This is a genomic window from Mycolicibacterium madagascariense (genome assembly GCF_010729665.1).
Classification (GTDB): Bacteria; Actinomycetota; Actinomycetes; order Mycobacteriales; family Mycobacteriaceae; genus Mycobacterium; species Mycobacterium madagascariense.
In genome coordinates this window covers 4,226,174-4,283,844 of the sequence record NZ_AP022610.1, presented here as the reverse complement: position 1 = coordinate 4,283,844, position 57,671 = coordinate 4,226,174, and the positions used below count along the sequence as shown (strand labels likewise).

General features: G+C 67.1%; 49 protein-coding genes, 1 tRNA gene, 3 rRNA genes and 1 pseudogene (1 of these 54 cut by a window edge). 37 read left to right on the top strand and 17 right to left on the bottom strand.

Features of this window, described 5'->3' with window-relative positions; genetic code table 11:
• Nucleotides 1-532 (top strand): annotated as a pseudogene (locus G6N60_RS20215) (LLM class flavin-dependent oxidoreductase) (it extends 271 nt beyond the left edge of the window).
• Here the strand turns inward: G6N60_RS20215 and G6N60_RS20210 are convergent.
• Entirely contained in the window at nucleotides 529-1,500 is a 972-nt protein-coding gene (locus tag G6N60_RS20210) for a phytanoyl-CoA dioxygenase family protein (protein ID WP_163740600.1), read from the bottom strand. The pseudogene G6N60_RS20215 and the gene G6N60_RS20210 overlap by 4 nt on opposite strands.
• A 404-nt stretch (nucleotides 1,501-1,904) precedes the next feature.
• Complete coding sequence (locus G6N60_RS20205) at nucleotides 1,905-2,051, bottom strand: hypothetical protein (RefSeq protein ID WP_163740598.1); 147 nt, start codon at nucleotides 2,049-2,051, stop codon at nucleotides 1,905-1,907.
• Between the two features lie 668 nt (nucleotides 2,052-2,719).
• Here G6N60_RS20205 and G6N60_RS20200 point away from each other — a divergent pair.
• Complete coding sequence (locus G6N60_RS20200) at nucleotides 2,720-3,760, top strand: DNA adenine methylase (protein ID WP_246241281.1); 1,041 nt, start codon at nucleotides 2,720-2,722, stop codon at nucleotides 3,758-3,760.
• Complete coding sequence (locus G6N60_RS20195) at nucleotides 3,760-4,605, top strand: hypothetical protein (protein WP_163740596.1); 846 nt, start codon at nucleotides 3,760-3,762, stop codon at nucleotides 4,603-4,605. Before G6N60_RS20200 ends, G6N60_RS20195 begins: the two co-directional genes overlap by 1 nt.
• 3 nt (nucleotides 4,606-4,608) lie before the next feature.
• On the opposite strand, the gene G6N60_RS20190 is transcribed toward G6N60_RS20195, so the two are convergent.
• Both G6N60_RS20190 and G6N60_RS20185 read right to left on the bottom strand, forming a co-directional pair.
• A complete protein-coding gene (locus G6N60_RS20190; protein WP_163740594.1) occupies nucleotides 4,609-5,040 on the bottom strand; it encodes a hypothetical protein in 432 nt (143 codons plus the stop codon).
• 614 nt (nucleotides 5,041-5,654) lie between these two features.
• A tRNA-Arg gene (locus tag G6N60_RS20185) sits at nucleotides 5,655-5,727 on the bottom strand.
• A gap of 148 nt (nucleotides 5,728-5,875) precedes the next feature.
• Between G6N60_RS20185 and argS the strand changes: the two genes are divergently transcribed.
• From argS to rho, 6 genes are all read left to right on the top strand, one after another.
• Complete coding sequence (argS, locus tag G6N60_RS20180; RefSeq protein WP_163740592.1) at nucleotides 5,876-7,528, top strand: arginine--tRNA ligase; 1,653 nt, start codon at nucleotides 5,876-5,878, stop codon at nucleotides 7,526-7,528.
• Nucleotides 7,525-8,946, top strand: a complete 1,422-nt coding sequence (gene lysA, locus G6N60_RS20175) for a diaminopimelate decarboxylase (RefSeq protein ID WP_163740590.1) — start codon at nucleotides 7,525-7,527, stop codon at nucleotides 8,944-8,946. The genes argS and lysA overlap by 4 nt, the downstream gene beginning before the upstream one ends.
• On the top strand, nucleotides 8,946-10,271 hold the full coding sequence (locus G6N60_RS20170; RefSeq protein WP_163740588.1) for a homoserine dehydrogenase: 1,326 nt from the start codon (nucleotides 8,946-8,948) through the stop codon (nucleotides 10,269-10,271). The genes lysA and G6N60_RS20170 overlap by 1 nt, the downstream gene beginning before the upstream one ends.
• Nucleotides 10,268-11,350, top strand: a complete 1,083-nt coding sequence (thrC, locus tag G6N60_RS20165) for a threonine synthase (protein ID WP_163740586.1) — start codon at nucleotides 10,268-10,270, stop codon at nucleotides 11,348-11,350. Before G6N60_RS20170 ends, thrC begins: the two co-directional genes overlap by 4 nt.
• Nucleotides 11,351-11,365: 15 nt before the next feature.
• Complete coding sequence (gene thrB, locus G6N60_RS20160; RefSeq protein ID WP_163744263.1) at nucleotides 11,366-12,337, top strand: homoserine kinase; 972 nt, start codon at nucleotides 11,366-11,368, stop codon at nucleotides 12,335-12,337.
• A 300-nt stretch (nucleotides 12,338-12,637) separates the two neighbouring features.
• Nucleotides 12,638-14,773: a transcription termination factor Rho gene (gene rho, locus G6N60_RS20155; RefSeq protein WP_163740584.1), complete on the top strand. Its 2,136-nt coding sequence runs from the start codon at nucleotides 12,638-12,640 to the stop codon at nucleotides 14,771-14,773.
• A 56-nt stretch (nucleotides 14,774-14,829) separates the two neighbouring features.
• Here rho and G6N60_RS20150 read toward each other — a convergent pair whose 3' ends face one another.
• A complete protein-coding gene (locus tag G6N60_RS20150; protein WP_163740581.1) occupies nucleotides 14,830-15,450 on the bottom strand; it encodes a TetR/AcrR family transcriptional regulator in 621 nt (206 codons plus the stop codon).
• Nucleotides 15,451-15,576: 126 nt separating this feature from the next.
• Between G6N60_RS20150 and fadD1 the strand changes: the two genes are divergently transcribed.
• The 16 genes from fadD1 (at nucleotide 15,577) to G6N60_RS20070 (ending at nucleotide 30,129) form a co-directional block, all read left to right on the top strand.
• Nucleotides 15,577-17,166 (top strand): fatty-acid--CoA ligase FadD1, encoded by a 1,590-nt coding sequence (gene fadD1 / locus G6N60_RS20145; protein WP_163740579.1) that lies wholly within the window; start codon nucleotides 15,577-15,579, stop codon nucleotides 17,164-17,166.
• A 140-nt stretch (nucleotides 17,167-17,306) separates the two neighbouring features.
• Nucleotides 17,307-17,540 (top strand): 50S ribosomal protein L31, encoded by a 234-nt coding sequence (rpmE, locus tag G6N60_RS20140; protein ID WP_163740577.1) that lies wholly within the window; start codon nucleotides 17,307-17,309, stop codon nucleotides 17,538-17,540.
• A gap of 90 nt (nucleotides 17,541-17,630) precedes the next feature.
• Nucleotides 17,631-18,713, top strand: coding sequence for a peptide chain release factor 1 (gene prfA / locus G6N60_RS20135; protein WP_163740575.1), 1,083 nt, complete (start codon nucleotides 17,631-17,633; stop codon nucleotides 18,711-18,713).
• A complete protein-coding gene (prmC, locus tag G6N60_RS20130; RefSeq protein ID WP_163740573.1) occupies nucleotides 18,710-19,594 on the top strand; it encodes a peptide chain release factor N(5)-glutamine methyltransferase in 885 nt (294 codons plus the stop codon). The genes prfA and prmC overlap by 4 nt, the downstream gene beginning before the upstream one ends.
• The gene (locus tag G6N60_RS20125; RefSeq protein WP_163740571.1) at nucleotides 19,591-20,244 is read left to right on the top strand and encodes an L-threonylcarbamoyladenylate synthase; all 654 of its coding nucleotides are present in this window, start codon (nucleotides 19,591-19,593) and stop codon (nucleotides 20,242-20,244) included. The genes prmC and G6N60_RS20125 overlap by 4 nt, the downstream gene beginning before the upstream one ends.
• Before the next feature lie 75 nt (nucleotides 20,245-20,319).
• Nucleotides 20,320-21,492 (top strand): glycosyltransferase family 4 protein, encoded by a 1,173-nt coding sequence (locus tag G6N60_RS20120; protein WP_163740568.1) that lies wholly within the window; start codon nucleotides 20,320-20,322, stop codon nucleotides 21,490-21,492.
• 267 nt (nucleotides 21,493-21,759) lie between these two features.
• Nucleotides 21,760-22,224 (top strand): ATP synthase subunit I, encoded by a 465-nt coding sequence (locus G6N60_RS20115; protein ID WP_163740566.1) that lies wholly within the window; start codon nucleotides 21,760-21,762, stop codon nucleotides 22,222-22,224.
• Entirely contained in the window at nucleotides 22,217-23,044 is an 828-nt protein-coding gene (atpB, locus tag G6N60_RS20110) for a F0F1 ATP synthase subunit A (RefSeq protein ID WP_163740564.1), read from the top strand. Before G6N60_RS20115 ends, atpB begins: the two co-directional genes overlap by 8 nt.
• Before the next feature lie 60 nt (nucleotides 23,045-23,104).
• Nucleotides 23,105-23,350, top strand: a complete 246-nt coding sequence (locus tag G6N60_RS20105) for a F0F1 ATP synthase subunit C (protein WP_163740562.1) — start codon at nucleotides 23,105-23,107, stop codon at nucleotides 23,348-23,350.
• 9 nt (nucleotides 23,351-23,359) lie between these two features.
• Nucleotides 23,360-23,860, top strand: coding sequence for a F0F1 ATP synthase subunit B (locus G6N60_RS20100; protein WP_163740559.1), 501 nt, complete (start codon nucleotides 23,360-23,362; stop codon nucleotides 23,858-23,860).
• Nucleotides 23,861-25,195, top strand: a complete 1,335-nt coding sequence (locus G6N60_RS20095) for a F0F1 ATP synthase subunit B/delta (protein WP_163740557.1) — start codon at nucleotides 23,861-23,863, stop codon at nucleotides 25,193-25,195.
• Between the two features lie 53 nt (nucleotides 25,196-25,248).
• Entirely contained in the window at nucleotides 25,249-26,901 is a 1,653-nt protein-coding gene (gene atpA / locus G6N60_RS20090; protein ID WP_163740555.1) for a F0F1 ATP synthase subunit alpha, read from the top strand.
• Between the two features lie 24 nt (nucleotides 26,902-26,925).
• Nucleotides 26,926-27,849 carry a F0F1 ATP synthase subunit gamma gene (locus G6N60_RS20085; RefSeq protein ID WP_163740553.1) on the top strand — a complete coding sequence of 308 codons (924 nt, stop codon included), beginning with the start codon at nucleotides 26,926-26,928 and terminating at the stop codon, nucleotides 27,847-27,849.
• A 23-nt stretch (nucleotides 27,850-27,872) separates the two neighbouring features.
• On the top strand, nucleotides 27,873-29,306 hold the full coding sequence (gene atpD / locus G6N60_RS20080) for a F0F1 ATP synthase subunit beta (RefSeq protein ID WP_163740551.1): 1,434 nt from the start codon (nucleotides 27,873-27,875) through the stop codon (nucleotides 29,304-29,306).
• A gap of 3 nt (nucleotides 29,307-29,309) precedes the next feature.
• On the top strand, nucleotides 29,310-29,675 hold the full coding sequence (locus G6N60_RS20075; RefSeq protein ID WP_163740549.1) for a F0F1 ATP synthase subunit epsilon: 366 nt from the start codon (nucleotides 29,310-29,312) through the stop codon (nucleotides 29,673-29,675).
• Nucleotides 29,676-29,682: 7 nt separating this feature from the next.
• Nucleotides 29,683-30,129: a DUF2550 domain-containing protein gene (locus tag G6N60_RS20070; protein WP_163740548.1), complete on the top strand. Its 447-nt coding sequence runs from the start codon at nucleotides 29,683-29,685 to the stop codon at nucleotides 30,127-30,129.
• Here the strand turns inward: G6N60_RS20070 and G6N60_RS20065 are convergent.
• Nucleotides 30,126-30,701, bottom strand: coding sequence for a cob(I)yrinic acid a,c-diamide adenosyltransferase (locus tag G6N60_RS20065; RefSeq protein WP_163740545.1), 576 nt, complete (start codon nucleotides 30,699-30,701; stop codon nucleotides 30,126-30,128). The genes G6N60_RS20070 and G6N60_RS20065 overlap by 4 nt on opposite strands.
• Nucleotides 30,702-30,771: 70 nt before the next feature.
• On the opposite strand from G6N60_RS20065, the gene murA reads away from it, so the two are divergent.
• The 4 genes from murA to rrf all read left to right on the top strand — a co-directional run bounded on the left by murA (nucleotide 30,772) and on the right by rrf (nucleotide 37,776).
• Entirely contained in the window at nucleotides 30,772-32,025 is a 1,254-nt protein-coding gene (gene murA, locus G6N60_RS20060; RefSeq protein ID WP_163740542.1) for a UDP-N-acetylglucosamine 1-carboxyvinyltransferase, read from the top strand.
• Between the two features lie 347 nt (nucleotides 32,026-32,372).
• Nucleotides 32,373-33,891, top strand: a 16S ribosomal RNA gene (locus G6N60_RS20055).
• Between the two features lie 487 nt (nucleotides 33,892-34,378).
• Nucleotides 34,379-37,509 (top strand): 23S ribosomal RNA (locus tag G6N60_RS20050).
• A gap of 154 nt (nucleotides 37,510-37,663) precedes the next feature.
• Nucleotides 37,664-37,776, top strand: a 5S ribosomal RNA gene (rrf, locus tag G6N60_RS20045).
• Together the 16S, 23S and 5S rRNA genes form the textbook arrangement of a ribosomal RNA operon.
• Nucleotides 37,777-37,855: 79 nt before the next feature.
• Here rrf and G6N60_RS20040 read toward each other — a convergent pair.
• From G6N60_RS20040 to G6N60_RS20015, 6 genes are all read right to left on the bottom strand, one after another.
• Nucleotides 37,856-38,359, bottom strand: coding sequence for a methylated-DNA--[protein]-cysteine S-methyltransferase (locus G6N60_RS20040; protein ID WP_163740540.1), 504 nt, complete (start codon nucleotides 38,357-38,359; stop codon nucleotides 37,856-37,858).
• The gene (locus G6N60_RS20035) at nucleotides 38,359-39,858 is read right to left on the bottom strand and encodes a DNA-3-methyladenine glycosylase 2 family protein (RefSeq protein ID WP_163740538.1); all 1,500 of its coding nucleotides are present in this window, start codon (nucleotides 39,856-39,858) and stop codon (nucleotides 38,359-38,361) included. The genes G6N60_RS20040 and G6N60_RS20035 overlap by 1 nt, the downstream gene beginning before the upstream one ends.
• 87 nt (nucleotides 39,859-39,945) lie before the next feature.
• Nucleotides 39,946-40,548: a sarcosine oxidase subunit gamma gene (locus G6N60_RS20030; protein WP_163740536.1), complete on the bottom strand. Its 603-nt coding sequence runs from the start codon at nucleotides 40,546-40,548 to the stop codon at nucleotides 39,946-39,948.
• Complete coding sequence (locus tag G6N60_RS20025) at nucleotides 40,541-43,384, bottom strand: glycine cleavage T C-terminal barrel domain-containing protein (RefSeq protein WP_163740534.1); 2,844 nt, start codon at nucleotides 43,382-43,384, stop codon at nucleotides 40,541-40,543. The genes G6N60_RS20030 and G6N60_RS20025 overlap by 8 nt, the downstream gene beginning before the upstream one ends.
• Complete coding sequence (locus tag G6N60_RS20020; RefSeq protein ID WP_163740532.1) at nucleotides 43,381-43,653, bottom strand: sarcosine oxidase subunit delta; 273 nt, start codon at nucleotides 43,651-43,653, stop codon at nucleotides 43,381-43,383. The genes G6N60_RS20025 and G6N60_RS20020 overlap by 4 nt, the downstream gene beginning before the upstream one ends.
• Before the next feature lie 23 nt (nucleotides 43,654-43,676).
• Nucleotides 43,677-44,915: a sarcosine oxidase subunit beta family protein gene (locus G6N60_RS20015; RefSeq protein ID WP_163740530.1), complete on the bottom strand. Its 1,239-nt coding sequence runs from the start codon at nucleotides 44,913-44,915 to the stop codon at nucleotides 43,677-43,679.
• Nucleotides 44,916-45,013: 98 nt separating this feature from the next.
• Here G6N60_RS20015 and G6N60_RS20010 point away from each other — a divergent pair, with 98 nt between their 5' ends.
• The 3 genes from G6N60_RS20010 (at nucleotide 45,014) to G6N60_RS20000 (ending at nucleotide 47,234) form a co-directional block, all read left to right on the top strand.
• Complete coding sequence (locus G6N60_RS20010; protein ID WP_163740528.1) at nucleotides 45,014-45,685, top strand: GntR family transcriptional regulator; 672 nt, start codon at nucleotides 45,014-45,016, stop codon at nucleotides 45,683-45,685.
• 421 nt (nucleotides 45,686-46,106) lie between these two features.
• Nucleotides 46,107-46,415, top strand: coding sequence for a hypothetical protein (locus G6N60_RS20005; RefSeq protein ID WP_163740525.1), 309 nt, complete (start codon nucleotides 46,107-46,109; stop codon nucleotides 46,413-46,415).
• 72 nt (nucleotides 46,416-46,487) lie between these two features.
• Nucleotides 46,488-47,234 carry a hypothetical protein gene (locus G6N60_RS20000; protein WP_163740523.1) on the top strand — a complete coding sequence of 249 codons (747 nt, stop codon included), beginning with the start codon at nucleotides 46,488-46,490 and terminating at the stop codon, nucleotides 47,232-47,234.
• Here G6N60_RS20000 and G6N60_RS19995 read toward each other — a convergent pair.
• The gene (locus G6N60_RS19995) at nucleotides 47,221-47,541 is read right to left on the bottom strand and encodes a hypothetical protein (RefSeq protein ID WP_163740521.1); all 321 of its coding nucleotides are present in this window, start codon (nucleotides 47,539-47,541) and stop codon (nucleotides 47,221-47,223) included. The genes G6N60_RS20000 and G6N60_RS19995 overlap by 14 nt on opposite strands.
• Nucleotides 47,542-47,579: 38 nt before the next feature.
• On the bottom strand, nucleotides 47,580-49,184 hold the full coding sequence (locus tag G6N60_RS19990) for an adenylate/guanylate cyclase domain-containing protein (protein WP_163740518.1): 1,605 nt from the start codon (nucleotides 49,182-49,184) through the stop codon (nucleotides 47,580-47,582).
• A gap of 47 nt (nucleotides 49,185-49,231) precedes the next feature.
• On the opposite strand from G6N60_RS19990, the gene nucS reads away from it, so the two are divergent.
• Complete coding sequence (gene nucS / locus G6N60_RS19985; protein ID WP_163740516.1) at nucleotides 49,232-49,903, top strand: endonuclease NucS; 672 nt, start codon at nucleotides 49,232-49,234, stop codon at nucleotides 49,901-49,903.
• A gap of 16 nt (nucleotides 49,904-49,919) precedes the next feature.
• On the top strand, nucleotides 49,920-50,210 hold the full coding sequence (locus tag G6N60_RS19980) for an Rv1322 family protein (protein ID WP_163740513.1): 291 nt from the start codon (nucleotides 49,920-49,922) through the stop codon (nucleotides 50,208-50,210).
• A 1-nt stretch (nucleotide 50,211) separates the two neighbouring features.
• On the opposite strand, the gene mce is transcribed toward G6N60_RS19980, so the two are convergent.
• Nucleotides 50,212-50,685 carry a methylmalonyl-CoA epimerase gene (mce, locus tag G6N60_RS19975; RefSeq protein WP_163740512.1) on the bottom strand — a complete coding sequence of 158 codons (474 nt, stop codon included), beginning with the start codon at nucleotides 50,683-50,685 and terminating at the stop codon, nucleotides 50,212-50,214.
• 84 nt (nucleotides 50,686-50,769) lie between these two features.
• Between mce and G6N60_RS19970 the strand changes: the two genes are divergently transcribed.
• From G6N60_RS19970 to G6N60_RS19960, 3 genes are all read left to right on the top strand, one after another.
• Nucleotides 50,770-51,951, top strand: a complete 1,182-nt coding sequence (locus G6N60_RS19970; protein ID WP_163740509.1) for an acetyl-CoA C-acetyltransferase — start codon at nucleotides 50,770-50,772, stop codon at nucleotides 51,949-51,951.
• A 68-nt stretch (nucleotides 51,952-52,019) separates the two neighbouring features.
• Nucleotides 52,020-52,391 (top strand): DUF3817 domain-containing protein, encoded by a 372-nt coding sequence (locus G6N60_RS19965; RefSeq protein ID WP_179969807.1) that lies wholly within the window; start codon nucleotides 52,020-52,022, stop codon nucleotides 52,389-52,391.
• 13 nt (nucleotides 52,392-52,404) lie between these two features.
• Nucleotides 52,405-53,295, top strand: a complete 891-nt coding sequence (locus G6N60_RS19960) for a tetratricopeptide repeat protein (RefSeq protein ID WP_163740505.1) — start codon at nucleotides 52,405-52,407, stop codon at nucleotides 53,293-53,295.
• A 69-nt stretch (nucleotides 53,296-53,364) separates the two neighbouring features.
• Here the strand turns inward: G6N60_RS19960 and glgB are convergent, their stop codons facing one another.
• A complete protein-coding gene (gene glgB / locus G6N60_RS19955; RefSeq protein ID WP_163740503.1) occupies nucleotides 53,365-55,569 on the bottom strand; it encodes a 1,4-alpha-glucan branching protein GlgB in 2,205 nt (734 codons plus the stop codon).
• Nucleotides 55,570-55,576: 7 nt separating this feature from the next.
• Complete coding sequence (locus G6N60_RS19950) at nucleotides 55,577-57,667, bottom strand: alpha-1,4-glucan--maltose-1-phosphate maltosyltransferase (RefSeq protein WP_163740501.1); 2,091 nt, start codon at nucleotides 57,665-57,667, stop codon at nucleotides 55,577-55,579.
• Nucleotides 57,668-57,671 lie beyond the last annotated feature (4 nt).

Sequence of the window (57,671 nt, the reverse complement as noted above, 5' to 3'; positions counted from 1 at the left end):
TCGGCCTCGGTGTCGGCGGACGCCAGGAGGACTACGACGCGGTCGGCGCGGACTTCGCGACGCAGACCAGGCGCGCGATGGCCGAACGCGTGACCGTCATGAAGCGGGTGTGGGCGGGGGAGCGGGTCACCGACTCGGTCTTGCCGGTCGGACCGCCGCCCGTCCAGGCCGCCGCGGGCCGGCCGACTGGACGTCGTGGCGGCACGATCCGACCTCGACGTGGCGCGCGACGTGGCGCGAGGCGGGCCGGCCCGCACCGCATCTGGCGACGTCGTTCTGGTTCGCGCTCGGCGACGGCGACGCGCCGCGCGCTCAGCTGCACCGCCATCTGCGGCGGTACATGAACTGGATTCCCGCCGAGTTCGTCGACGCCATGGCGCCGACGACGGGTTGGGCGGGCACGGAGGACGAATTACTGCGCGTGCTCCGCGAATTCGAGGCGGTAGGGACCGACGAGGTGCACCTCATTCCGACGAGCACGGATCTCGACCAGTTGCGCAGTGCCGCGCGGGTGGCCCGAGAATTCGGCTAGCGCCGGCCGTGCCCGACGCAGAGAGCGTCCCACTGCCGTGACGAAAACCGTTCGCGCAGAGGGGGAATGGCATCCCGGGGCGGCATCAGATGCGGGTACACCATGAACGGCGTGCGACTGCTGTACGCGAAGGTCACCGAGTACCGCTCGACGTCCGTCGGCGGGAAGACACGATGGAACGTGCGGCCGGTGTCGACATGGATGGCGGTCAGGCGCCGTCCCGTGACCTGGTTCCACTCGTCGGCGGGCACCACGGTACGCATCGCGGCATCGGACATGCCCTCGGGATCGCGACCGTGCCCGGATGCGAGGATCGCGTCGCTGTTCGACCGGTGGATGTAGCCGAAAGGGCCACCGCCCGTCGGGACGTCGCTGAGGTAGACGATGACCTTGAGGATGCGCCGATCCTCGTGGTCGAGGTGCCAGCGGCGCACGACGTCGTGGCCGTGGCCGGCCGCCGATGCGACCCGCTCCCGTTTGACCTCGAGTCCGAGATACCGTGCGGGCAAACCGATGTGGCACTCGGCCAGATCGAGCTGACGGTCGGACAGACCCCACGCGAACAGCGTCGGATCCGCCGCCAGCTGCCGCGAGGTCGCCTTCACGCATGGGCCGCCGGCGTCACTGGCGCGAAGCGCGTCGACGAGACGGTCCGCGGACGCGACGACGTCGGGGGGTAGCTCGGCGGGGCGCACCGCGACACCGGCGGTCCCCAACTCGTCGAGCACGGACTGTTCTTCCGCCGCGACGTCGGGCACCAGTGCTGCGTGACGGGCTCTGCGGCGCTCGTAGCGGCGATCGTCGAGGGGGCTGACGAGCGGGGATTGCAGCACCGCCCGTCGGAGCAGACCCCCGCGTCGCGCGATGGCGCGGCGTCCATGTGCCACCAGGTCCCGGTGGGTGTCGGCTTCTTCGGGCCCGACGACCTTCTCGGGCGCTTCAGCGAGCATGACCACGGGGACCCCCATCCCAAAATCGTACTTTTGCCCTGTATGTGCCTATCTTTGCTAGAAACTAACCGTGATGTCAAGTTTGCGACGGAATGATGGCGACCGCAAAGAGATGTCGTCGTAGGACGGGAGCTCGTCCGGTCGGGGCTTTGGCAGCTATGCGGGGCTCGTCGCCGCGTCGAGCTGGGGTTTTTCGACCTGACTGACTGTGAAAGTGCCAGGGGTGGATTACTGAGCAACAACGCGGCTGATATTGAAATCATTCGCGTGTGATTTGCTAAAAAACAACCTTCGTGCGCAAACGCGCGGCAGTCGCCCGCCGGTTCCCTGGCGGCGATCGGGGAACGGCGGCGGCCCGAAGTGGCTCGGGTTCGTGCGCGCCGTCCCGCCCAGCGCGGCCGCGCGGCCGGTCTCGCTGGCGGCTAGAAGTTGGCCACCGAGCTGCGGGGCGCGGTAGCTCGAGGCGGCAGTCCGGTGCCGGCGTGATTGGTCAGCGTCAGGACGCATCCCTTCACCGCCGTGACGTAGAGGGAGCATGCCAGCGTGCAGAACGCCAGTGCGCCAGTCACGATGGCAAGCTGGCGGGGCTTCGACCTGGTCTTCACATCGCCTCCTCGGGGATGGCGCGTCGTCTGCTTCTGCAGTCACGAGCATCATCACCGGCGGCCCGTGATTTGGCGAACGTCGCACTTGCACAAGCGCATTCGCGTGTGCGTGGGTGGCGGAGCGGTGGGTCGGGGTTGTCGTCGCCACCGCCGCTATGCCCGAGTGTGACGCTACGGCTGTTTGCGTCAGATGCACGACGGCCCCGCGCGTCGCGGGGCCGAAGGCGGATCGGAACCTGTGTGCAGGTCTCCTGGCTGAGAACGTACACGCCCAGACGAAGACAACCGGCGGATCGGTGTTCTTGGCTAGGGCACGCAGGAAGGTGACGTCCAGATGGTGCCCCCGGCAGGATTCGAACCTGCGGCGAGCTGACGCCGATCATCCCTGCCGCCGTTAGCGCCAGTCGGGCGACCCTGTATCGCTGCCTCGCCGGGGGCGTTTGACCTATCCGCCGCCCTGCTGTCGGTGAGTCGGGGGAGGATGCGGGCCGTGACAAGAAAAACAGGTCAGCGCAGGTCTGTCAGACCGGTAGCCGCGTGGGTCGATCCACAGTTGAGACTCGCTCCACAGGGTGGCCTAAACACGCGCCGTTCTGTGGGAATCTGTCTGCGTGGCACGCGACGTTTTCAACATGTCCTCATCTGAGATCGTCACCAAAGCCCAAACGTTTCCCCGACTGCGCTACATGGGGTCGAAGTACCGCCTGTTGCCGCACCTAGAACGCGTCTTCGCCGAGATCGGGGGCGAAACCGCCGTCGATGCGTTCTCCGGTTCTGGGGTCGTGTCCTACCTGCTCAAAGTGCAGGGATTCGAAGTGACGTCGAACGACTTTCTGAACTTCCCCGCCGTCATCGCGGCGGCGACGGTTCAGAACTCAAGCGTGCGCCTCGACGCCGATCTGATCGAAGCAATCTGCGGCCCGCCCGCCGACGATCGCGACTTCATTCAGACCAAGTTCGACGGTCTGTACTTCACACCCGAAGACCGTCAGTTTCTCGACTCGGCGTGGTCGCACATCGACACGCTGAAAGGGCATCGGCGCGACCTCGCGATTTCCGCCCTGGTGTTGTCGGCCGCGCGCAAGCAACCGCGCGGGGTGTTCACATTCACCGATGGCACCAAGTACGCCGATGGCCGCCGAGACCTCCAACTGACGTTGCGCGAACACTTCCGCGAGCGCGCAGCCGACTACAACGCAACGGTGTTCAGCAACGGTAAGCGCAGCCGCGCGCGACGGGGCGAGATATTCGACATCCCCGAAATCACACCAGATCTCGTCTATCTCGATCCACCATATGCGCCGCCGAGTGACGACAACGACTACATCAAGCGCTACCACTTCCTCGAAGGATTGAGCGTTTACTGGCGCGGCGTCAACATCATGGAGAACACCAAGACCAAGAAACTCGAAAAGCGATTCACGCCGTTCGCGTACAAACGCACTATCGAAGACGCGCTGCTGCGATCGTTCGAGCATTTCGAGGACGCGGGAGCAATCGTGCTGTCGTACTCATCAAACGCGATCCCCGACGCAACGCGAATCCTCGATCTGCTCGGAAAGGTCAAGGCTTCGGTTCAGGTGGTAGCGATTGACCACAGGTACAGCTTCGGGACGCACGTCGCAGCGGCACGCCGCGACGTGAGCGAGTATCTGTTCATCGGGCGGGATTAGTGAGCGAAGCCGTTCCATTCGAAGCCTACTTGTCGTCTCTAAGTCGGCTCGCGCCGTATGTCGACCCGACGACACCAACGCCTGAGTCCGAAGGGCTCCGGTTGGCAGTTGCCGATCTAGAGTCGCTTGATTCCATTTCGGTTGAGAGTCTTACTGATTGGGTGAATCGGTACCCGCATTGGGCGAATGTATTCGGTCTGGCTGTCGGCCTGTCGCAAGAGCAACTGAAAAACTCACTCAAGAGTTCTCTAGGCACGTCGGGATGGGTCACGCTCGCGCGTAAGCGTCCAGCCGACCTTGTAAATTTCTTCGAAGACGAGTTCGAGCTTGTGCGCGCGCTGGAGTCACAGCGCAGCAGAACCTACGATTTCGCCGACATCCTCATAGCGCGCGCCGGTACACGGGCAACCGCGACACGCAGCCAATCGGCAGGCCGAATGGTCGAAGACCGCATCACCGACATAGCCGAAGAACTCGGATTGCCCTACGTGGCGCGTAGCAGCTTCGTCGGCCGCGACAGCGAGAACAAGCCCGCCGACATGATTGTTCCGTCGGTGGCCGACGCGAAAATCGTTGTGGCAGCCAAGGGTTTCGATTCAACCGGCAGCAAGCTCACCGACGCATATCGCGAGATCGCCGACGTGGCCGCACACCGGTTCGCCAATCAGTACGTCTTCGCCATCGTTGACGGCATTGGTTGGCACTCGCGTCTGGCGGATCTGCGCAGGATTCACGATCTGTGGGTCAGCCGAAAGATCGACGGAATGTACACACTGTCCAGCCTGGGCCAGTTCCGCACTGATCTCCGTAACGCGGGATTGCGTCTCGGACTTATCGACGTTTGACGACTACAGCACCCGGTGGAGAATCGGCAGACGGAAGCCGATCCCCACCGTGTCAGGTGGGCTGTTGGTTTGCTTCCAAGCGTTGGTTATGTCGAGCAAGGCATTGCGGCCGATGAGTCGGGCGATCCGCACTTCGTGCGCAATCATGACTGCCGTCGAGATGCGGACCATGTTGCGCACGACTTGAGCGGACGAAACGTTGTCGTCTGGCCTTTCGGTGAACATCTCTGCTTCTTCATAGTTGGCTTTGATCCGCAGCCGGTAGAGGTAGTCTAGCCATCCATACGCGCGCACGTTCTGTTCGCAGTCGGCTTTCTCGGTGGGCGACAACTGTGCGGTCTTGAACACCGGCATCGTCTTCGGTGGCTTGCCCTTCGCCAACCGGGCGTCTTCCTTCGCCTGCCAGTCTTTGCGATTCTGCTTGAACTTGCGCAACCGCGCATCGGCCAGCTTGGCCTAAACAGTGTCTTTGCGTGTCGAGCGAAGCGCCATTGCGGCGATGTCCCAACAGTTCGTCTTCGTGCAATTGGGCCATCCCTGTACGCTCTCGATGTCGCGGATGGATCCGTGAGTTTACGCCTGTGGGTTAAACCCCGACCCCGCCTCGACGGCGAACGAGAACGGCTTGACGCCGACTGGGCGGTTTGCCCAGAACGCGATGGCCTGCTCTTGGGTCTTCGGGTGACTAGCCGGTCTCGGCTGACCGCTGGCGACCACCAACGCCTGAACCGACGAATAGCCGACGTAGTACAGCTGGACGCAACCCCGTGAATTGGAGAGTCGCATCACTTCGTCTTGTTGGTGGAAACGCATACTTGTCGCCAGCAACATTTCGGTTGCCCATGCGCGGTTCAAGCACGACGACAATGTGTCGGCGCGTACTCACGTGGCCCGTTCACCTTCGGAAACTTCGCGATGACGTCGTTTGCGATGGCTTCCAGGACCTTCATTCCCTTTGCTACCAGCGAAGGTGTCGATGGTTGGATCATCGTTGAGCCTGCCGGGGGACCCGGCCTAACGGGCCTGTACCCGCTTGCTGGTCGCCCAAGTGCCCCCGGCAGGATTCGAACCTGCGGCCTTCTGCTCCGGAGGCAGACGCTCTATCCCCTGAGCTACGGGGGCGCGGACCGCGGGTCCATGCGCCAGTGGGCGTGGACAGCCTAACGCACGGTCGCGCCCACACCGAACGTAGGACCACGGCCACGGGAGACCCGGGGGCGCCGGATAAGGATTCGGGCGGTGACCACCTCAGACCATAGGATGGTGCCCCGTGACCCCCGCCGATCTGGCCGAGCTGCTCAGGACCACCGCCGCCGCGGTACTGGCCGAGCACGGGCTCGACACCGCCGCGCTGCCGGAGACGGTGGCCGTGGAGCGGCCGCGCAACCCCGAGCACGGCGATTACGCCACCAACCTGGCACTTCAGCTGGCCAAGAAGGTCGGTGTCAACCCGCGTGAGCTGGCCGGCTGGCTGGCCACCGCGCTGTCGGGGACCGAGGGCATCGCCGCCGCCGACGTCGCCGGTCCCGGCTTCGTCAACCTGCGCATCGAGGCGTCCGCGCAGGGCGTGGTCGTCGTCGACGTCATCGACGCGGGTTCGCGGTACGGCGATTCGACCGAGCTGAAGCAGCAGAAGGTCAACCTTGAGTTCGTCAGCGCCAACCCGACGGGCCCGATCCACATCGGCGGGACGCGGTGGGCCGCCGTCGGCGACGCCCTCGGGCGCCTGCTCTCGACGCAGGGCGCGGACGTCGTCCGGGAGTACTACTTCAACGACCACGGCACCCAGATCGACCGCTTCGCGAACTCGCTGATCGCCTCGGCGAAGGGTGAGCCGACGCCCGAGGACGGCTACGCGGGCGCCTACATCGCCGAGATCGCCCAGCGGGTGCTGGCCGCCGCCCCCGACGTGCTGAGCCAGTCCGAGGAGCAGCAGCGCGAGACGTTCCGCGCGGTCGGGGTGGACCTGATGTTCGCGCACATCAAGCAATCCCTGCACGACTTCGGCACCGACTTCGACATCTACACCCACGAAGACTCGATGCACACCTCCGGCCGCGTCGACCAAGCCATCGCCAAGCTGCGCGAGACCGGCAACATCTACGAAAAGGACGGCGCAACGTGGTTGCGCACCACCGAGTTTGGCGACGACAAGGATCGCGTCGTCATCAAGAGTGACGGCAACCCGGCCTACATCGCCGGTGATCTGGCGTACTACCTCGACAAGCGGCAGCGCGGTTTCGATCTGTGCATCTACATGCTCGGCGCCGACCATCACGGCTACATCGCCCGGCTCAAGGCCGCGGCCGCCGCCCTCGGCGACGATCCCGACACCGTCGAGGTGCTGATCGGTCAGATGGTCAACCTGGTGCGCGACGGTCAGCCGATGCGGATGAGCAAGCGGGCGGGCACCGTGATCACCCTCGACGACCTGGTCGACGCGATCGGCGTCGACGCGGCGCGCTACGTCCTGATCCGCAGCTCGGTGGACACCCCCATCGACATCGACCTCGCCCTGTGGTCGAGCGCATCGAGTGAAAACCCGGTCTACTACGTGCAATACGCGCACGCGCGGTTGTCGGCGCTGGCCCGCAGCGCCGCCGAGCTGGGCATCGTCGCGAGCACCGACCACCTCGAACTGCTCACCCACGATCGCGAGGGCACGCTGGTGCGCACCCTCGGCGAGTTCCCCAGGGTCCTCAAGACGGCGGCGTCGCTGCGGGAGCCGCACCGGGTGTGCCGCTACCTCGAAGACCTCGCCGGGGACTACCACCGGTTCTACGACTCCTGCCGGGTGCTCCCGCAGGGTGACGAGGAGCCGATGGACCTGCACGCCGCGCGTCTGGCGCTGTGCCAGGCCGCCCGTCAGGTCATCGCGAACGGCCTGCAGATCCTGGGCGTCAGCGCACCGGAGCGGATGTGATGGCTCACCCCGCAGGCCCCAGGCACGCCGAGGATGCCCGCCGCGGCGCGGCTCCCGCCGTTCCGGTCGATGCGTCGCAGCTGCTGGCGCTGGCCCCAAACGTGTGGCCGCGCAACGCCGTTCGCGACGACGACGGCGAGGTGTCGGTCGCCGGGGTGCCCGTGTCCCGTCTCGCCGCCGAGTACGGCACACCACTGTTCGTCATCGACGAGGACGACTTTCGCACCCGGTGTCGCGAGATCTCCGCGGCGTTCGGTGGCGGCGACCACGTCCGCTATGCCGCCAAGGCGTTCCTCTGCGGCGAGATCGCCCGCTGGATCGACCAGGAGGGCCTGTCCCTCGACGTGGCCAGCGGAGGCGAACTCGCGGTCGCGTTGAACGCCGGCTTCCCGGCCGATCGAATCGCGTTGCACGGCAACAACAAATCGATCGACGAGCTGACCATGGCCGTCAAGGTCGGCGTCGAGCACGTCGTCCTCGACTCGATCACCGAGATCGAACGTCTCGACGCCATCGCCGGTGAGGCCGGCGTCGTGCAGGACGTGCTGGTGCGCGTCACGGTCGGCGTGGAAGCCCATACGCACGAGTTCATCTCGACCGCGCACGAAGACCAGAAGTTCGGGCTGTCACTGGCCAGCGGCGCCGCGATGGACGCCATCCGGCGGGTGTTCGCCGCCGACCATCTGCGCCTCGTCGGACTGCACAGCCACATCGGCTCGCAGATCTTCGACGTCGCGGGTTTCGAACTCGCCGCCCACCGGGTGATCGGTCTGCTACGCGACGTCGTCGCCGAGTTCGGCGTCGAGAAGACCGCGCAGATGTCGATCGTGGATCTTGGTGGGGGACTGGGCATTTCGTACCTGCCACAGGATGACCCCCCGCCGATGGAGGAACTCGCGGCGAAGATCGGCGCCATCGTGGTCGACGAGTCCGCGGCCGTCGGGCTGCCCGCACCGAAGCTCGTCGTGGAGCCCGGACGCGCCATCGCCGGCCCCGGCACCATCACCCTCTACGAGGTGGGCACGGTGAAGGACGTCGCGGTCAGTCAGACCTCACAGCGACGCTACGTCAGCGTCGACGGCGGCATGAGCGACAACATCCGAACGTCGCTCTACGCCGCGGAATACGACGCCCGCCTGGTGTCGCGAACCAGCGCAGGCGCCCCGACCCTGGCCCGCATCGTGGGCAAGCACTGCGAAAGCGGCGACATCGTGGTCCGCGACGCCTGGGTGTCCGAGGACATCGCACCCGGTGACCTGATCGGGGTCGCCGCCACCGGTGCGTACTGCTATTCGATGTCGAGCAGGTACAACCTGCTCGGCCGTCCCGCCGTCGTGGCCGTGCGCGACGGAGCGTCGCGCCTGATCCTGCGCCGCGAGACGGTGGACGATCTCTTGAGCTTGGAGGTAACCAACTAATGGTGGAGAACGAGAAGGCGGTCGGCGTAGCCGTCTTGGGCTACGGCAACGTCGGCAGCGAAGTCGTCCGGATCATCGAGGAGAGCGCCGCCGATCTGGCGGCCAGGATCGGCGCCCCGCTGCAACTGCGCGGCGTCGGGGTGCGGCACGTCTCGGCCGACCGCGGCGTGCCGCTCGAATTGCTGACCGACGACGTCGAGGCGCTGGTGGCACGCGAGGACGTCGACATCGTCGTGGAGCTGATGGGTCCCGTCGAGCCGGCCCGCAAGGCGATTCTCGCCGCGCTGGAGTCCGGTAAGTCCGTGGTCACGGCCAACAAGGCGCTGATGGCCCAGTCGACGGGCGAGTTGGCCCAGGCCGCCGAGAGTGCCCACGCGGACCTGTACTTCGAGGCCGCCGTCGCCGGCGCGATCCCCGTCATCCGGCCGCTGACCCAGTCGCTGGCCGGTGACACCGTGGTGCGCGTCGCGGGCATCGTCAACGGCACGACCAACTACATCCTCTCGGCGATGGACGAGACCGGGGCGGACTACTCGGCGGCGTTGGCCGACGCCAGCGCGCTGGGCTACGCCGAGGCCGACCCCACCGCCGACGTCGAGGGCTTCGACGCGGCGGCCAAGGCGGCGATCCTGGCATCCATCGCCTTCCACACCCGGGTGACGGCCGACGACGTGTACCGCGAGGGCATCACCAAGGTCACGTCCGCCGACTTCGAGTCGGCCCGGGCGCTGCGCTGCACCATCAAGCTGCTCGCGATCTGTGAGCGCATCGTCAACGACGAAGGGCAGCAGCGGGTTTCGGCGCGGGTCTACCCGGCCCTGGTGCCGCTGGACCATCCGCTGGCGTCGGTCAACGGGGCGTTCAACGCGGTCGTGGTCGAGGCCGAGGCCGCCGGGCGGCTGATGTTCTACGGTCAGGGCGCGGGTGGCGCGCCGACGGCGTCGGCGGTGATGGGTGACCTCGTGATGGCGGCCCGCAACCGGGTACAGGGTGGCCGCGGGCCGCGCGAGTCCAAGTACGCGCAGCTGCCGATCGCGCCCATCGGATTCATCCCGACGCGCTACTACGTCAGCATGAACGTGGCCGACCGGTCCGGTGTGCTGTCCGCCGTCGCGGCCGAATTCGGCAAGCGTGAGGTGAGCATCGCCGAGGTGCGCCAGGAGGGGATGGTCGACGAGGGTGGTCAGCGCTGCGGTGCCCGCATCGTCGTCGTCACCCACCGCGCGACCGACGCCGCCCTGTCCGAGACGGTCGACGCGCTGGCCGATCTTGACGTCGTGCAGACCATCAACAGCGTGCTGCGTCTGGAAGGAACCACCGAATGACCCCCTCTCGCACGGCCGTTCACCAGCCGTGGCCCGGTCTGATCGCCGCCTACCGCGACCGCCTGCCGGTCGAAGACTCCTGGACGCCGATCACGCTGCTCGAGGGCGGCACGCCACTCATCCACGCCCGCACGCTGTCCGAGCAGACCGGCTGCACGGTGCATCTGAAGGTGGAGGGGCTCAACCCCACCGGGTCGTTCAAGGACCGCGGGATGACGATGGCCGTCACCGAGGCCGTCGCCCGCGGACAGAAGGCCGTGCTGTGCGCCTCGACCGGCAACACGTCGGCGTCGGCGGCGGCGTATGCGGCCCGGGCGGGCATCACCTGCGCCGTGCTCATCCCGCAGGGCAAGATCGCGATGGGCAAGCTCGCGCAGGCAGTCATGCACGGCGCGAAGATCATTCAGATCGACGGCAACTTCGACGACTGCCTGGAGCTCGCGCGCAAGCTCACCAACGACTTCCCGACCGTGTCACTCGTCAACTCGGTCAACCCCTTTCGCATCGAGGGGCAGAAGACGGCGGCGTTCGAGATCGTCGACGCGCTCGGTGACGCGCCGGACGTGCACGCGCTGCCGGTCGGCAACGCGGGCAACATCACCGCCTACTGGAAGGGCTATTCGGAGTACCACCGCGACGGTGCGTCGACGAAGCTGCCCCGCATGCTCGGCACGCAGGCCGCGGGCGCCGCGCCGCTCGTCCTCGGCGAGCCCGTCAGCAGGCCCGAGACCATCGCCACCGCCATCCGCATCGGCTCGCCCGCGTCGTGGAACTCCGCGGTCGAGGCGCAGCAGCAGTCCCACGGTCGGTTCCTGGCCGCCACGGACGAGGAGATCCTCGCGGCCTACCACCTCGTCGCGCGCACCGAGGGCGTGTTCGTGGAGCCGGCGTCGGCGGCCAGCATCGCCGGACTGCTCAAGTCGCTCGACGACGGCTGGGTGGAACGCGGATCCACGGTCGTGTGCACCGTGACGGGGAATGGACTCAAGGACCCCGACACGGCGCTCAAGGAGCTGCCCCCCGTGACGGCCATCGCCGTCGACCCCATCGCCGTCGCCGCCGAGCTCGGGTTGGTCTAGCGGAGTGAACCGTTGGTGATGCAGACCCTGCCCGCAGGGCTGGCGGCCACCGCGACCGTCGCAGCGTCCAGCGCCAACCTCGGACCGGGGTTCGACAGCCTCGGTCTCGCGCTGAGCCTCTACGACGACGTCTACGTGGAGACAACCGATTCCGGGCTTCGCATCGAGGTCGCCGGTGAGGGCGCCGGCCAGGTTCCCCTGGACGCCAGCCATCTGGTGGTCCGCGCCGTCGAACGCGGACTTCGGGCGGCGGGGGTGTGCACACCCGGGCTGATCGTCCGCTGCCGCAACGCGATTCCGCACTCGCGGGGGCTCGGCTCGTCGGCAGCTGCCGTCGTCGGCGGTCTCGCCGCCGCCAACGGCCTTGTCGCGCAGTCGGATTCGGATCCGCATTCCGACGACGACCTCATTCAGCTCTCCTCGGAGTTCGAGGGCCACCCCGACAACGCCTCGGCGGCCGTCCTCGGCGGGACCGTCGTGTCCTGGACCGAGGCCGATGGCCCGTCGCCGCGCTACCGCGCCGCAGCCGTGCGGTTGCACCCGGCCATCCACCTGTTCACCGGCGTCCCCCAGCTGAGGTCCTCGACGGCGGAGACGCGCGCGGTGCTCCCTGAAGCGGTCAGCCACGCCGACGCGCGCTTCAACGTGAGCCGGGCCGCGTTGCTCGTGGCTGCACTCACCGAACGGCCCGATCTTCTGATGGCCGCCACCGAGGACCGGCTGCACCAACCGCAGCGTGCGGCCGCCATGCCCGCCTCGGCGGAATATCTGGCGACCCTGCGTCGCTGTGGTGTGGCGGCGGTGCTCTCAGGCGCCGGGCCTGCGGTGATCGCGTTCAGCACCCAACCCCAGCTGCCTGCCGAGGCCGTCGCCCACGGTGTCGCACTGGGCTTCGCCACCTCGGCGATGACGGTTGGCCAGCACGTTCGGTGGGAGCCGACCAAGCCGGTCGCGGCCGACGCCACGCTCACGGTCCAACCCGGGTAGTCGACAGGCGCACCACCGGAATCACGGGGATTCTTGCTTCCTGCGTCGATGCGAGTTATCCTCGCTTTCGTCCAGCAATCGCAGCCTCTGTGCCTGCGCCTACACTAGGACGACTACCAATCCTTCTCGTGGATGACGGTTCTCCGCACGCGGTGAATCCCAAACGATCTCCGTTGCATCGGCAACGGTGCGACAGGCAATGGTGGGACCAAGGCACTCAGTAGCCGGCATCCAGCGGACTCCGCGGGATGCGACGAACCCTCGCAGAATCAGAGCCAGCGGGGGAAAGAAAGGAAATCCGTGACTGATACGGACCTCATCACGGCTGACGGCAGCAGCGACGACGTCGACCTGTCGAACCCCGTGAATTCACCAATCGTGGAAGCGGTTTCGCCGGCACCGGCCGAGCCTGCCCCGGCGAATTCGGTCGTGGCCTCGGGTGACCGCCCCACCTCGCTGACCGCGATGGTGCTCCCCGACCTGCGGGCACTGGCGGGTCAGCTGGGCGTGAAGGGCTCCTCGGGGATGCGCAAGAGCGAGCTCATCGCCGCCATCCGCGAACACCGCGGCGACGCCAACGGTGCGGCCGCCGCAGCGCACGCCGCCGAACAGGCCACCGCCGAACCCGCCGCCGCGCCGCCGCGTCGCGAGCGTCGCAGTGCCTCCCGCAGTGCCGGTGCCGCGGCCGCCGCCGAGGCGAAGGCCGCCACCGAGCAGGCCGCTCCGCAGCAGGCCGACGCCACGGAGCCATCGGCCGCCGTCACCGAGGCCGCGCCGGAGGCCAAGGCCCCCAAGGCCGAGGCTCCCAAGACCGAGACGAAGGTCGAGTCCAAGGCCGACGCCCCCGTCGAGCAGGGCACCCAGGACAAGGCCGACGAGAAGGTCGCCGACAAGCCGGACAAGGCCGGCGAGCGCACCGAGCGCACCCGCGGTTCCGGGCAGTCCGAGGGCCAGCGCACCAACGACCGCCAGAACAACGGCGGCGGCAACGCGAACAACAACGGCGGCGGCGGTAACAACAACGGCAACGCCAACAACAACGGCGGCGGCGGTAACAACAACGGCAACGCCAACAACAACGGCGGCGGCAACAACGCCAACAACAACACCGGCGGCAATGCCAACAACAACGCCAACAACAACGACGACGACGACGATGGTCGCGGCGGACGGCGTGGTCGCCGCTTCCGCGACCGCAGGCGGCGTGGCGAGCGGGGCGACACTCAGGGCGGCGGCAACAACGACCGCGACACCGAGCTCCGCGAGGACGACGTCGTGCAGCCCGTGGCGGGCATCCTCGACGTGCTCGACAACTACGCCTTCGTGCGGACCTCCGGCTACCTCGCGGGCACCAACGACGTCTACGTCTCCATGAACATGGTGCGCAAGAACGGCCTGCGCCGTGGCGACGCCATCCTCGGCGCGGTCCGCGTCGCCCGTGAGGGCGAGGGCGGCGGCGGTGGGGGCGGCAACCAGAACCCGCGCCAGAAGTTCAACCCGCTGGTGCGGCTGGACTCGGTCAACGGTGGGCCCGTCGAAGACGCCAGGAATCGTCCCGAGTTCCAGAAGCTGACGCCGCTCTACCCGAACCAGCGGCTGCGTCTGGAGACCAAGTCGGAGCTCCTGACGACCCGCGTCATCGACCTGATCATGCCGATCGGCAAGGGTCAGCGCGCGCTGATCGTGTCGCCGCCCAAGGCGGGCAAGACGATGGTGCTGCAGAGCATCGCCAACGCGATCACGACCAACAACCCCGAGTGCCACCTGATGGTGGTGCTGGTCGACGAGCGACCCGAAGAGGTCACCGACATGCAGCGCTCGGTCAAGGGTGAGGTCATTGCCTCCACCTTCGACCGGCCGCCGTCAGACCACACCGCGGTCGCGGAGTTGGCCATCGAGCGCGCCAAGCGTCTCGTCGAGCAGGGGAGGGACGTCGTCGTGTTGCTCGACTCCATCACCCGTCTCGGCCGCGCCTACAACAACGCGTCGCCCGCGTCGGGCCGCATCCTCTCCGGTGGTGTCGACTCGACGGCGCTGTACCCGCCGAAGCGCTTCCTCGGCGCGGCCCGCAACATCGAAGACGGCGGTTCGCTGACGATCATCGCCACCGCGCTGGTCGAAACCGGCTCGATGGGTGACACCGTCATCTACGAGGAGTTCAAGGGCACCGGCAACGCCGAGCTCAAGCTCGACCGCAAGATCGCCGAGCGTCGCGTGTTCCCCGCGGTGGACGTCAACCCGTCCAACACCCGCAAGGACGAGCTGTTGCTCTCCTCCGACGAGTTCGCCGTCGTGCACAAGCTGCGCCGGGTGCTGTCCGGTTTGGACTCCCACCAGGCCATCGATCTGCTGATGAGCCAGCTGCGCAAGACGAAGAACAACTACGAGTTCCTGGTGCAGGTCTCGAAGAACACGCCGGGCACCGACAACGACTAGCGTTCACGACCGACGACGGCCCTCACACTCCGGTGTGGGGGCCGTCGTCGTTCGGGCTAGGTCTGCGACGGTTCGGCCCGCAGGCCGGGCATCACGTATCGGCGCACGTGCCGCAGTACCGCGTCGTGGTCGGTGGGGTCGAGCTGCTGCCCGGGCACCGTCGCGAGCGAAAGCAGTGCGCGCGCAACCCATTCCGAGGCCTCCGCGACGTTCACGTCGGCGTGGATCTCGCCCCGGTCCCTGGCGGCGACGAGATATCTCGACCAGAACTCGCCGAGATCGGGCACCAGCCCCTGGACGCCGGCGCCGGCGCAGGCCGCGAACTCCTCGGGCTCTTCCATGCGCAGCTTCATCAGCAGCGCGCCGGGGTCGGCGTAGGCCGTGCGGCCGTGGCGGATGCCTGCCGCGATCTGCTCGTCGAGACCGTCGATCTGCTCGAGCATCTCGTGGGACCGAGACCAGTACGCGTCGTTGAGTCGCACGATCGCCGCGCCCAGCAGTGAGTTCTTGTCGGGGAAGTGGCGATAGAGCCAGCCCCGCGACACGCCCGCGACCTCGGCGACCTCTGACACCGTCGTCGAACGAATGCCCTTGGCACGCAGGCACACCTCGGCGGCGTCGATCAGCCGGTCGCGCACGCTCTTCGACGCGGGCCGGGGTGCGGTGGCGCTGGTCAACGGCGGGCTCCTCTTCGCGTCGCGGTGGGGACGGACGCATTGTGCCCGTCGTCAGACGGTACCGTGTGGCACATCGTGGTAGACACTTTCCCAATTGTGTTCAGCGTGGAACCGAGGTAGCCGACGATGGCCGACACACTCCAACAGTTGCTCAGGACGCGGGCCGACTCCGACCTGGTCGCCGTCACGCACGGCGATGCGTCGTGGACGTGGCGCGAGTACATCGACGCGGCCGGTGCCCAGGCGGCCGCCGTCATCGCGGCGTCGGACCCGGCCCGCCCGCTGCACGTCGGCGCGCTCGTGGGCAACACGCCCGAGATGCTGACCGCGCTCGCCGGGGCCGGGCTGGGTGGCTACGTGCTGTGCGGCCTCAACACGACGCGCCGGGGCGAGGCGCTGGCCCGGGACATCGCGCGCGTCGACTGTCAGCTCGTCCTCACCGAACCCGGCCAGGCGCACCTGCTCGACGGCCTGGAGCTGCCCGGCGTCACGGTCGTCGACGTCACGGATCCCGCGTGGACGGACCGGGTCGCGGCCGCACCCGCCCTGACGCCGCACCGCGAGGTCGGCGCCGACGACACCTTCATGATGATCTTCACCTCCGGCACCAGCGGCGAGCCCAAGGCGGTCGAAGTGCCGCACGCGATGGTGCTGTTCGCCGGCAGCGCGCTGGTGCAGCGCTACGGTCTCGGCGAGACCGACGTGTGCTATCTGGCCATGCCGCTGTTCCACTCCAACGCCGTCTACGCCGGCTGGAGCGTCGCGCTGGGAGCGGGTGCGGCGATGGTGCCCGCGACGTTCTCGGCATCGCGGTTCCTGCCCGACGTGCGCAGGTACGGCGTCACCTACATGAACTACGTGGGCAAGCCGCTCGCGTACATCCTCGCCACCCCCGAGCAGCCCGACGACCACGACAACCCGCTGCGCATCGCGTTCGGCAACGAAGCCGCCGATCGCGACATCGAGGAGTTCGGCCGCCGGTTCGGGTGCTCGGTGTGGGACGGCTTCGGCTCGACCGAGGCCGCGGTCATCATCACCCGGCCCGACGACTGTCCGCCGGGCTCGATCGGCAAGGGCTTCCCGGGCGTCGCGATCTATGACCCCGAGACCGTCGTCGAGTGCGCCGTCGCACGATTCGACGAGACGGGTGCGCTCGTCAACGGCGACGCGGCGACGGGGGAGTTGGTCAACACCAGCGGCAGCGGTCTGTTCCGCGGCTACTACAACGATCCCGGCGCGACGGATCAGCGCCTGCGGCACGGCATGTACTGGTCGGGCGATCTGGCCTACCGCGACGCCGACGGGTGGATCTATCTCGCCGGCCGCACGGCCGACTGGATGCGCGTCGACAGCGAGAACCTGACCGCGGCACCGATCGAGCGAATCATGTTGCGGCTCAACGAGATCAGTCGCGTTGCCATCTATCCGGTGCCCGACGAGTACGTCGGCGACCAGGTGATGGCCGCGATCGTCCTGCGCGACGGCGCCGAGCTGACGCCCGAGGCGCTCGGCAGGTTCCTCGCAGCGCAACCCGATCTGTCCCCCAAGGCCTGGCCGCGCTACGTGTGGGTGGCCGAAGACCTGCCGAGCACCGCCACCAACAAGATCCTCAAGCGCGAGCTCGTCGCGCTCGGCGTCGAGCCGGCCGGGCGCACGCTGTGGAAGCGCGACGGCAGGGTGTTCGGGCCCATCGGGCAGCTCAGCGCCGCGGAATAGGCCCACCGGTCCGCGCGTTTATGACTCTGACGGCTGACCTGGCATAATCGACCGTCGACCCCCTCGGTTCCGGTTCACGTCTGAAGACTCAGGTCAGTGCTCTCAGGCGACCCGGCGGCCAACTACTGAAGAGGACCATCATGAAATCGGGTATCCACCCCAGCTACGTAGACACCACCGTCGTGTGTGGCTGCGGAAACACGTTCCAGACGCGCAGCACCAAGGAGAGCGGCCACATCGTGGTCGAAGTCTGCTCGCAGTGCCACCCCTTCTACACCGGTAAGCAGAAGATCCTCGACAGCGGCGGCCGTGTGGCGCGCTTCGAGAAGCGCTACGGCAAGCGCGGCTCCGACAAGGCCGCAGCCGACAAGTAGCCGACCCAACGGCGCCCGCCCCGACGCATTCATGCCGGGGGCGGGCGCCGCTTGCGTTCGGCGTGAAGCGTTCTGAGGAAGGAGTTACCGGTGCCGAGTACCGACGCCGCGACCAAGGTCGACGCGCTCGTCGCCGAGCACGCCGACCTGGAGCGGCAGCTCTCCGATCCGGCTCTGCACGCCGACGCCGGTGCGGCCCGCCGCGTCGGCCGGCGGTTTGCGCAGCTGGCTCCGATCGTCGCCACCCACCGCAAGCTGGAGAGCGCGCGCGGTGACCTCGAGGCCGCCCGCGAACTGGCGTCGGAGGATGCGTCGTTCGCCGCCGAGGTGCCCGACCTGGAGGCGCTCGTCGCACGTCTGGAGACTCAGCTCAGCGATCTGCTGGCACCGCGCGACACGCACGACGCCGACGACGTCGTGATGGAGGTCAAGTCGGGGGAGGGCGGTGAGGAGTCCGCCCTGTTCGCCGCGGACCTGGCCCGCATGTACATCAGGTATGCCGAGCGGCACGGCTGGAACGTCACCGTCCTCGATGAGACGTTCTCCGACCTCGGCGGCTACAAGGACGCCACGCTGACCATCGCCAGCAAGGGCGATTCCGCCGACGGCGTCTGGTCGCGGCTGAAGTTCGAGGGCGGCGTGCACCGCGTGCAGCGCGTCCCCGTCACCGAATCGCAGGGCCGCGTCCACACCTCCGCGGCGGGCGTGCTGGTCTACCCCGAACCCGACGACGTGGCCGAGGTGCAGATCGACGAGTCGGATCTGCGCATCGACGTCTACCGCTCCTCCGGCAAGGGCGGGCAGGGCGTCAACACCACCGACTCCGCGGTCCGCATCACCCACCTGCCCTCGGGCATCGTCGTCACCTGCCAGAACGAGCGTTCGCAGCTGCAGAACAAGGCGCGCGCCATGGTGGTGCTCGCAGCGCGTCTGCAGGCGCTGGCCGAGGAGCAGGCGTCCGCCGACGCCTCCGCCGACCGGGCCAGCCAGATCCGCACCGTCGACCGCAGCGAGCGCATCCGGACCTACAACTATCCCGAGAACCGGATCACCGACCATCGCATCGGGTTCAAGGCGCACAACCTGGACCAGGTGCTCGACGGCGAGCTCGACCCGATGCTCGACGCCTTGGCCGCGGCCGACCGGCAAGCCAGGCTCCAAGAGCAAGAATGACGCGGTTGCGGCGGGCCATCGACGAGGCCGCGGGCACGCTCGAGCAGGCCGGGATCGACAGCGCGCACGTCGACGCCGAACTCCTCGCGGCGCACGCGGCCGGGCTGGACCGCGGCCTGCTCCGGTTCCACGAGCCCGACGAGCCGTTCTACGTGCACTACCGCGACCTCGTCGAGGCGCGGTCGCGGCGGATTCCGCTGCAGCATCTGACGGAGTCGGCGGCGTTCGGACCACTGCTGCTGCACGTCGGCCCCGGGGTGTTCATCCCCCGCCCCGAGACGGAGTCGCTCCTGGAATGGGCTCTGCGGCAACGACTTTCGCCGAAGCCAACCATCGTCGACCTGTGCACCGGATCGGGGGCGCTCGCCGCCGCGCTCGCCGCGGCCCGGCACGCCGCACACGTCGTCGCCGTCGAGGACTCGGCCGAGGCGTTGCGGTACGCGCGGCGCAACTGCGCGGGACTCGATGTCGAACTCGTCGAGGCCGACGTCACCACCCCCGGATTGCTGAGCGGGTACGACGGGACGGTCGACCTCCTGGTGGCGAACCCGCCCTACATTCCCGACGGCGCGGTCCTCGACCCCGAGGTCGCCGACCACGACCCGGCCCACGCACTCTTCGGAGGCCCCGACGGCATGCGCGTCATCGGCCCGATCGTCGCGATCGCGGCCCGACTGCTGCGGTCGGGGGGCGCCGTCGCCGTCGAGCACGACGACGACACCGCGGCATCGACCGTCGCGCTGTTCGAGGAGTCCAGCGCCTTCGCCGAGGTCACCTCGCGACGCGACCTCGCCGGTCGGCCGCGGTTCGTGACGGCGATGAGGAAGGCTAGGGACGATGGGCGCGAGTGGGTCGCAAACTACGGAGGTGTGCACACATGAGTGAGGTTTTCGACTGCACGGACGCGACCCAGCGGCCCGCCGGCATCGCGTCGGCGATCAGCGCGCTCAAGGGTGGCCGGCTGGTGGTGCTGCCCACCGACACCGTCTACGGCATCGGCGCCGACGCGTTCGACGGCGCGGCCGTGGCCGCCCTGCTGGCGGCCAAGGGGCGTGGCCGCGACATGCCCGTCCCGGTGCTCGTCGGGTCGTGGCACACGATCGACGGTCTGGTCTATTCGGTGCCCGAGTCGGCCCGCGAACTCATCCGCGCGTTCTGGCCGGGGGCGCTGAGCCTCGTCGTCCAACAGGCGCCGTCGCTGCAGTGGGATCTCGGTGACGCGCAGGGCACCGTCATGCTGCGGATGCCGTTGCACCCGGTGGCGATCGAGCTGCTGCGCGAGGTGGGACCGATGGCGGTCTCGAGTGCCAACATCTCCGGCCGGGCGGCGGCCACGACGGCAGCCGAGGCGCGCGACCAGCTCGGTGACCTGGTGGAGGTCTACCTCGAGGCGGGACCGTCGGCGCAAGGCGCGGCGTCGACCATCGTCGACCTCACGGGGGCGCAGCCGCGGATCCTGCGGGCCGGACCCATCACCGCCGCGGCCATCGCCGACGTGCTGAAGATCGAGGCGGAGTCGCTCTCGGCCTGACGCACCGGCGGCTCGGGACCGCCCCGCGGCGTCACCGCGTTCGGGGTCTCAGCTCGGTCCAGTACATTTCAGCGCGTGGCTGGCCTGCTCGCGTTGTCCGATCGCGGCGCCGGTGTCCCGTTGCGGGAGCTGGCGCTGGTCGGGCTGACCGCGGCCATCATCACGTACTTCGCCACGGGCTGGGTCCGGGGGCTCGCGACGCGGCTCGGCGCCGTCGCCTACCCGCGCCAGCGCGACGTCCACGAACAGCCGACGCCCCGCATGGGCGGACTCGCGATGTACATCGGCATCGTCGCCGCCGTGCTGCTGGCGTCTCAGCTACCCGCCCTGACGCGCGGTTTCGTCTACTCCTCCGGCATGCCCGCGGTGGTCGTGGCGGGTGGTCTGATCATGGCGATCGGCCTGATCGACGACCGGTGGGGACTGGACGCCCTGACGAAGTTCGCCGGCCAGATCACCGCCGCCAGCGTGCTGGTGACGATGGGCGTTGCGTGGAGCGTGCTCTACATCCCGATCGGGGGCGTCGGCACGATCGTGCTCGACCAGGTCACCTCGATCCTGCTGACCCTGGCGTTGACCGTCTCCATCGTCAACGCGATGAACTTCGTCGACGGCCTCGACGGCCTGGCCGCCGGGCTGGGCCTGATCACCGCGGCGGCGATCTGCATCTTCTCGATCGGCCTGCTGCGCGACCATGGCGGCGACGTCCTGTTCTACCCGCCGGCGGTGATCTCGGTGGTCCTCGCCGGCGCCTGTTTAGGGTTCCTCCCGCACAACTTCCATCCGGCGAAGATCTTCATGGGCGACTCGGGTTCGATGCTCATCGGATTGATGCTCGCCGCGGCGTCGACCACGGCCGCGGGACCGATCTCGCAGAACGCCTACGGCGCGCGCGACGTCTTCGCCCTGCTGTCGCCGTTCCTCCTGGTCGTCGCCGTCATGTTCGTGCCGGCGCTGGACATGTTGCTGGCCATCGTCAGGCGCACGCGTGCCGGGCGCAGCCCGTTCAGTCCGGACAAGATGCATCTGCACCACCGGTTGCTGCAGATCGGTCATTCCCATCGGCGCGTGGTCCTGCTGATCTACTTGTGGGTAGGCATCGTCGCCCTCGGCGCGGCAAGCACCATCTTCTTCGACCCCCGCTACACCGGCGCCGTCATGCTGGCGGCGATCGTCGTCGCGATGGTCATCACCCTCATCCCACTGCTCCGAAGAGGCCGCGACGCTCCCAGCCGGCTGCCAGACTAGGGAGTACGACAAGAAGTAGTAGGTCGGGTTTAGGCCCGTCTACCATGTGGTACGGTGCTGGCAGAACCCGAAAGACCTCGCGGGTTGCCGGCCCGGCCCCTCGGTTGCGCAGAAGCCGATCGGGGCCGACGTACGACCGACAAAGGGAGCTTCCCCTTGGGTGATTCCAGCGCGCCCACCGCCCTCCGATACGCTCAGCGGGCACGCGCCGGATCATCGATCGTCCAAGAGGACAGCTACCGAGACAGCGTGGATTGAGGTGAGTCAGTGACGACGCCAGCGCAGGATGCGCCGTTGGTGTTCCCAGCCGTGGCCTTCCGGCCCGTGCGTTTGTTCATCGTATGCCTCGTCTTGACCGCGTTGGCGGTTGCCGCGGCGGCGTTCGGCGGCAAGGTTCTCTACGGCGTGTTCTTCGGGGTCGGTCTGCTCCTCGGTCTGTGCAATGCGCTCCTGGTGCGCCGGGCGGTCGAGTCGATCACCGCCGAGGACCATCCGCTGAAGAAGAAGATGGCCCTCAACTCCGCCTCGCGCCTGCTGGCGATCACCGCGGTGGCCCTGGCGATCGCCATCGTCTTCAAGAGGGACGGCGGTCTGGCGGTGCTGTTCGGACTGGCCATCTTCCAAGCCCTCCTGGTGATGAGCACCAGCATTCCCGTACTCCGGAAGATCCGCTCGGGCGGCATGGACGTTCTGGAGACCGAGTCGAAGGATAGAGCTGACACCAATGAATGAGCAGGTTGTCGCCGCGGGAGCCATCCACGTCGGCGAGCACGACGAAGTGCACTGGCTGGGGTTGACCTTCAACCTGGACACCATCACGGCCACGGCCGTCGCCGCGGTCATCGTCATCGGCCTGGCGTTCTTCCTGCGGGCAAAGGTCACCTCGACCGACGTCCCGGGTGGGGTGCAGCTGTTCTTCGAGGCGATCACCATTCAGATGCGCAACCAGGTCGAGAGCGCGATCGGCATCAGGGTCGCACCGTTCGTGCTGCCCCTGGCCGTGGCGCTGTTCGTGTTCATCCTGATCTCGAACTGGCTCTCGGTGCTGCCGGTGCAGTACTCCTCCGGCGGTGAGACCCACGAGCTGCTCAAGCCGCCGGCCGCCGACATCAACTTCGTGCTGGCGCTCGCCCTGTTCGTGTTCCTCTGCTACCACGCCGCCGGCATCTGGCGTCGCGGGTTCTTCAAGCACTGGGTGAAGGTGCTCAAGGGTCACGTGGCCTTCATGGCGCCCATCAACCTGGTCGAGGAGATCGCCAAGCCGATCTCGTTGTCGCTGCGACTCTTTGGCAACCTGTTCGCCGGAGGCATCCTGGTCACGCTCATCGCGGCGCTGATCCCCACGCAGTTCATGTGGGCGCCCAACGCGATCTGGAAGCTGTTCGACCTCTTCGTCGGCCTGATCCAGGCGTTCATCTTCGCGCTGCTGACGATCCTGTACTTCAGCCAGTCGATGGAACTCGACCACGACGACGAGCACGCCGAGGGCGACCACGACGAGGGTGACCACGCCCGAGATGCCAAGGACGCCAAGGAAGCCGCAAGCCACTAAGCCGTACGACCGTTCGACCCACCTGGTGGCGCCGCCACCAGCTCACAAGGAGGAAAAGGAATGAACCCCACTATCGCTGCCGGCGCACTCATCGGCGGTGGTTTGATCATGGCGGGTGGCGCGATCGGCGCGGGTATCGGTGACGGTATCGCCGGTAACGCACTGATCTCCGGCATCGCCAGGCAGCCCGAGGCGCAGGGTCGGCTCTTCACCCCGTTCTTCATCACCGTCGGCCTGGTCGAGGCGGCCTACTTCATCAACCTGGCCTTCATGGCGCTGTTCGTGTTCGCCACCCCGGTCAGCTAATTCACTGACATGCATTCACTGAGCGCATCGATCCAAGCGGCCGGAGAAGGCGGCGGGGGAAACAACTTCCTGATCCCCAACGCCACCTTCTTCGTCGTGCTGATCATCTTCCTGATCGTGCTCGGCGTCATCGCCACATGGGTCGTGCCACCGGTGAGCAAGGTCCTCGCCGAGCGGGAGGCCATGCTCGCCAAGACCGCCGCGGACAACCGCAAGTCGGCCGAACAGATGGCGGCGGCACAGGCCGACTACGAGGAGAAGATGGCCGAGGCCCGCACGGAGGCCTCGTCGATCCGCGACCAGGCTCGCAACGCCGGTCGGCAGGTCATCGACGAGAAGCGGGCCGAGGCCAACGGCGAGGTGGCCGACACGGTGCGCGATGCGGATCGTCAACTGTCAGAACAACGTTCGGCTGCGCAGTCCGAACTCGACTCGTCGGTGGACGGTCTGTCCGCGACGCTGGCGAGCCGCATCCTCGGCGTAGACGTCACATCGGGTGGGAGCCGCTAAATGTCGACATTCATCGGCCAGCTGATCGGGTTCGCGGTCATCGTGTTCGTCGTGTGGCGTTACGTCGTGCCGCCGGTCAAGTCGCTGATGCAGAAGCAGCAGGACGCGGTGCGGGCCGCGCTCGCCGAGAGCGAGGAGGCGGCCCGCAAGCTCGCCGACGCCGACGCCATGCACGCCAAGGCCGTGAAGGACGCCGAGGCCGAGGCCGCCAAGGTTACCGACGAGGCCCGACAGGACTCCGAGCGCATCGCCAGCCAGCTGGAGGAGCAGGCGGGCGTGGAGGCCGAGCGGGTCAAGGCCCAAGGCGCACAACACGTTCAGCTCATGCGTCAGCAGCTGATCCGTCAGCTGCGGCTCGGTCTCGGCGAGGAGTCGGTGCAGAAGGCCGACGAGCTGGTCCGGTCCCACGTCTCCGATCCCGAGGCGCAGTCGGCCACGGTCGACCGCTTCCTCGACGAGCTCGAGGAGATGGCGCCCACGTCAGCCGCCATCGAGACGGGTGCCTACGTCCGGTTGCGGGCCGCCAGCCGCGCGGCGCGTGTCGCGCTGACGCACGAATTCGACGAGGTGGCAAGCGATCTCGACGCCGACGGGCTCACCAAGCTCTCCGAGGAGCTCGCCCAGGTCGTCACGCTGCTGGTCAACGAGCCGACGCTGACGCGGCACCTCACCGAGCACAACGACGACGCGGAGGCCAAGAAGTCCCTCGTCGACCGGTTGTTCACGGGCAAGCTCGACGAGAAGACCGTGAAGCTGCTGCAGACGGCGGCGTCCCAGCGGTGGTCCGCCGAGGCCGATCTCATCGACGGCATCGAGCATCTGGCCCGGCTGGCGCTGCTGAAGCGCGCCGAGCTCGAGGATCAGGTCGACGACGTCGAGGAGCAGCTGTTCCGCTTCGGTCGCATCCTGGACGGGCAGCCCCGGCTGACCGCGTTGCTGAGCGACTACACCACGCCGCTGGAGGGCCGTACCGCGCTGTTGGACAAGGTGATCGACGGCTCGGGGATCGACGGCATCGCCGCGGCACTGCTGTCGCAGACGATCGGTCACCTGCGCGGCGAGCGTGCCGACGAGGCCGTGATCGATCTCGCCGAACTCGCCGTGGCGCGCCGTGGCGAGCTCGTCGCCCACGTGACCGCCGCAGCCGACCTGTCCGACGAGCAGCGCAACCGGCTCGTCGAACTGTTGTCGAGGATCTACGGACACCCGGTGTCGATCCAGCTCAACGTCGACCCCGAAGTCCTTGGCGGGCTCTCGATCACCGTCGGCGACGAGGTGATCGACGGTTCCATCGCCACCCGACTGGCCGCCGCACAGACGCAGCTGCCGGACTAGTCGACCCAGACAGACTCACCACCCGACTCAACAAGGTAGGAAGACGAAGAATCATGGCAGAGTTGACAATCTCCGCTGCTGACATCGAAGGTGCCGTCGAGGAGTACGTATCCTCGTTTTCCGCCGATACCCAGCGAGAAGAAATCGGCACCGTCATCGACGCGGGTGACGGCATCGCACACGTCGAGGGCCTGCCCTCGGTCATGACGCAGGAGCTCCTCGAGTTCCCCGGCGGCGTGCTCGGTGTCGCACTGAACCTCGACGAGCACAGCATCGGCGCGGTCATCCTCGGTGACTTCGAGAAGATCGAGCAGGGCCAGCAGGTCAAGCGCACCAACGAGGTGCTCTCGGTACCCGTCGGCGACGCGTTCCTCGGCCGCGTGGTGAACCCGCTGGGGCAGCCCATCGACGGCCAGGGCGACATCGAGACCGACACCCGCCGCGCGCTCGAGCTGCAGGCGCCGTCGGTCGTCCAGCGCCAGGGCGTCGAGGAGCCGCTGCAGACCGGCATCAAGGCCATCGACGCCATGACGCCCATCGGCCGCGGGCAGCGCCAGCTGATCATCGGCGACCGCAAGACCGGCAAGACGGCCGTCTGCGTCGACACGATCCTCAACCAGCGCGAGGCATGGGCGACCGGCGATCCCAAGCAGCAGGTCCGCTGCGTGTACGTCGCGATCGGCCAGAAGGGCACCACGATCGCCAGCGTCAAGCGCGCCCTCGAAGACGGCGGCGCGATGGAGTACACGACCATCGTCGCGTCGCCCGCGTCGGATCCGGCCGGCTTCAAATGGCTTGCGCCGTACACGGGTTCGGCCATCGGACAGCACTGGATGTACGACGGCAAGCACGTCCTCATCGTGTTCGACGACCTGACCAAGCAGGCCGAGGCCTACCGCGCGATCTCGCTTCTGCTGCGTCGCCCGCCGGGTCGCGAGGCCTACCCCGGCGACGTCTTCTACCTGCACTCGCGCCTGCTGGAGCGCTGCGGCAAGCTGAACGACGAACTGGGCGCCGGATCGATGACGGGTCTGCCGGTCATCGAGACCAAGGCCAACGACATCTCGGCCTACATCCCGACCAACGTCATCTCGATCACCGACGGTCAGTGCTTCCTCGAGACCGACCTGTTCAATCAGGGTGTCCGGCCAGCGATCAACGTCGGCGTGTCGGTCTCCCGCGTCGGTGGCGCCGCGCAGATCAAGGCGATGAAGGAAGTGGCGGGCAGCCTCCGCCTCGACCTGTCGCAGTACCGCGAGCTGGAGTCGTTCGCGGCGTTCGCGTCCGACCTGGATCCGACGTCCAAGGCGCAGCTGGAACGCGGCGCCCGGCTGGTCGAGTTGCTCAAGCAGCCGCAGTACAGCCCGCTCTCGGTCGAGGAGCAGGTCGTCGCGATCTTCCTCGGCACCAAGGGCCACTTGGATTCGGTTCCCGTGGAAGACGTTCGGCGCTTCCAGACCGAATTCCTCGAGCACGTCAAGGCCAGCCATGACGACGTGTACCAGGGCATCCGGGAGAGCAAGAAGCTGCCCGAGGACGCCGAGAACAAGCTGACCGACATCGTCAACGAGTTCAAGAAGGGCTTCGCCGCGTCCGACGGCAGCTCCGTCGCCGTCGACACCGGGGCCGACGCCGAGGCCCTCGATCCCGACGACCTCGAGAAGGAATCGGTCAAGGTCCGCAAGCCGGCGCCGAAGAAGAACTAAGGACCGGAGAGGTCTGGGAGACAGATGGCAGCAACACTTCGCGAACTGCGCGGGCGCATCCGCTCGGCCGGGTCGATCAAGAAGATCACCAAGGCCCAGGAGATGATCGCGACGTCACGAATCTCGAAGGCGCAGGCCAGGGTTCAAGCAGCCCGGCCCTACTCCACCGAGATCACGAACATGCTCACCGAGCTCGCGGGTGCCAGCGCGCTGGACCACCCGCTGCTCGTCGAACGGGAGTCACCGAAGCGGGCCGCGGTGCTCGTGGTGTCCTCCGATCGCGGACTCTGCGGCGCGTACAACTCGAACGTCCTGCGTCGCTCCGAGGAGCTGTTCTCGTTGCTGCGTGACGAGGGCAAGGACCCCGTGATCTACGCGGTCGGTCGAAAGGCCCTCGGCTACTACAGCTTCCGCGAGCGGCCCGTCGCCGAGTCGTGGACCGGCTTCTCGGAGCGGCCCACCTACGAGCACGCCCGTGAGATCGCCGATGCGCTCGTCACGTCGTTCATGGCCGGGGTCGACGACGAGGGCGACGACCCGGGTGACGACGGCGTTCTCGGCGTCGACGAGATCCACATCGTCTTCACCGAATTCAAGTCGATGCTGTCGCAGTCGGCGGCGGCGCTGCGGATTGCGCCGATGGTGATCGAGTACGTCGGGGAGCAGGAGGACGGTCCGCAGACCCTGTTCTCCTTCGAGCCGAACGCCGAGGCGCTATTCGACGCACTGCTGCCGCGCTACGTGGCGACCCGCGTGTACTCGGCGCTACTCGAGGCGGCCGCGTCGGAGTCGGCGGCGCGTCGACGCGCGATGAAGTCGGCCACCGACAATGCCGACGACTTGATCAAGGCGTTGACGTTGGAAGCCAACCGTGAGCGCCAGGCCCAGATCACCCAGGAAATCAGCGAAATCGTCGGCGGCGCCAACGCGCTGGCCGACGCCAAGTAAGCCCCCGAGGAAGCGAAGAGACAATGACTGCTACCGCAGACCATTCCAAGACCGCGGGTCGCGTGGTCCGAATCACCGGCCCCGTCGTCGACATCGAGTTCCCGCGCGGTTCCGTGCCGGAGCTGTTCAACGCCCTGCATGCCGAGATCGGCTATGAGCAGATGGCCAAGACGCTCACCCTCGAGGTCGCCCAGCACCTCGGCGACAACCTGGTGCGCACCATCTCCATGCAGCCGACCGACGGCCTCGTCCGCGGCGTGGAGGTCATCGACACCGGGGCGTCGATCTCGGTGCCCGTCGGCGACGGCGTCAAGGGCCACGTGTTCAACGCCCTCGGCGACTGCCTCGACGATCCCGGCTACGGCAAGGACTTCGACCACTGGTCGATCCACCGCAAGCCGCCGCCCTTCGACGAGCTCGAGCCGAAGACCGAGATGCTCGAGACCGGTCTCAAGGTCGTCGACCTGCTGACCCCTTACGTCCGCGGTGGCAAGATCGCCCTGTTCGGCGGCGCCGGCGTCGGCAAGACCGTGCTCATCCAGGAGATGATCAACCGCATCGCCCGTAACTTCGGTGGCACCTCGGTGTTCGCCGGCGTGGGTGAGCGCACCCGTGAGGGCAACGACCTCTGGGTCGAGCTCGCCGACGCCGACGTGCTGAAGGACACCGCCCTCGTGTTCGGTCAGATGGACGAGCCGCCGGGCACCCGCATGCGCGTCGCGCTCTCGGCGCTGACCATGGCGGAGTACTTCCGCGACGAGCAGAACCAGGACGTGTTGTTGTTCATCGACAACATCTTCCGGTTCACGCAGGCCGGCTCCGAGGTCTCCACGCTGCTCGGCCGCATGCCGTCCGCGGTGGGTTACCAGCCCACGCTCGCCGACGAGATGGGTGAACTGCAGGAGCGCATCACCTCGACCCGCGGTCACTCGATCACCTCGATGCAGGCCGTGTACGTCCCCGCCGACGACTACACCGACCCGGCGCCCGCGACGACGTTCGCCCACCTCGACGCGACGACGGAGCTGTCACGCGCGGTGTTCTCGAAGGGCATCTTCCCGGCGGTGGACCCGCTGGCGTCGAGCTCGACGATCCTGGACCCGTCGGTGGTCGGCGACGAGCACTACCGCGTGGCGCAGGAAGTCATCCGAATCCTGCAGCGCTACAAGGACCTTCAGGACATCATCGCGATCCTCGGTGTCGACGAGCTGTCCGAGGAGGACAAGCAGCTGGTCAACCGGGCCCGTCGCATCGAGCGCTTCCTGAGCCAGAACATGATGGCGGCCGAGCAGTTCACCGGTCAGCCGGGCTCGACGGTGCCGCTGAAGGAGACCATCGAGGCCTTCGACAAGCTGAGCAAGGGCGACTTCGACCACCTGCCCGAGCAGGCGTTCTTCCTCATCGGCGGCCTGGACGATCTGGCCAAGAAGGCCGAGACCTTCGGCGCGAAGCTGTGACCCGTGGCTGAGATGCACGTCGAGATCGTCGCGGTCGAACGCGAATTGTGGTCGGGTGACGCGACATTCGTGTTCACCCGCACCACGGCTGGCGAGATCGGCATCCTGCCGCGGCACATCCCGCTGGTCGCCCAACTGGTCGACGACGCCATGGTGCGCGTCGAGCGCGAGGGCGAGGACGATCTGCGCATCGCCGTCGACGGGGGATTCCTGTCCGTCACCGACGAGGCGGTACGCATCCTCGTCGAGAACGCCGAGCTCGAGTCGGAGATCAACGCCGACGAGGCCAAGCAGGATTCCGAGTCCGACGACGAGCGCACGGCAGCGTGGGGCAGGGCGCGACTGCGCGCCCTAGGCGAACTCGACTGAGCCGGCCATGAGCGCGTCCATGATGATCATGGTCGCGCTGGTCGGCGTGCTGCTGGCGGTCGTCGGTGCGCTGACCTACCGGTTGTGGAAGTTGCGGCAGGTGGGCGGTTCCGCCGCCATCCTGCGGGACGCCCCCGCGGTCGGCGGTCACGGATGGCGCCACGGCGTGGTGCGCTACCGCGGCGGCGAGGCCGGGTTCTATCGGCTGTCGAGTCTGCGGTGGTGGCCAGACCGCCGGCTGTCGCGGCGGGGCATCGAAGTGGTGTCGCGCCGCTCGCCCCGCGGCGACGAGTTCGACATCATGAGCGCCGAGATCGTGGTCCTGGAGTTGCGCGACACCGATCCGGACAGTCGCCGGGGCTACGAGATCGCCCTCGACCGCGCGGCACTGACGGCGTTCACGTCGTGGCTGGAATCGCGCCCGTCACCACGCGCCCGCCGGCGGCCGACCTAGCGGGTCGACCCGCCCGGTTGCCACAGCACGTCGCCCTCGGGGTTCGCGACGCGGGACAGGATGAACAGCAGGTCCGACAGCCGGTTGAGGTATTTCGCCGGCAGCACGCTGACCGAATCGCCGTGGTGGTCGACCGCGCGCCAGGCCGAGCGCTCCGCGCGCCGGGCCACGGTCCGCGCGACGTGCAGCAGCGCGGACAGCGGCGTGCCCCCGGGAAGGATGAACGACGTCAGCGCGGGCAGCGGTTCGTTGAACTCGTCGCACCACGACTCGAGCCGGTCGATGTACTCCTGGGTGATCCGCAGCGGAGGGAATTCGGGGTTCTCGACGACCGGCGTCGACAGGTCGGCGCCCGCGTCGAAGAGGTCGTTCTGGATCTGGCGCAGCACCCGGAGGAGCTTCTCGTCGGGGTTGCCCGTGGCGACGGCGACGCCGATCGCGGCGTTGGCCTCGTCGCAGTCGGCGTATGCCTCCAGACGGGGATCGTTCTTGGACACCCTGCTGAAATCGCTCAGGCCGGTGGACCCGTCGTCGCCGGTTCGGGTGTAGATGCGGGTCAGGTGGACGGCCATGGCTCGACGGTACCCGGGGCAGTGTGCGCGAAACAGACCCTGAGCGCGTGCGCTGTTTACACTGAGCCGCGTGAGTGAGCGATTCGTGGTGACCGGCGGTACTCGGTTAGCTGGCGAAGTCGCAGTCGGCGGCGCGAAGAACAGCGTGCTCAAGCTGATGGCCGCAGCGCTGCTGGCCGAGGGTACGAGCACCATCACGAACTGCCCTGACATCCTCGACGTCCCGCTGATGGCGGAGGTGTTGCGCGGTCTCGGCGCGACGGTCGAACTCGACGGCGACGTCGTGCGCATCACCTCACCCGACGAGCTCAAGTACGACGCGGACTTCGCCGCCGTGCGCCAGTTCAGGGCGTCGGTGTGCGTCCTCGGCCCGCTCGTCGGCCGATGTAAGAAGGCGAAGGTGGCGCTGCCGGGAGGGGACGCCATCGGCTCGCGGCCGTTGGACATGCATCAGGCCGGCCTGCGCCAGCTGGGTGCGCGCTGCAACATCGAGCACGGCTGCGTGGTCGCGGAGGCCGACCACCTGCGCGGCGCGGAGATCCAGCTGGAGTTCCCCTCCGTCGGCGCGACCGAGAACATCCTCATGGCGGCGGTGCTGGCGGAGGGCGTCACGACCATTCACAACGCGGCGCGGGAGCCCGACGTCGTCGACCTGTGCGAGATGCTCAACCAGATGGGCGCGCAGGTCTCCGGCGGCGGGTCCTCGACCATGACCATCACCGGCGTCGACCGCCTGTACCCGACCGAGCACCGCGTCATCGGCGATCGCATCGTCGCCGCGACGTGGGGGATCGCCGCCGCCATGACGCGCGGTGACATCTCGGTCACCGGGGTCGATCCGCAGCACCTGCAGTTGGTCCTGCACAAGCTGCACGACGCGGGGGCCACGGTCACCCAGCACGACAATGGCTTTCGCATCGTCCAGTACGACCGGCCCAGGGCCGTCAACATGGCGACGCTGCCCTTCCCCGGATTCCCGACGGATCTACAGCCGATGGCGATCGGCCTCGCGTCGATCGCCGACGGCACATCGATGATCACCGAGAACGTCTTCGAGGCGCGGTTCCGGTTCGTCGAGGAGATGATCCGGCTCGGCGCCGACGCGCGGACCGATGGTCACCACGCCGTCGTCAGGGGGATACCGCAGCTGTCGAGCGCACCGGTGTGGGCGTCCGACATCCGCGCCGGCGCCGGTCTGGTCCTGGCCGGGCTCGTCGCCGACGGCGACACCGAGGTGCACGACGTGTTCCACATCGACCGCGGGTATCCGCTGTTCGTCGAGAACCTGGTGAGCCTCGGGGCCGAAATCGAGCGCGTCACATAGCTTTTCGGCCAAAATGCGCCCCTGGCGTGCGGTTTTGGAGTATGCGCAATCGTCGGCTAGGGTTTACCCAGTGCCTACGGCCCCGGTCCTAGACCGGCTGGACGAGGATTGACGAAGTCCCCGCTACGACGTACAGTGGCAGGGTTGCCTGAAATCCGGGTGTGTTGTTTGAGAACTCAATAGTGTGTTTGGTGGTTTTTGTTTGTTGTTTGGCCATCCTCGTGGGGGACTCCCCGTCTTCCTGTGTGGGGGTGGTTTGTTTTATCTTGCCGGTTTTAGGACTGGTTGCTTGGTCAGGTTTCTCTGATTGCGATTTCCACCTGTGCCTTTTGGGTGTGGGTTGTTTTTGTTTGGAGAGTTTGATTCTGGCTCAGGACGAACGCTGGCGGCGTGCTTAACACATGCAAGTCGAACGGAAAGGCCCTTCGGGGTACTCGAGTGGCGAACGGGTGAGTAACACGTGGGTGATCTGCCCTGCACTTTGGGATAAGCCTGGGAAACTGGGTCTAATACCGAATACACCCTGCTGGTCGCATGGCCTGGTGGGGGAAAGCTTTTGCGGTGTGGGATGGGCCCGCGGCCTATCAGCTTGTTGGTGGGGTGATGGCCTACCAAGGCGACGACGGGTAGCCGGCCTGAGAGGGTGTCCGGCCACACTGGGACTGAGATACGGCCCAGACTCCTACGGGAGGCAGCAGTGGGGAATATTGCACAATGGGCGCAAGCCTGATGCAGCGACGCCGCGTGAGGGACGACGGCCTTCGGGTTGTAAACCTCTTTCAGCACAGACGAAGCGCAAGTGACGGTATGTGCAGAAGAAGCACCGGCCAACTACGTGCCAGCAGCCGCGGTAATACGTAGGTGCGAGCGTTGTCCGGAATTACTGGGCGTAAAGAGCTCGTAGGTGGTTTGTCGCGTTGTTCGTGAAAACTCACAGCTCAACTGTGGGCGTGCGGGCGATACGGGCAGACTGGAGTACTGCAGGGGAGACTGGAATTCCTGGTGTAGCGGTGGAATGCGCAGATATCAGGAGGAACACCGGTGGCGAAGGCGGGTCTCTGGGCAGTAACTGACGCTGAGGAGCGAAAGCGTGGGGAGCGAACAGGATTAGATACCCTGGTAGTCCACGCCGTAAACGGTGGGTACTAGGTGTGGGTTTCCTTCCTTGGGATCCGTGCCGTAGCTAACGCATTAAGTACCCCGCCTGGGGAGTACGGCCGCAAGGCTAAAACTCAAAGAAATTGACGGGGGCCCGCACAAGCGGCGGAGCATGTGGATTAATTCGATGCAACGCGAAGAACCTTACCTGGGTTTGACATGCACAGGACGCTGGTAGAGATATCAGTTCCCTTGTGGCCTGTGTGCAGGTGGTGCATGGCTGTCGTCAGCTCGTCGTGAGATGTTGGGTTAAGTCCCGCAACGAGCGCAACCCTTGTCTCATGTTGCCAGCACGTCATGGTGGGGACTCGTGAGAGACTGCCGGGGTCAACTCGGAGGAAGGTGGGGATGACGTCAAGTCATCATGCCCCTTATGTCCAGGGCTTCACACATGCTACAATGGCCGGTACAAAGGGCTGCGATGCCGTGAGGTGGAGCGAATCCTTTCAAAGCCGGTCTCAGTTCGGATCGGGGTCTGCAACTCGACCCCGTGAAGTCGGAGTCGCTAGTAATCGCAGATCAGCAACGCTGCGGTGAATACGTTCCCGGGCCTTGTACACACCGCCCGTCACGTCATGAAAGTCGGTAACACCCGAAGCCGGTGGCCTAACCCCTCGTGGGAGGGAGCCGTCGAAGGTGGGATCGGCGATTGGGACGAAGTCGTAACAAGGTAGCCGTACCGGAAGGTGCGGCTGGATCACCTCCTTTCTAAGGAGCACCACGAGACCTGGTCCCGCCCACAACCGTGTGGGGTTCGGTGTGCCAGGCGATTCGTTGGATGGGCCGTGACCTGTAGTGGGTGCGGTTCGGGTGCATAAGTAATTCAAGGCGATGAACTCAAAACGCCGGCGCTCGTCCCTCGTTGATGCGGGGGGTGGGGGTTGGTGGGTCACCAGGCACACTGTTGGGCTTTGAGACAACAGGCCCGTGGTTCCCTGGCCACTGCGTGTGGTGGGAGGCGTGTTGTTGCCCCAGGTTTTGGTGGTGGGGTGTGGTGTTTGATTCGTGGATAGTGGTTGCGAGCATCGATTCGCAGCAGTCGTGTGGACTCGTCGGGTCACCGCGTGTCGTCCCTCTTCGGGGTGGCGGTGGTGGTTCGTGTCGGGTTCGCGTCGGTCTGGTGTGGGTCGTTGTGGTGTAATTTCTTCGATTGTGTTGTGCATGCGCGTGTGAGCACGCGTGTGTGGTTTTTGTGTTGTAAGTGTTTAAGGGCGCATGGTGGATGCCTTGGCATCAGAGGCCGATGAAGGACGTAGGAGGCTGCGATAAGCCTCGGGGAGCTGTCAACCGAGCGTTGATCCGAGGATGTCCGAATGGGGAAACCCAGCACGAGTGATGTCGTGTTACCCGTATCTGAATGCATAGGGTGCGGGAGGTAACGCGGGGAAGTGAAACATCTCAGTACCCGTAGGAAGAGAAAACAATTGTGATTCCGTGAGTAGTGGCGAGCGAAAGCGGAGGATGGCTAAACCGCAGGCATGTGATACCGGGTAGGGGTTGTGTGTGGGGTTGTGGGACCCATTTGTCAGGGCTACTCCCTGGAGGGCAGTGAGAAAGTGTCGTGGTTAGCGGAAGTGGCTTGGGATGGCCTGCCGTAGACGGTGAGAGCCCGGTACGTGAAAACCCGACGCCTGCCTTGGATGGTGTTCCCGAGTAGCAGCGGGCCCGTGAAATCTGCTGTGAATCTGCCGAGACCACTCGGTAAGCCTGAATACCTTCTGATGACCGATAGCGGATGAGTACCGTGAGGGAATGGTGAAAAGTACCCCGGGAGGGGAGTGAAATAGTACCTGAAACCGTGTGCCTACAAGCCGTCAGAGCCCTCCTTCGTGGTGGGGTGATGGCGTGCCTTTTGAAGAATGAGCCTGCGAGTCAGGGACATGTCGCGAGGTTAACCCGTGTGGGGTAGCCGCAGCGAAAGCGAGTCTGAATAGGGCGTATCCGCACAGGAGTGTGTGGTGTAGTGGTGTGTTCTGGACCCGAAGCGGAGTGATCTACCCATGGCCAGGGTGAAGCAGCAGTAAGATGTTGTGGAGGCCCGAACCCACTTAGGTTGAAGACTGAGGGGATGAGTTGTGGGTAGGGGTGAAAGGCCAATCAAACTCCGTGATAGCTGGTTCTCCCCGAAATGCATTTAGGTGCAGCGTTGCATGGTCCTTACTGGAGGTAGAGCTACTGGATGGCCGATGGGCCTCACAAGGTTACTGACGTCAGCCAAACTCCGAATGCCGGTAAGTCAACAGTGTGGCAGTGAGACGGCGGGGGATAAGCTCCGTGCGTCGAGAGGGAAACAGCCCAGATCGCCGACTAAGGCCCCTAAGCGTGTGCTAAGTGGAAAAGGATGTGCAGTCGCGAAGACAACCAGGAGGTTGGCTTAGAAGCAGCCACCCTTGAAAGAGTGCGTAATAGCTCACTGGTCAAGTGATTGTGCGCCGATAATGTAGCGGGGCTCAAGCACACCGCCGAAGTCGCGGCAACGAGCACACCTTCGGGTGTGACGTTGGGTAGGGGAGCGTCCTGCATCCGGTGAAGCCACCTAGTGATGGAGTGGTGGAGGGTGTGGGAGTGAGAATGCAGGCATGAGTAGCGATAAGGCAAGTGAGAACCTTGCCCGCCGAAAGACCAAGGGTTCCTGGGCCAGGCCAGTCCGCCCAGGGTGAGTCGGGACCTAAGGCGAGGCCGACAGGCGTAGTCGATGGACAACGGGTTGATATTCCCGTACCCGTGTGTGCGCGTCCGTGATGAATCCATTCTGCTAACCGTCCAAAAGGCGGGTCATCGATCCCTTCGGGGTGAGAGGCCGGCTGGCTGCACGGGACCCGGGTGGGTAGTAGTCAAGCGATGGGGTGACGCAGGAAGGTAGCCGTACCAGTCAGTGGTAATACTGGGGCAAGCCGGTAGGACGAACGATAGGCAAATCCGTCGTTCACATGAGTCCGAGAGGTGATGCATAGCCGAGTGAGGCGAATTCGGTGATCCTATGCTGCCAAGAAAAGCCTCTAGCGAGTTCGCACACGGCCCGTACCCCAAACCGACACAGGTGGTCAGGTAGAGAATACCAAGGCGTACGAGTGAACTATGGTTAAGGAACTCGGCAAAATACCCCCGTAACTTCGGGAGAAGGGGGACCCCTTACCGTCATCACCCTTGCGGTGGGCAGCGGTGGGGGGTCGCAGAAACCAGTGAGAAGCGACTGTTTACTAAAAACACAGGTCCGTGCGAAGTCGCAAGACGATGTATACGGACTGACGCCTGCCCGGTGCTGGAAGGTTAAGAGGACCGGTCAATCACGCAAGTGGTGAAGCCGAGAATTTAAGCCCCAGTAAACGGCGGTGGTAACTATAACCATCCTAAGGTAGCGAAATTCCTTGTCGGGTAAGTTCCGACCTGCACGAATGGCGTAACGACTTCTCAACTGTCTCAACCATAGACTCGGCGAAATTGCACTACGAGTAAAGATGCTCGTTACGCGCGGCAGGACGAAAAGACCCCGGGACCTTCACTACAACTTGGTATTGGAGTTCGTTACGGTTTGTGTAGGATAGGTGGGAGACTGTGAAACCGACACGCCAGTGTGGGTGGAGTCGTTGTTGAAATACCACTCTGATCGTATTGGGCTTCTAACCTCGAACCGTATATCCGGTTCAGGGACAGTGCCTGGTGGGTAGTTTAACTGGGGCGGTTGCCTCCAAAAGAGTAACGGAGGCGCCCAAAGGTTCCCTCAACCTGGACGGCAATCAGGTGTTGAGTGCAAGTGCACAAGGGAGCTTGACTGCGAGACGTACATGTCGAGCAGGGACGAAAGTCGGGACTAGTGATCCGGCACCCCCGAGTGGAAGGGGTGTCGCTCAACGGATAAAAGGTACCCCGGGGATAACAGGCTGATCTTCCCCAAGAGTCCATATCGACGGGATGGTTTGGCACCTCGATGTCGGCTCGTCGCATCCTGGGGCTGGAGCAGGTCCCAAGGGTTGGGCTGTTCGCCCATTAAAGCGGCACGCGAGCTGGGTTTAGAACGTCGTGAGACAGTTCGGTCTCTATCCGCCGCGCGCGTCAGAAACTTGAGGAAACCTGTCCCTAGTACGAGAGGACCGGGACGGACGAACCTCTGGTCTACCAGTTGTCCCACCAGGGGCACGGCTGGATAGCCACGTTCGGACAGGATAACCGCTGAAAGCATCTAAGCGGGAAACCCCTTCCAAGACCAGGTTTCTCACCCATCAAGTGGGATAAGGCCCCCCGCAGACCACGGGATCGATAGACCAGACCTGAAAGACCAGCAATGGTTGCAGGGAACTGGCACTAACCGGCCGAAAACTTACACACACACCACCGGCACACCCCCACCACAAGGCAGCCGGCACCAACACACCGTGTGTAAACACACCACAACGTCGCCTCGCAACCACGACACCACGAACCCAAACAGACCACACCCCACCACCAAAAACACCACCAGGGGCTTAAAAAAAAATAGAGTTACGGCGGCAACAGCGGCAGGGAAACGCCCGGACCCATCCCGAACCCGGAAGCTAAGCCTACCAGCGCCAATGATACTAACCACACGGTTGGAAAAGTAGGACACCGCCGAACACCCTTTGAAGTCCAAAGGCCCCCAATACAATTGGGGGCCTTTGGCATTTCCAGAGGTATTCATATTCCGCGCTAGCGGTCAGTCGAACAAGGTCGACACCGGGTTCGTCCGATTCTTCTCCATGTCCAGGAGTTGACGCTTCTTCGCCAGTCCGCCGCCATATCCGGTGAGGCTGCCGTTGGCTCCTATGACCCGATGGCACGGAACGATGATGCCAATGGGGTTGTGGCCGTTGGCCAATCCCACCGCGCGGGAGGCGCCGGGGGATCCGAGCTGGGCGGCGATGACGCCATAGGAACGGGTCTCGCCGTAGGGAATCGTCAGCAGCGCCGCCCACACCCGACGCTGAAAGTCCGTGCCAACCAGGTCGAGGTCGAGGTCGAACTCGGTGAGCTCGCCGGCGAAGTACGCCCGTAGCTGTGCGACGGCGTCGTCGAAGACGGAATCGTCGGCCTCCCACCCGTCACGGTTCGGTTCATACGTCTGGTCGACCATGCGCAGATGTTGCAGTCGACCGTCCGTGCCCGCCAGGGTCAGCGGCCCGACCGGGCTGTCCATCGTCCGGTATTGCAGCGTCGCCATCACGACTCCTTCCTGGTGGCCCGTGGCGGCCACTCGTTGACTTCGTGCTCCAAGGCGGTCCAAAGATGTTGCGTCGCATAGGCTCTCCACGGTCGCCAGGCTGCGCTGTGTGCCGTGAGCGCCTTGGGTTCGGCGGGCAGGCCGACGATCTTGGCCGCGGCCAGCACCCCGAGGTCGGTGACGGGGAAGGCATCCGGATCGCCGAGACCGCGCATGGCGATGACGTCGGTGGTCCACGGCCCGATGCCCGGCACGGCGAGCAGCTGAGCGCGCGCCCGATCCCAGTCGCAGCCCGGATCCAGGACGACGTCGCCCTCGGCCAGGGCGCGGACCAGCGCGACGAACGTGCGCTGCCGGGACTTGGGGAATGCGAGGTGGGCCGGATCAATGTCGGCGAGCTGCGCGACGCTGGGGAAGACCCGGCTCAGACCGCCGACGGGGTCGGTGAGAGGCGAGCCGTACGCCTCGGCGAGGCGCCCCGCGTGGGTCCGCACCGCCTTGACCGAGATCTGCTGTCCGATGACGACCCGCAGCGCGAGCTCCGACTCGTCAACCGTCCGCGGAATGCGTTGTCCCGGCGCCTTGTCGACCAACGCCTTGAGGTGCGGGTCCGCCCCGAGGTCGGCGACGACGGCTTCGGGATCGGCGTCCAGGTCGAGGAGCCGACGGCATCGGGAGATCGCCGTGGCGAGGTCGCGGAAGTCGTCGAGGATGAGGTCGCAGCGCACGTGGTCCGGCTGCGGTGTGAGGCTGACGATGCCGTGGCCCGACGCCAGCCGCAGCGTCCGACGGTAGGCGCCGTCGCGAAACTCCTCGACCCCGGGGACACCGCTGGCGGCCAGGTGTCCGAAGAGCCCCTCGTAGGCGAACGGAGCCCGGACGGGGAGCCGCAGCGTCACCGAGCCCGAACGTCCCGCCGGCCCCACGCCGTAACGGGCCCGAGCGCGTCGCCGCAGGTCCGTCGGCGTCATCGCGGTCACTGCCCTGACGGTGTCGTTGAACTGCCGGATGCTGGAGAACCCCGCGGCGAAGGCGACGTCTCCGAAGGGCAGATCGGTGGTCTCGATGAGCACGCGCGCGGTGTGCGAGCGCTGGGCGCGCGCGAGCGCCAGCGGGTTGGCACCCACCTCGGCCTGCATCAACCGTTCCAGCTGACGCGTCGTGTAGCCGAGGTGCGCGGCGAGCCCGGTGACGCCCTCGCGGTCGACCGTGCCGTCGGAGATCAGGCGCATGGCGCGGGCGACCACGTCGCTGCGGACGTTCCACTCCGGAGATCCGGGGGACGCGTCGGGCCGGCATCGCTTGCAGGCGCGGAAACCCTCCCGCTGGGCGGCCGCCGCGGTGGCGTAGAACCGGACGTTCTCGGCGAAGGGCGGGCGCACGGGACAGCTCGGCCGGCAATAGATGCCCGTGGTGAGCACGGCGGTCACGAACCAGCCGTCGAACCGGGCGTCCTTGGATTGGACGGCGCGGTAGCAGCGGTCGAAGTCTTCGTGCACACTCCGACGATTACACGACGGCACCGACATCACTGGCGGAAAACCGACACCTAAGTCTGGGCGCCGGCCACCGAACGCCCGGCACCGTCACCAAAGGCCCGGACTGGCCGCGAACTCGCCCGCCGCGTCGAGCAACCACGCGGCGAGATAGCGCGCGAACGACGACCTGACGAGGATGCGGTAGTCGGTCGCGTCGTCGCTCAGCGCGACGAGCACCACGGCGGCCTGGCCGAGGATGGTCTGCACCGCCTCGCCCGGACGAAACTCCCGCGGATGCAGGTCTATCGAGCACCCCTTGGCGAGGACGTCGCGGGCGTGGGTGCCTCGCAGCCGGATGGTGGTCCGCTGGGCCGAGACGTCGACCGCGGCGCCGCCGTGTGCGGACACCACCTCGCGCAGCCGGGTCTCCAGCTCCTCGGGTGTCTGGTCGCGCGCGAGGACCAGCCACTCCTGGGGACCCAACCAGATCACCTGCGCATCGACGCCGTCGACGAGGGTCGACGGCGGGCTCGGCAACGCGGGCACGCCGAGCACGGCGCCGGCCGCCGCACCACCTGGTCCGGACGGGTCGACCCACAGATCGACCATCGTCAGGAACGGTTCCTCGCAGGCGCGCGCCGATTCCGGCATCGCGGCGAACGCATCGCCGAAGCCCTGCAGCGGGCTGCATCGAATCAGGGCGTCAGCCATCGCGCCGGGCTCCTTCGGGATCGACGAGGACCGGGCCGGTGACCTCGACCGGCACCAGCGTTCCGTTCACCGGCACGCCCAGGGTGTCGCCGATCCGGGCGCGGCCGCCCTGCACCAGGGCCAGGGCGAACGGTCGACCCAGCTCGGCGCTGCGGTAGCTGGAGGTGACGTGCCCGAGCATGGGCACGGGAGGGGGCGGAACGACGCCGTCGGCGGTGGACTCGATGATCTGAGCGCCCTCCGGCAGCACCGTCTCGGCGTCGACGGGCAGCAGTCCGACGAACTGCTTGCGCAGCGGGTCGAGGTTCGCGCTCCTGGTGAACGACCGCTTGCCGATGAAGTCGGCCTTCTTCTTCGAGACGACCCAGTCCATCCCCAGGTCCTGCGGGGTCACCGTGCCGTCGGTGTCCTGCCCGATGATCGGGTAGCCCTTCTCGGCGCGCAGCACGTGCATCGTCTCGGTGCCGTACGGCGTGATGCCATACGGCTCGCCCGCGCCGATCAGCTTCTCCCACAGGGCCTTTGCGTACCAGCCCATGACGTTGACCTCGTAGGCGAGCTCGCCGGAAAAGCTGATCCGCCCGATGCGCACGTGCACGCCGTCCAGCGAGGTGTCGCGCCAGGCCATGAACGGGAACGCGTCGTTGGCGACGTCGAGGTCGCCGAACACTGCGCCGACGACGTCGCGCGACCTTGGGCCCACCACGGGGAAGGTGTGCCACTGTTCGGTCACCGAGGTGAGGCGGACCCGAAGATGCGGCCACTCGGTCTGCAGCCATTCCTCCATCCAGTCCAGGACGTGGGCGGCCCCGCCGGTCGTGGTGAAGACCTGAAACCGGTCGGACGCCAACCGCATGACGGTGCCGTCGTCGATCACCATGCCGTCGGCGCCGCACATCACGCCGTAGCGGATCATCCCGACCGCGAGCGAGCTCATGACGTTGGTGTAGAGCCGGTCCAGGAACTCGCCGGCATCGGGGCCCTGCACGTCGATCTTGCCGAGGGTCGACCCGTCGAGGATGCCGACCCCGCCGCGGACCGACGCGCATTCGCGTAACACGGCTTCTGCCATGGATTCACCGGTGCGCGGGTAGTACCGCGGCCGCTTCCACATGCCGACGTCCTCGAAGACCGCGCCGTGGTCCACGTGCCAGTCGTGCAGCGCGGTGACCCGCTCCGGGTCGTACATCGCGCCCCTGCTGCGGCCGGCGAGCGCGGCGAACGCCACGGGCGTGTACGGCGGCCGAAACGTCGTGACGCCCATGGCCTCCGGCCGCGTGCCGAGCAGTTCGGCGGTGATGCCGGACGCGACCACGCCGGAGGTCTTGCCCTGGTCGTGGGCGGTGCCGATGGTCGTGTAGCGCTTGATGTGCTCCATCGACCGCATGCCCGCACCCACCGCCCTGACGAGGTCGGCCACCGTGGCGTCGCGCTGCACGTCGACGAATTGCGTTGTCGCCGTTAGTGAGTCGGGGACGTACCACAGCACCGCGGGGACGCCGGGGGTGCGCACCGGGTCCCGCTCGCCGGCCAGTGGCGTGGCGGGAGCGGTGAAGCCCAGCTCCGTCATGGCCGACTGCGCGGCCTCGCGCCCGCTGCGCAGACAGCCCGGTAGCTCGAGGAGTCCCGTCGCCGCTCCGGCCACGCTCACCCCGTCGAGGGTCTCGCCCGGTAGGAACGCACCCAGGACGTCGTCGTAGCGCAGGCGGCCGCGCACCTGGCTGAACAGGTGCACCGCCGGGTTCCATCCGCCGCTGACGAGCAGCACGTCGCAGGCCACCGGGGCGTCGACGCCCGAGACGTCGGCGTGGGTGATCCGGGCATCGCCGCGGGTCCCGCGGACCACCGACCCCGGGTGCACCGTGATGCCGCGGGATCGGCAGCCGGCCAACAGGTCCGGGGACACGTCCGGCCGCGCGTCGACGAGGGCGCCGATCTGCACGCCCGCGTCGGCGAGGTCGAACGCGGCGAGGTAGGCGCTGTCGTTGGTCGTGAACACGACCGCTCGCTCGCCCACCCTGACGCCGTAGCGGTGCAGGAACGTCCGCGCGGCGTGGGCCAGCATGATGCCGGGCCGGTCGTTGTCGGCGAAGACGACGGGACGCTCGTGGGCCCCCGTGGCGACGATGACGTGGCGCGCCCGGATCCGCCACACCCGCTGACGGCTGACCGTCGCGGGGGCCAGTTCGCCGAGATGGTCGGTACGACGTTGCAGCGCGAGGACGAAGCCGTCGTCGTAGTGGCCGAAGGCCGTCGTGCGCTGCAGGTGCAGCACGTCGGGGAGGGCGTCGAGTTCGGCCACCGCGTCGGCGACCCACTCCAGCGCGGGGCTGCCGTCGAGGGAGTCGGTGCAGCCCAGGAGCGCCCCGCCGGCTTCGCTCTGCTCGTCGATCAGCACCACCCTGGCGCCGGACCGGGCCGCGGTCAGCGCGGCCGCGAGACCCGTCGGACCCGCGCCGACGACCAGCACGTCGGCATGCACGTGCGTCGCGTCGTACTGCGCAGTGTCGGCGATCTCTGCGAGTCGGCCCCGGCCGGGTATGCCGCGGGCGGCGAGGCCGTCGAACAGTTCGACCGTGGTGGCGAGCAGCATGGGTTCGGGGAACGGGTGCTCCAGCTGGACCAGCCCGCCGGTGTCCTCGGCCCAGGCGGCCGTGAACCCACGGGGCCTGCCGAGTGAGACGCTGGTACTCACCTGGTGCACACCGTGGGCCAGCAACGCCGAGGCGAGCGTGTCACCCGGGTGTCCGGTCAGCTCGCGATCGTTGAAGACGAACGTGTGGACGGTGTCGCGGTCGATGCGCCCGCCCGCGGGGGTGCGGAACGGGGCGGTCACGGGTTAGTCCCCTCGCCGGGTCGGGACACGCCCTGGAACCGATAGGTTGCGGTGTCGCGGACGGCCGTGAACCAGCGACGGCAGCCCGCGCCGTGGCACCAGCGCTCGGTGAAGAGCCCCTTCGGGTTGCTCCTGAAGAACACGTAGTGGGCCCACTGCTCGTCGGTGAGCGCCTGCGGATCCTCCGGGTAGGCGATGCCGGCCTGGCCGCCGTAGCGGAACTCGGTTTCCTCGCGCGGCCCGCACCACGGGCATTCGATGAGTTGCATGCGTTGCTCCTGAATGAGGGTGGTCAGTGCGCCACGCCGGCGGCGCCGTGCTCGTCGACCAGGGCTCCGGTGACGAAGCGGTCCAGGCCGAACGGTGCGACGAATTCGTGGGGCTCGTCATGGGCGATGGTGTCGGCCAGACACCAGCCGATGCCCGGGGTCGCCTTGAATCCGCCCGTACCCCAGCCCGCGTTGAGGTAGAGGTTCTCGTACGGCGTGCGACCGACGATGGGGGAGGCGTCGGGGCAGACGTCGACGATGCCCGCCCACGTGCGCAGCAGGTGCGCGCGGGCGAAGACCGGGAACAACTCCACCGCAGCGGCCATCTGACGTTCGATGACGTGGAACGCCCCGCGCTGGCCGTACCCGTTGTAGGAGTCCACGCCGGCGCCCATCACCAGCTCGCCCTTGTGCGCCTGGGAGACGTAGACGTGCACGGCGTTCGACATGACGATCGTCGGATGCACGGGCTCGAGTAGTTCGGAGACCAGCGCCTGCAGCGGGTGGCTCTGCAGCGGGGTGCGGATGCCGAGCATGTCGGTCAGCGTCGAGGTGTGTCCGGCCGCGCACAGGGCGACTCGGCCCGCGCCGACGTCGCCCTGCGTGGTCCGGACGCCGGTGACCCTGTCGCCGTCGGTGAGGAAGCCGGTGACCTCGCAGTTCTGGATGATGTCGATTCCGGCCTGGTCGGCCCGGCGCGCGAATCCCCAGGCGACGTAGTCGTGCTTGGCGATCCCGGCCCTGGGCTGATAGGTCGCGCCGAGGACGGGGTAGCGAATGTCGTTGGACACGTTGACGATTGGGCAGAGTTTCTTGACCTCGTCGGGATCGACCCAGTGGGCGTCGATGCCGTTGAGCTTGTTGGCCTCGACCCGGCGCACGCTGTCGCGCACGTCCTGCAGGGTGTGGGCGAGGTTCAGCACGCCGCACTGCTTGAACAGGATCGGATAGTCGAGGTCGTCCTCGAGACCCTCCCACAGCCGCAGGGCGTGCTCGTAGATGCGGGCGCTCTCGTCCCACAGGTAGTTCGACCGGATCAGGGTGGTGTTGCGGGCCATGTTGCCGCCGGCCAGCCAACCGCGCTCCAGCACCGCCACGTCGGTGATGCCGTGGTTCTTCGCCAGGTAGTGCGCGGTCGCGAGCCCGTGTCCACCGCCGCCGACGATGACGACGTCGTAGGACTTCTTCGGCTCCGGTGTGCGCCAGAGGAATTCGGGATGCTCGGGCAGCTGCGCCCCCGGGGGAGCGGTGTCGAGGGTCATGATGCCTTCCCAACGCTCGGCGCACGACTGATATATCAGTCGTGGATTAGGCTACGATTCATCGACGGTCTGGTCAACACGTGGGCGGGAGGTCGACGATGACCCTGATGGACTTCGCCGCCGACGGCATCGACGCCGGAATGGGGACCAACGCCCACCGGGCCTATGAGGTCCTGCGCGAGCGTCTGGTCATGCTCGACATCCGGCCGGGTGCGCCCATCAACGACGACGGGCTGGCGGCCGACCTCGGACTGGGCCGCACGCCGGTGCGGGAGGCGTTGAAGCGTCTGGAACAGGACCGCCTCGTCGTCGCCTATCCGCGCCGGGGCACGTTCGCCACCGCCGTCGACATGACCGATCTCACCGACATCTCCGAGATCCGCAGACAGCTCGAACCGACGGCCGCCGCCCGGGCCGCGCGCACCGCGTCGTCCGAGGCGCGGGCACGGCTTCGCGAACTCGCCGCGGGCATCGCCGAGATCGCCGACGACGACGATCCGCGCGAGGTCATGCGCCGCGACGTCGTCGTGCACCGCGAGATCTACCGTGCGTCGGGCAATCCCCACCTGGAGCGGATCCTGTGCGGTCTCGACAGCCACGCGACGAGGATCTGGTGCCTGTTCCTCGACCGGCTGCCCGGCATCGCCCGTCACGTCCGCGAGCACGTCGCGCTCCTGGAGGCGATCGTCGCCGGTGACGAGACCGCCGCGGCCGAGCTCACCCTTGCGCACGTCGTCGGCTTCGAGAACGCCATCCGGGCACTGCTGTAGGCGGGCCTAAAACGCCCGGATGGTGGATTTCATTCCCGATGGTGTGCAATTCTCGTATCGGGGATGTGCCGCTGCGAGGCAAGCGATTCCGTGACCGTTCCGAAGTTGGGGAATCGCTGTGGTTAACCCTCGCATTGTCTGGGGAAATCCCGGTTTCGACGGCTTTTACTGGCAGTCGACAGCGGTTCCCGAATGCGAATGTCGTTGTGCGACAAGGGAACCGACCGAACGACCGGGGTGGGTCCGCTGACAACTGACTTCGTGTATGCGTACATCCGGGCGGGAATGATTGACCCGCGGTTGTCGGTTGCATACAAAGAAGTGAAGGCCGACAACGTCTCCCGCCATGCCAGCATGCGTGCACGGCGGGCGCTGGTCGACGACCAAGACGTCCTTGGTCGGCCGCGGAGGAAGGACTGTCATGGATGCCACCCGTAAGAAGTCATTGGCCCTACTGTTCGGTCTGGCCGCGATCGCCGTTGCGGTTGCCCTGTGTCTCTGGCACTCCGGCGTGACCACCGGAAACCTCGCCGGGGGTTCCGGTGACTCGTCGGTGGCCACCTACACCCAGCCGCAGGTGCCCGCGATGTCGGTCAACCCGACGGGCATGAGCATGGGGAGCACGATCACCGAGTCTCCCGCCCCGACGGCGCTGGCCACCATGGAGGCCTCGCCGACCCTGAAGGCGACCCCGGCGCCGGGATGCGTCAACAACGGTCAGTGCCCCTGACCCCAGAGCACTATCCTTCACGACCGATGGCCCGCGCGATGATTCGCGCGGGCCATCGGTCATGATCGGGGCATGACCTCCGCCTCCACCGTGATCGAGGACGCCGACGTGGCCGACGTCCTCTCGCGCGCCGTCCATGTCATCAATCCCGTCGTCGACGTGCTAGCGCGCGCCGACCCATTCGGGCTGAAGGGCCGCACCCGAGACCTGCACTCCGCCAACGGCTCGCTGGGCAAGGCCCTCGACGCGGCGGCGTGGGTGCTCAACACCGCCGACGTGCCCGGCACGCAGGCCTGGGCCGAGAAGGACCTCGACGGGCGCATTCACTGGTGGGTGCGTCGCGTCGGCGCGCTGAACACCGTGCTGGTGGCCTCGCCCGGGGTGCTCGGCGCGGCGGCCGACCGGTTGCCCGTCCAGGACGTCCTCGGCTTCGCGAACCAGGCCATCGTGCTGTGCGCGGTGGCCAGGGAGTGCGGCGTCGTCGACTACCGACTGCAGGTCCGACTCCTTGGCGCGGTGCTGTGCGATCGCGATCTCGCCGCGAGCCTGGACGGCGCCGACCCAACGCCGAATCCCGTTGCCGGCGAAGCGGAGTCGCGCTCGTTCGGGAAGTCCCTCTGGCACCTGGTGGGTCTGCTGCGCGCCATCGGCGACGAGTTGGTGAAGCGGCCCCGACCGCGCCGGTTCTATCACTACCTCGGGATGCTGCCCGCCGTCGGCGCGGTCGCGGAATACTTCGGCGAGTACGGCGCCCTGGTGCGCGCGGCCAAGGAGGGGCGCGCCTGGATCGAGCGGCTACCTGCCGTCAGCCGTGGGTGAGCGGGCACGCGACGTTGAGGTTCACCGTCGGTGCCGGGTCGCCCGGCTTCTGCACCGACGTCACGGTGCACGACCGCAGCAGGGAGATGTCCCCGGCCGGTGAACCATTGACCTGGACGGCGTAACCCTCGCGCTGGAACTGGTCGATCACCGTGGTCGCCGACTGGCCGTCGATCGCGGGGTCGGCCGCGGCGGCGGGCGCCCACGTCAGCGCGGCGGCGCAGCAGACCATCGACAGGGTGGCAGGGAGACGTCGGGCGAACGACATGCGACTGGCCTCCGCGTCGGTGGGGTACGTGTCCTGCACAGGTGAGGGTAACGCCACCGACGCGCCGACCTCGGTTTCTAAGCGGGCACGGCGAGCCGTGTCGGTTCGTCGTATCCGCGCAGCGTGACCGTCTCACCGAGGGTCCACCGCGCCCCTTCCTCCTCGCCGGCCCGGTCCACCGTGACCGAGGACGCGACCAGATGACCGTCGACGTCCTTGGCCAGCTCGCACAGCCTGGCGGCTTCGTTGACCGGTTCGCCGATGACGGTGTACTCGAATCTGTCCTTGGCGCCGATGTTGCCGGCCACGACCTGACCGGACGCGACGCCGATCCCGGCCTGGCACTCGGGGACCTCGACGCACAATCGCCGCGCCATTCCCCGCGCGGCGGCCAACGCCTCCTCTTCGGCGTTCTCGAGTGACACCGGAGCGCCGAAGACGGCGAGCACCGCATCGCCCTCGAACTTGTTGACCAGCCCGCGATGCTGGTCCACCTCGTCCACGACGACCGCGAAGAAGCGGTTGAGCAGCTCGACGACCTCCACGGCGGGACGACTCGTCACCAGCTGGGTGGACCCGATGATGTCGACGAAGATGACGGCCGCCGAACGCTCCTCGCCGCCCAGCTTGGGCCGCTGCTTCTCCGCGAGCGCCGCCACCTCGCGGCCGACGTGCTGGCCGAACAGGTCGCGCACCCGTTCCCGCTCGCGCAGGCCGGCGACCATGGCGTTGAAACCCCGCTGCAGCTGGCCGAGTTCGGTGCCGTCGAACACCACGATGTTGGTGTCCAGATCGCCGCGCTCCACCCGGTTCAGCGCGGCGTACACCACGCGCACGGGAGTTGCGGTGAGCCAGGCCAGGATCCACATCAGGATGGCGCCGAAGGTCAGGGCGAAGAGCGCGAGAACGACGATGGCCCAGGCGAATTGAGTGGGGGTGAGGTTCTCCAGCGTGAGTGCGAAGATCGCCGCCAGCAGGATGCCCAGCACGGGCACGCCCGAGCCGAGCGCCCACACCAGCAGGGTGCGCCCCATCACCCCCGGTGCGAACCGGCGGGGCGGCGGACCGGCCTCCAGTGCCTGGGCGGCGACCGGGCGCAGCGCGAACTCGGTGAACAGATAGCAGCTGGCCGAGACCACGATCCCGGGAAAGCTGATGCCCAACAACCACTTCGGGATGAACTGGGTGTCGACGAGGGCGTAGCACGTCGTCAGCACGACCGTGCCGACGCCCCACAGGATCAGGAGCACACGGGTCAGACGCCACGGCGCGAAGAACGTGTTGTGCTGATCCTCCTTGGTGGGCGGGCGCTCCTCGATGGCCCAGCGCACGTTGTTCATCACGCGGCGGGTGGCCCAGAAGATGCCGACGACCAGTGCGCCGAAGATGTAGGCGGGAACGGCGATGAACGTGATCGGCCGCACCTGCGGTTCGAACACGTTGGGCGACGGAAACGCCACGGTGATGACGAGCGTGGCGACGCCGATCCCGATCAGGTTGGCGACCACCACGAACAGCGTGAGGATCACCTGGATGCGGACCCGGCGGCGGCGTTGGCTCTCAGAGACGCGACCCAGGATCCACGAGCCGTATTCGGGGGTCGCGCCCTCGCGACTGCTCTGGTTGGTCACGGCCTCCAGCACGCGGCCCAAACGCTGTGCGGTGCTCATCTTCTGCGTCATCGTGGCGTCAGCCTAGTGACCGGGGACCCGCCATCTATGGTGGTTCGGTGCGCCTCGTCATCGCCCAGTGCACCGTCGACTACGTCGGCCGCCTCACCGCCCATCTGCCCTCGGCCCGTCGGTTGCTGCTGATCAAGTCCGACGGGTCGGTCAGCGTGCACGCCGACGACCGTGCCTACAAGCCGCTGAACTGGATGAGCCCACCCTGCTGGCTGGTCGAGGAGACCGGCGGCGACCACCCCGTGTGGGTGGTGGAGAACAAGGCGGGCGAGCAGCTGCGCATCACCGTCGAGGACGTCGAGCACGACTCGAGCCACGAGCTCGGCATCGATCCCGGACTCGTCAAGGACGGGGTGGAGGCCCACCTGCAGGCGCTGCTCGCCGAACACGTCGAGCTGCTCGGCATCGGGTACACGCTCGTCCGGCGGGAGTACATGACCGCGATCGGCCCGGTCGACCTCATGTGCCGCGACGAACTCGGGCGCTCGGTGGCCGTGGAGATCAAGCGCCGCGGCGAGATCGACGGCGTCGAGCAGCTGACCCGCTACCTCGATCTGCTCAACCGCGACACCATGCTGGCGCCGGTGAGCGGGGTGTTCGCGGCCCAGCAGATCAAGCCGCAGGCGCGCACGCTGGCCATCGATCGCGGAATACGCTGCGTCACACTGGATTACGATCAGATGCGCGGGCTCGACAGCAATGAGTTCCGGCTGTTCTGACGGCTAGGATGGGGACATGGGCCGGCGCCGCAATCCTCCTCGCAGGCACCAGCCGCTGCCCCCGCTGACGGCGGTGCGCCGCGTCGAGATCGGACCCGACGGCTACGACTACGACGTCCGGCCGGTGCCGGCGGCCAGAGCGCTCAAGAACTACCGGTGCCCGGGGTGCGACCACGAGATCGGACCGGGGATCGCGCACGTGGTGGTGTGGCCCTCGGACGTGGGCGAGGCCGCCGTCGACGATCGCCGGCACTGGCACACGCCGTGTTGGAGCAACCGGCGCAGCCCGACGCGGAAGTGGTCCTAGCTCAGTGCTCGTCGGCGGCGGGCTCGACGAGTTCGACCAGCACGCCACCCGAGTCCTTGGGGTGGATGAAGTTGATCTTGGAGTTTGCCGTACCGCGGCGGGGGGCGTCGTAGATCAGCCGGACGCCGTCTTCGCGCAACCGCGCGGACAGGGCCTCCAGGTCACTGACCCGGTAGGCGAACTGCTGCAGGCCGGGCCCGCGCTTGTCGAGGAACGTGGCGATCGTCGACGAGTCGTCGATCGGGGCCATCAGCTGCACCTGCGTGCTGCCCTTCGGCGCGCCGCGGACCGCGAGCATCGCCTCGCGGATACCCTGGTCGTCGTTCACCTCTTCGTGCAGGACGATCATGCCGAGGTGGTCGTGATACCACTTGATCGCGACGTCGAGGTCGGGCACCGCGATGCCGACGTGGTCCACCGCCGTCACCAACGCGCTGGCAAGTGTGGGTCGCGTACCAACATGCTCGGTCGTCATTTAGTCACGGTAACCTTTACCCGAATGGTTTCGTAAGTGTGATGGGGCACACATCGCCCTGATCAACGCCTTTGGAGGTAGCTCATGACGACGTCGGTGATCGTTGCTGGAGCCCGTACGCCGGTCGGCAAGCTGATGGGGTCGCTCAAGGACTTCTCCGGCAGCGACCTGGGTGCCGTGGCCATCAGGGGCGCCCTGGACAAGGCCGGCGTCGACGCCTCGGCCGTGGAATACGTGATCATGGGCCAGGTGCTGACGGCCGGTGCCGGGCAGATGCCCGCCCGCCAGGCCGCGGTCGCCGCGGGCATCGGGTGGGACGTGCCGTCGCTGACGATCAACAAGATGTGCCTGTCGGGCATCGACGCCATCGCGCTGGCCGACCAGCTGATCCGCGCCGGTGAGTTCGACGTCGTCGTCGCCGGCGGCCAGGAGTCCATGACCAAGGCGCCGCACCTGCTGATGGACAGCCGGTCGGGGTACAAGTATGGCGACGTGACGGTGCTCGACCACATGGCGTACGACGGCCTGCACGACGTCTTCACCGACCAGCCGATGGGCGCCCTGACCGAGCAGCGCAACGACGTCGACCAGTTCACCCGCGCCCAGCAGGACGAGTACTCGGCCAGTTCGCACCAGCGCGCCGCTGCGGCGTGGAAGGACGGCGTCTACGCCGACGAGGTCGTGCCGGTGTCGATTCCCCAGCGCAAGGGTGACCCGATCGAGTTCACCGAGGACGAGGGCATCCGCGCCAACACCACGGCCGAGTCGCTGGCCGGTCTCAAGCCGGCGTTCCGCAAGGACGGCACCATCACCGCGGGGTCGGCGTCGCAGATCTCCGACGGCGCCTGCGCGGTCGTCGTCATGAACAAGGCCAAGGCCGAGGAGCTGGGCCTGACCTGGCTGTGCGAGATCGGCGCCCACGGCGTCGTCGCCGGTCCAGACTCCACGCTGCAGAGCCAGCCGGCCAACGCGATCAAGAAGGCGATCGCCAAGGAGGGCATCTCGCTCGATCAGCTCGACGTCGTCGAGATCAACGAGGCGTTCGCCGCCGTCGCGCTGGCCTCGACGCAGGAGCTGGGGCTGGACGCGGACAAGGTCAACGTCGACGGCGGCGCCATCGCCATCGGGCACCCGATCGGCATGTCCGGCGCGCGCATCACGCTGCACGCCGCGCTCGAGCTGGCCCGCCGGGGATCGGGTTACGCGGTGGCCGCGCTGTGTGGCGCCGGTGGTCAGGGCGACGCCCTGATCCTGCGCCGCCCCTGACGTCCCTGGCGCCCCGCACGCCTTGCAGCAACGACGCTGCGTAGTAGCTGACGCGGTGGTCGGGCATGATGGCGTCCATGACGAGCACCGTCGACACGCCCCGGGCCGCGGGTTGGTTCAAGGTCATTGCGTTCGCTGAAGCGGTGAGCTGGGTCGGTCTGCTGGTCGGCATGTACTTCAAGTACCTGGGCACTCCGCGTACGGAGATCGGCGTGAAGGTGTTCGGGATGATTCACGGGCTGGTCTTCATCGCGTTCGTGATCGCGGGCGTGCTGGTCGGGATGGCCGTCAGGTGGGCGGCGTCGTCCTGGTTGCTGGCGTTGCTGGGCAGCATCGTGCCGCTGGGCAGTGTGATCTTCATCATATGGGCGGAGCGCACGGGTCGGCTCGGTGATCGCGGCGCCGTCGCGACCGCCCCGCCGCGTGCCGAATCGACGTGACAAACTTGAGGGCGTGACACGTCCACGACCTTCCGTCGGCCCCGCGCTGGCCGGTGCGGTTGACCTCTCGGCGCTCAAGCAACCACCACCGTCTCGGGAGGGCGCCGGTGGCGGCGCCCCCGCCGGCATCGGGATCACCGAGGCCAACCTCGAAGCCGAGGTGCTCGCCCGGTCCAATCAGGTGCCCGTCGTGGTGCTCCTCTGGACACCCCGCAGCGACGCGAGCGTCCAACTGGGCGACGCGCTGGCCGCCCTGTCCGACGCCGACGGCGGCAGCTGGGCCCTGACGACGGTCAACGTCGACACCGCACCGCGCGTCGCGCAGGTCTTCGGCGTCCAGGCCGTGCCCACGGTGGTCGCCGTCGCCGCCGGACAACCGATCTCCAGCTTCGAGGGCGTGCAACCGCCCGAGCAGCTCCGCCGGTGGATCGACTCGCTCCTGAGCGCGACCGCGGGCAAGCTCGCCGGTGCCGAGACGCCGGGTGAGGAAACCGTCGACCCCGCCCTTGAGCGCGCCCGAAACCTTTGGGACGACGGCGAATTCGACGACGCTACCGCTGCGTACCAGGCGATCCTGGATGCCCAACCCGCACACGCCGAGGCCAAGGACGCGCTGCGCCAGATCGCGTTCCTCAAGCGCGCCACGTCGCGGCCCGAAGACGCGGTCGCGGCCGCCGCCGCCGCGCCGGACGACATCGAGAAGGCGTTCGCCGCCGCCGACGTCGAGGTCGCGCTCGATGCGGTCGACGACGCCTTCGCCCGCCTGATCGCCCTGGTGCGCCGCACCTCGGGCGACGACCGCGCGGCGGTCCGCACGCGTCTGGTAGAACTCTTCGAGCTGTTCCCGCAGGACGATCCCCGCGTCATCGCGGGCCGGCGCAACCTCGCCAACGCGCTCTACTGACTCGCGAACAGACGTAAAGGGCCCACAATCACGTCGATTGTGGGCCCTTTACGTCTGTTCGCGGGGGTGTCAGATGGGTTCGAACCACAGCGCCGACAGGGGCGGCAACACCATCTCCGCGGACGCCGGGCGGCCGTGCCACGGGTCGGCGGTCGCCTCGACCGCGCCGAAGTTGCCCGCGCCCGCTCCGTTGTAGATCGTCGCGTCGGTGTTGAGCACCTCGCGCCATGTGCCGGTATGCGGCAGCCCCAGTCGGTAGGGGCTGTGCTCGGCGCCGGAGAAGTTGAAGACGCACGCCAACATCGAGCCGTCGTCACCGAAGCGCAGGAAGCTCAGCACGTTGTTCGCCGAGTCGTTGGCGTCGATCCAGGAGTAGCCCTCAGGGCTGGAGTCGCGCGACCACAGTGCGCGCCGCGCCTTGTACACCTCGTTGACGTCACCGACCATGCGCTTGATGCCGCCCGAGAACGAGTTCTCGTCGAGCTGGAACCAGTCGACGCCCCGCTCCTCGGACCATTCGGCACGCTGACCGAACTCCTGCCCCATGAACAGCAGCTGCTTGCCGGGGTGGGCCCACTGGTAGGCCAGCAGGCTGCGCAGGCCGGCGGCCTTCATGTGGTCGTTGCCGGGCATCCGGCCCCACAGTGTGCCCTTGCCGTGCACCACCTCGTCGTGGCTGATCGGCAGGACGAAGTTCTCGCTGAATGCGTACAGCAGGGAGAACGTCAGTTCGTGGTGGTGATAGGTGCGGTGGATCGGATCGCGGGCCTCGAAGGCCAGCGTGTCGTTCATCCACCCCATGTTCCATTTCATCGAGAAGCCAAGGCCGCCAAGGTTGGTCGGCCGGGTGACGCCCGGCCACGACGTCGACTCCTCGGCAATGGTGACGATGCCGGGGGTGACCTTGTGTACGGTCGCGTTCATCTCCTGCAGGAACTGCACCGCCTCCAGGTTCTCCCGCCCACCGTAGATGTTCGGCGTCCACCCGCCCTCCGGGCGCGAGTAGTCCAGATAGAGCATCGAGGCCACGGCGTCGACCCGCAGCCCGTCTACGTGGAACTCCTGCAGCCAGTACAGCGCGTTGGCGACGAGGAAGTTGCGCACCTCCGGTCGGCCGAAGTCGAATACGTAAGTGCCCCAATCGAGTTGCTCGCCGCGGCGCGGATCGGAGTGCTCGTAGAGCGGCGTTCCGTCGAACCGGCCGAGCGCCCAGGCGTCCTTGGGGAAGTGCGCGGGCACCCAGTCCACGATGACGCCGATGCCCGCCTGGTGCAGTGCGTCGACCAGGTACCGGAAGTCGTCGGGCGTGCCCAGCCGCGACGTCGGCGCGTAGTAGGAGGTGACCTGATAACCCCACGAGCCGCCGAACGGGTGCTCGGCGACGGGCAGCATCTCGACGTGCGTGAAGCCCTGCTCGACGACGTATTCGGTGAGCTGCGTGGCCAATTCGCGATACGTCAGCCCCGGCCGCCACGACATCAGGTGCACCTCGTAGGTGCTCATCGGCTCGAAGACGGGGTTGCGCTGGGCGCGCTCGGTCATCCACGCGGCGTCGTCCCAGGTGTACTGACTCTTCGTGACGCGCGACGCGCGTTGCGGGGGCACCTCGGTCGCGAACGCCATCGGGTCGGCGCGTTCGGTCGTCACGCCGTCGGCGCCGTGCACGCGGAACTTGTAGAGCCCATCGGTGGGGAAGTCGGGCCAGAAGATCTCCCACACCCCCGTCGAGCCCAGCGTGCGCATGGGGGCGTCATTGCCACTCCAGTGGTTGAAGTCGCCAATGAGGCTGACACCCTTGGCATTCGGAGCCCACACGGCGAACGAGACGCCCTCGACGGGCCCGTCGGCGGTGCTGTAGGACCGCGGGTGTGCGCCGAGCACCTCCCACAGCCGTTCGTGGCGGCCCTCGGCGAACAGGTGCAGATCGACCTCGCCGAGGGTGGGCAGGAAGCGGTACGGGTCGGCGACGGTGTGGACGTTGCCGTCCGGATAGGTCACCTCCAACCGGTAGTCGATCAGCCCGGTGAACGGCACCGCCACCGCGAACAGCGCGTCCTCGACGTGGCTGAGCACGTAGCGGTCCTTGCCGATGAGGGCCACCACCTCCTGGGCGTTGGGCCGCAGCACCCGGATGACGGTGTGGTCGTCGTACTCGTGGGCACCCAGAATCGAGTGCGGATCGTGGTGGGTGCCCGACAGCAGCCGGGACAGTTCTCCGTCGTCGGGTCGCAGGCGGGTACTGGTCGTGCTGGAGACGTCGTTCGTGCGGGTCATGTGGTACTCATTCCCTCCGCAGCAGCTCGAGCCGCTTCTCGGTTGGTATATGCGGCATGTTCAGGACGTGGGCCACCGCGCGTGCGGGATCCAGCCGGACGTAATTGGCGTTGCCCCACTGGTATTCGTCGCCGGTGATCTCGTCGCGGACCCAGAACCGGTCCTGATCGGACATGCCGAGGGCGGCCATGTCCAGCCACAGCGTGGACTCCTCGGCGCCGAACGGGTTGAGGGTGACGACGACGAGGACGCAGTCACCGCTGATCGGATCGAACTTGCTGTAGGCCAGCAGTGCATCGTTGTCGAGGTGGTGGAAGGCGATGGTGCGCAGTTCACTCAACGCGGGATGCACCTTGCGAATCTCGTTGAGCCGCGTGATGAACGGCTCGAGCGAGTAGCCCGACGCGACGGCGGCCTCGAAGTCGCGCGGTCGCAGTTCGTACTTCTCGGAGTCGAGGTACTCCTCGCTGCCCTCCCGCACCGCCTGGTGCTCGAACAGTTCGTACCCCGAGTAGACGCCCCAGGTGGAACTCATCGTCGCGGCCATCACCGCGCGGATCGCGAACATGCCGGGGCCGCCGTACTGCAGGCTCTCGTGCAGGATGTCGGGGGTGTTGACCCAGAGGCTCTGACGGGCGTAGTCGGCGTGCTCGGCGATCTGCTGGCCGAACTCGGTCAACTCCCACTTGGCCGTACGCCACGTGAAGTACGTATACGACTGCGTGAAGCCCAGTTTCGCCAACCCGAACAACCGCGCGGGCCGCGTGAAGGCCTCGGCCAGGAACAGCACGTCGGGATCGTCGTTCTTGGCCTCGCCGATCAGCCAGGCCCAGAAGTTCGGCGGCTTGGTGTGCGGGTTGTCGACGCGAAACACCTTGACGCCGTGCGACATCCAGAACCGGACGACGCGGAGCACCTCGGCGTAGATGCCAGCCGGATCGTTGTCGAAGTTGACGGGGTAGATGTCCTGGTACTTCTTCGGCGGATTCTCCGCATAGGCGATGGTGCCGTCGGGCAGCACGGTGAACCACTCGGGATGGGCCTTGGCCCACGGGTGGTCGGGGGCGCACTGCAGCGCCAGGTCGAGGGCGACCTCGAGGCCGTTGCTGCGGGCCTCGCCGACGAAGTCGTCGAAGTCGTCGATCGTGCCGAGCTTGGGGTGCACCGCGTCGTGGCCGCCCTTGTCGCTGCCGATGGCCCACGGCGAGCCGACGTCCTTGGGCGCCGCCGTCACGCTGTTGTTCTTGCCCTTGCGGTGCACCTTGCCGATCGGATGGATGGGCGGCAGGTACACGATGTCGAAGCCCATGTTCGCGATGCGGGGCAGCGCCTTGCTCGCCGTCGCGAAGGTGCCGTGCACGGGCTTGCCGTCGGCGTCCCAGTCGCCCGTCGAGCGCGGGAACATCTCGTACCACGAACTGAACCGGGCCAGCGGACGATCCACCCACACGCCGTACTGCTCTCCCCTGGTGACGAGTTCGCGCAGCGGGTGCTCGGCCAGCAGCTCCGCCACCTCGGTCGACAGCGCAGCACCGGCCCGGGTGAACGGGTCACCCGGGGTGCGCAGGCTCTCGGCCGCCGCGATCAGCGGGTAGCGCTCCTGGCGCGGCAGCGCCGTCGCGGCACGTTCGAGCAATTGCGCCCCGACCAGCAGGTCGTTGTCGAGTTCGGCCTCGCCCTGCCCGGCCTCCAGCTTCGCGGTGACATTCTTGCGCCAGGTCGCGATGGGGTCACCCCACCCGTCCACGCGGAACGTCCACAGTCCCACGGCGTCGGGGGAGAACTGGCCGTGGAAGACGTCGGGTTCGCGGCCCGGTGACATCGGCAGGCGCTGCGGCTTGACGCGCTGCGAACCGCCGATGACCTCGGTGATGGGGACGGCCTCCACGTGCGAGGACTGCAGCCCCGCGGGCGCCGCGGCCAGTTCGGGATAGGCCGTGCCGTGGTAGCGCACCACCAGCGTCGCCGACACCGCGTCGTGGCCCTCGCGCCACACCGTGGCCTTGACCGGCATCACCTCGCCGACCACGGCCTTCGCCGGATATCGACCATGAGAAACCACGGGCGCGACGTCATCGATCTCGATACGACCGGCCACCACT

Excerpts from the sequence above, each read along its gene's own strand:
- rpmE (WP_163740577.1), top strand. The coding sequence starts at position 17,307 with ATGAAATCGGGTATCCACCCCAGCTACGTAGACACCACCGTCGTGTGT.
- G6N60_RS19980 (WP_163740513.1), top strand. The coding sequence starts at position 49,920 with ATGGGCCGGCGCCGCAATCCTCCTCGCAGGCACCAGCCGCTGCCCCCG.
- prmC (WP_163740573.1), top strand. The coding sequence starts at position 18,710 with ATGACGCGGTTGCGGCGGGCCATCGACGAGGCCGCGGGCACGCTCGAG.
- G6N60_RS20030 (WP_163740536.1), bottom strand. The coding sequence starts at position 40,548 with ATGGCTGACGCCCTGATTCGATGCAGCCCGCTGCAGGGCTTCGGCGAT.
- G6N60_RS20125 (WP_163740571.1), top strand. The coding sequence starts at position 19,591 with ATGAGTGAGGTTTTCGACTGCACGGACGCGACCCAGCGGCCCGCCGGC.
- G6N60_RS20040 (WP_163740540.1), bottom strand. The coding sequence starts at position 38,359 with ATGGCGACGCTGCAATACCGGACGATGGACAGCCCGGTCGGGCCGCTG.
- atpD (WP_163740551.1), top strand. The coding sequence starts at position 27,873 with ATGACTGCTACCGCAGACCATTCCAAGACCGCGGGTCGCGTGGTCCGA.
- thrC (WP_163740586.1), top strand. The coding sequence starts at position 10,268 with ATGACCCCCTCTCGCACGGCCGTTCACCAGCCGTGGCCCGGTCTGATC.
- atpB (WP_163740564.1), top strand. The coding sequence starts at position 22,217 with ATGAATGAGCAGGTTGTCGCCGCGGGAGCCATCCACGTCGGCGAGCAC.
- mce (WP_163740512.1), bottom strand. The coding sequence starts at position 50,685 with ATGACGACCGAGCATGTTGGTACGCGACCCACACTTGCCAGCGCGTTG.
- G6N60_RS19970 (WP_163740509.1), top strand. The coding sequence starts at position 50,770 with ATGACGACGTCGGTGATCGTTGCTGGAGCCCGTACGCCGGTCGGCAAG.
- G6N60_RS20085 (WP_163740553.1), top strand. The coding sequence starts at position 26,926 with ATGGCAGCAACACTTCGCGAACTGCGCGGGCGCATCCGCTCGGCCGGG.
- atpA (WP_163740555.1), top strand. The coding sequence starts at position 25,249 with ATGGCAGAGTTGACAATCTCCGCTGCTGACATCGAAGGTGCCGTCGAG.
- G6N60_RS20010 (WP_163740528.1), top strand. The coding sequence starts at position 45,014 with ATGACCCTGATGGACTTCGCCGCCGACGGCATCGACGCCGGAATGGGG.
- G6N60_RS20095 (WP_163740557.1), top strand. The coding sequence starts at position 23,861 with ATGTCGACATTCATCGGCCAGCTGATCGGGTTCGCGGTCATCGTGTTC.
- G6N60_RS20005 (WP_163740525.1), top strand. The coding sequence starts at position 46,107 with ATGGATGCCACCCGTAAGAAGTCATTGGCCCTACTGTTCGGTCTGGCC.
- G6N60_RS20065 (WP_163740545.1), bottom strand. The coding sequence starts at position 30,701 with ATGGCCGTCCACCTGACCCGCATCTACACCCGAACCGGCGACGACGGG.
- G6N60_RS20015 (WP_163740530.1), bottom strand. The coding sequence starts at position 44,915 with ATGACCCTCGACACCGCTCCCCCGGGGGCGCAGCTGCCCGAGCATCCC.
- G6N60_RS20020 (WP_163740532.1), bottom strand. The coding sequence starts at position 43,653 with ATGCAACTCATCGAATGCCCGTGGTGCGGGCCGCGCGAGGAAACCGAG.
- G6N60_RS20100 (WP_163740559.1), top strand. The coding sequence starts at position 23,360 with ATGCATTCACTGAGCGCATCGATCCAAGCGGCCGGAGAAGGCGGCGGG.
- G6N60_RS20105 (WP_163740562.1), top strand. The coding sequence starts at position 23,105 with ATGAACCCCACTATCGCTGCCGGCGCACTCATCGGCGGTGGTTTGATC.
- G6N60_RS20000 (WP_163740523.1), top strand. The coding sequence starts at position 46,488 with ATGACCTCCGCCTCCACCGTGATCGAGGACGCCGACGTGGCCGACGTC.
- G6N60_RS19965 (WP_179969807.1), top strand. The coding sequence starts at position 52,020 with ATGGCGTCCATGACGAGCACCGTCGACACGCCCCGGGCCGCGGGTTGG.
- G6N60_RS20200 (WP_246241281.1), top strand. The coding sequence starts at position 2,720 with ATGTCCTCATCTGAGATCGTCACCAAAGCCCAAACGTTTCCCCGACTG.
- G6N60_RS20170 (WP_163740588.1), top strand. The coding sequence starts at position 8,946 with ATGGTGGAGAACGAGAAGGCGGTCGGCGTAGCCGTCTTGGGCTACGGC.
- glgB (WP_163740503.1), bottom strand. The coding sequence starts at position 55,569 with ATGACCCGCACGAACGACGTCTCCAGCACGACCAGTACCCGCCTGCGA.
- G6N60_RS20210 (WP_163740600.1), bottom strand. The coding sequence starts at position 1,500 with ATGGGGGTCCCCGTGGTCATGCTCGCTGAAGCGCCCGAGAAGGTCGTC.
- G6N60_RS19990 (WP_163740518.1), bottom strand. The coding sequence starts at position 49,184 with ATGACGCAGAAGATGAGCACCGCACAGCGTTTGGGCCGCGTGCTGGAG.
- G6N60_RS20070 (WP_163740548.1), top strand. The coding sequence starts at position 29,683 with ATGAGCGCGTCCATGATGATCATGGTCGCGCTGGTCGGCGTGCTGCTG.
- fadD1 (WP_163740579.1), top strand. The coding sequence starts at position 15,577 with ATGGCCGACACACTCCAACAGTTGCTCAGGACGCGGGCCGACTCCGAC.